This is a genomic window from Streptomyces sp. BK340, assembly GCF_007827595.1.
Taxonomy (GTDB): domain Bacteria; phylum Actinomycetota; class Actinomycetes; order Streptomycetales; family Streptomycetaceae; genus Streptomyces.
The window spans coordinates 1-52,364 of sequence record NZ_VISR01000046.1 but is presented as its reverse complement, the minus strand read 5'-3'; the positions used below and the strand labels follow the sequence as shown (position 1 = coordinate 52,364).

The window sequence follows — 52,364 nt, the reverse complement described above, 5'->3', positions numbered from 1 at the left end:
GGAACGGCGAGCCGACATCCACGAAGCCTTCCTCAAACTCGCCTGCTGCCTCATCACCCACCGACAACTGGGCTCATTGTGTTAGCCGTTGTAAGACGTCTCACAGGAGAGTCCCATTCTCATGACCGCGATCACCGCCCCCCGCCGCCTTGCCCGCCTGCGTACTCTCGCCCTGACCGGCATCGCCACCACCGGCGCCGCGGCCGCTGCTCTCACGCTGATGCCGGCTTCCGCGCAGGCCGCGGAGGCGCCGCAGGCCGCCCACAGCATCATGGCGCCCGCCCGCGACAGCCACACCGAGCCCAAGGGCACCAGCGGCAGCGCGGGGAACCTCGACGGCTGGATCAAGAAGTCCCTGGCCATCATGAAGGAGAAGGGCATCCCGGGCAGCTACGAGGGCCTGCGCCGCAACATCATGCGTGAGTCGGGCGGCAATCCCAACGCCCAGAACAACTGGGACGTCAACGCGCAGAAGGGCACCCCGTCCAAGGGCCTCCTGCAGGTGATCGACCCCACCTTCAACGCCTACCACGTCGCCGGCACCGCTCACAGCGTCACCGACCCGGTGGCGAACATCACCGCGGCCGCCAACTACGCCGCGCACCGCTACGGTTCCATCGACAACGTCAACTCCGCGTACTGACGCCACGGGTAGCAGTGCCGCGAGGTGTGCGCATCCAGCACATCCAGCACAGGGACAGGGATTCGTCTCGGCCACGGTGAAAGCCGGGCCGGGGCGCGCCGTCACCAACGTCATTGCGGAGGGGGAGCCGTCATGGACGCCGTCGCAGTCTCGAACTCCCCGGACGCCATGTGCGTGCTGTGAGGCCGTCCCGGGAATGTACCGAGGCCGACACCACTCAAGTCGCAGCTCGCCTCCCACAACCGCGCAGCGGTCCAGGTGTCGGTGAGATGGTTCCACACCGGTTCCTGCAGGGGCTTGCCGCGCAGGCCGAGGATGCGCGGGCCCCACAGGTGTCCTCCGCGCACTTCAGGGTCGAGCACCGCACACACCGCGGGCCACGCGCCGGCATGCTTTCCCTGCGGGAGGAGGGCGGCCGACACCCCGCGCGGCCGCGCACGCGAGGTCCGTACGTGGACCGGCGGCCGTGACGGGGTGAGGGAGTCCACTGCATCGCCTGGATGGACCACGAGGCTCGTTGACGCGGGCCGACCACGCGGCCGTCATCAACAGCATCAGCCCGCGGGTCAGCGTGAAGTGCCCAAGGCGGTTCGTGCCGAACATGAGCGCGTGACTGGCCCCGGTTTCCTTGCGCGGCGGGTGGTCGAGTGCGTCGCCGGCGTTGTGGACCACCGCGTCGAGGCAGTCCACATCCAGTGATTCCAGCGCCGCCCTGAGCGACGAGAGGTCGGCGAGGTCCAGCCGAACGGTCCGTATTCGTGCGCCGGGCACGCGCGAGCGGATCGAGGCCGTGGCGACTTCGGCCTCGGCGGGATCCCGGGTGCTCAGCACGACAGTGGCTCCGGTTCCGGACAGCAGCTCGCAGGCGGCCAGGATGCGTAAGCCCTGCCGGTGGCGCCGACCGGTCATCGTCGATGCCGCTCGTGCTGGAGTATTCGGCTGTTCGGTCGAAGCCGCGGGGTGATGTGCCGGGCGGCGCGAGCGTGGAGGGCTTCGACCTGTGACCATGCAACTTGGCTGCAGGTGATCGACGAGGAGCTCCAAGCCGCGGGGGACATGTGACGCCCGCCGAGTGACGCTCGCGGGAACGCGTTGTAGGTGATGTGGTGGACTGGTTGACCTCGCTGCCGGCCGTGGTGCTGGTCGCGGGCTGGCTCTTGCTCGCTTTGCTGGTCGCGGCCCTGGCGCGGGTCGGCGTCCGGGCGCTGGTACCGGCCGGGGAACAGGAACGGGTACCGCAGATCGCCATGCCCTTGATGCCCACACTCGGCGCCGCCTTCGCGATCTTTGCGGCCCTCTCACTGGCCAGTGAGGCCGGCTACCTGCGTGCTGCGGAGGGCTTGGTGAGCGACGAGGCAGCCGCAGCATCCCGCCTGGCGTGGGCGGCGACAAGTCCGCGGGTGCAGTCGGAGCCGATCCATATGGCGCTGCGGGACTACCTGCAGACCACACGAGCCAGGGAGTGGAAGGGCGCGGCAGCGGCGTCCGGTGACGATCCACCCACCGCTCGCGCCATCGCAAAGCTGGAGCGGAACGTGCGCACCGAGGCGGCTCGGCCCGAGCTTGGATCCCCGACGAGTACGGAATTGCTGGCTTCTCTGGACGGCCTCACCAGCAGCCGGCGCGCTCGTGTCGCGGCCGCCTCTCGGGACGTTCCCGCGCTCTACGTCATCACACTCGTGGTCAGCGGACTGGCCCTGATCGTGAACGCAGGCGCATTGACCTTCCGCAGCAGCCTGCGAACGTCACTGCTCATCACGGGCATTGGGAGCGTGGTCGGGCTCAGCCTGGCCCTGCTCTTCGCGCTGAGCGCGCCATGGAGCGGACCGTTCATCGTGAGTGGGCATCCACTCGACGCCATTGTCGGGGATCTGGGGTCTGGCTTCTTCCGCAGCGGGTCGTAGGCGGGCCAACGGACACATCGTGGTATCGGCACATCACCCTGTCCACGCCCGCCGCTGCTTTCCTGGTCGTCCTCCGCCGCGCTTCCCCAAAAGGGGCTCCGCGCCCGGTGCGAGACCAGATCTTCTCCCTCTCACGGTGAACGAAGTCCGGAAGATCTGGAACCGCATCGTGCAAGCACCGACGATCTCCCCGCGACGGCCAGAGAACTGGTCGATCTGACGATGAAGAAGCAGCAGCAACGCCCGCGTCAACACCACCAGAAACGCGAGCATCACGAAGTGTTGTCGTCGAGGTAAAGGAGAAATGTCCGGTTCCCCCTATTACTGTGGCCTTTGCTGCAGGGCGCTGGTACGGGGATGGGAGTCGGGGCATGGCGTTCGCAGAATCTGTCGGCGGAGGAGCCTCCGCCTCCCCTGGTCATCCGGGCAGACGGTACAGGGCGCGGTCCTTGGTCCCGCTGCTTGCTGTATGCGCCGGGTACTTCATGGTGATCCTGGATGTGACGGTCATCAGCGTCGCGGTGCCGGTCATCGGCCGGGAACTGTCGGCATCTGTCACGGGCCTCCAATGGATCACCGACGGATACACCCTGGTCTTCGCCGGTTTCCTGCTGATGGGCGGTGCGCTGGGTGACCGCTTGGGAAACCGCCGGATTTTCTGCACGGGTGTGGTCGTGTTCACGGCGTCCTCCGCCGCCTGCGCTCTCGCGCCGAGTGCTCCCTTCCTGACCGCGGCCCGACTGGTGGAGGGACTCGGGGCGGCGATGATCGTGCCCGGCTCGCTGGCATTGCTTCGGCAGGCGTATCCGGATCCGGCCGCTCGTTCGCGGGCGTTCGGCCTGTGGGGAGCCATGGCCGGTATCGCAGCCTCCGCCGGTCCGCTGCTGGGCGGGCTGCTGGTATCCACGGTGGGCTGGCGATGGGTGTTCCTGATCAATCTGCCCGTCGGTATCGCCTGCCTGGTACTGACGCTGCGCCATGTGGAGCCCTCCTCCCGGCTGGTCTCCCGTGCCTTCGACTGGCCTGCGCAGAGTGCGGTGGTGACGGCAGTGGCCTCCGTGACGGCCGCGCTCAACGAGGCCGGACGACGCGGTTGGACTGCTCCGGTGGTCCTCGCCGGGGTGAGCCTTTCCGTGCTGGCTGCCGCGGCGTTCGTCATCCGCGAACGGCTGGCGGCCTCTCCAGCCGTGCCGCTGAACCTGCTGGGTTCGCGCGCTCTGGTCGGCGCCACCGCCATCGGACTGCTGTTCAACTTCGGCTTCTACGGCATGGTGTTCACCGCCAGCCTCTACTTCCAGCATCAGCGCGGCTTCAGCGCACTCGACACCGGGCTTGCGCTGCTCCCCGCGGTAGCGATGACCATGTTCGCCTCCGTCCTGTCCGCACGACTGACCCGCCGTACCGGAGACCGGCCCTTGGTAATCGTCGGCATGCTCCTGGCCGCCACGGGCCTGGCCGGCTGGACCATGGCTGGAGCCGACCCCGCCTACCCACTGCTCATCGCCCCCATGATGGCAACAGGATTCGGCACCTCCTTCGCACTCACCGGCACGACCTCCACGGTGATGGGAGCCGCACCCCCGGCGTACGCGGGGACCGCTTCCGCTCTCTTCAACACCACCCGCCAGGTGGGCAGTGCAACCGGCGTGGCCCTCGGCGGCACCCTGCTCGCCACTGCTGCCACTTACGGTCAGGGAATCCGGGTCAGTATGGGCATCGGTGCACTCGCCTACCTGACCGCCGCAGGCCTCGCATGGCGATGCGTACCCCCCAAATCCGAACACGACGCTCATGGCGCGGAAACCGGCACAGAGCACTGACCGTGCCGATGCCCCGTGGCCATCGACGGGGGAGCGAGGCCTGCTGAATGAGCATGCCGCCTGTGCAAGCGGGGGTGTTGCCGTCGCTCGTGAGCCCTTCGCCGTGCTGGCCGGTGATCTCAGTTCTAAACGGCGCGGACGCTCGTCCGATGTGGCTGATTCTCTCGTCGCTGCTGCGTGGGCCCGGCCGGTGTCTGGAGCGCCCACGAAGACGGCCGTGGCCGCCTTGCCATTCATGGCGCGAAAGAGCGGGAAGAGCAGGAGGAGTACGGCCATGTCGGCGAGCAGTCCGATGGAGCACCAGCCGAACGTGTCCCCCTGCCGGGGATCAAAGTGGCCGGTCACGGGTCCGCCGCCAACAGCGTCAACCACCGTGGCCAGGGTCGAGACGGCGGATCTCTCGGCGCGGACCAGGGCAGGTGGCGGTCGGCCTGCGGGCCGTTCCCGTAGGGAGCTCCGGCATCGGTGGCCAGGTCGCCCGACCCCCGACCCGGAAAACCCGGGCCGGGTCCGCGCTCGGCTTCCCATGCGGAAACGGCGGGCTCGGGTCCGCCCGGAGTGAGCCTTGGCGGTGACCTCGTCGTGATGGACGAGATCACGACCGAGCGGCTTGATCCCGAGGCGTCCTGAGCCCGCATTCCGGCGGTGGGCACCGATGCACCCCGCTCACGCCGCACCGCCTGGCCTGGGCGCGACACTTTCGGCAGGGCTGGCTGTACCGGTCCGCTACCTCTCGAACCCTCGACGCACCAACGGTGGGGTCTGTTGAGCTTCCTCGCCCGGGCCGGGCCACCAGCCGCGCATCCATCTTCGCCCCGTTGATGCATGCGAGAGCCCTCATGGACGACGGAGTGATGTCCGTCGCCCACAAGGCGACCGGCTAGCGCAGGTCGACGACCGTCCGCAGTTTGCCGCTGGTGGAGGTGCGCTCGAACGTCTCCCTCCGCACGGTCTCCACGGCGAAGGCCAGCAGACCCTCCGCACCGGCCGAGGCCAGCTCCGTCACCTCGGCGAGGAGGGCCTCCCGCGCTGCCTCGGGGTCGCTCGCGTACTGCTCGTCGAGCCGGACGGTCAGCACTTCGCGGCCGGAACCGGGCGCGACCAGCAACTGCATCTCACCGTGGTAGCCGAGGCGTTCCTGTGCGGCCCGCAGGATGCGCCGGTAGTTGACGAAGTACGTGCCGACACGCACGACGTCGCCGTAGCGCCCCAGCAGTTCCAGCCTCGGCACGTGGCTGCCGCACGCGCACGGTCCCTCCACCGTTCGGCCCAGATCACCGATCTCGTAGCGCTCCAGACGTTGTCCGGCACGGGCCCGGGAGGTGAAGACCAGCCGTCCCGGCTCGCCCGGTTTCACCGGCCGGTCCGTGTGCGGATCGAGGATCTCCAGCGTGTGCAGATCGGTCAGCACATGGTGGACCGACCCCTCACCCGCCGTGCACTGGTATCCCAGCGGCCCCAGATCGGTGCTGCCGTACGCGGCGGAACGGATGACCTCGACACCGAACTCCTCGGTCAGTACCCGGCGTTGCTCGGGAGTGAAGTGCTCGCCGCCGTAGAACACCTTCCTGATCCCGCCGTACGCACACAGCCGGTCCGCCTCGGCGTGGAACAGCTGCCACAAGTAGGACGGCATGCCGAAGAGGGTGTCCGCCCCGTGGGTGACCAGTGCCTCGACGGTCATGGCGTGGTCGGGACCTGCGGCCATCGGGATCTGGGTGGCGTTCAGGCGTTCCAGAATGGAGAAGAAGCTGATGAAGCTCCCGTACATCCCGCCGCAGTAGAACAGGTTGGCCGCCCGGTCACGTGCCGGGTCGAAGCCGGCGGCGAGCAGCCCGTCGGCTGCGGCGCGCATCTGGTTGTCGTAGTCGTCGCAGGTGAACACCGACAGGGCGGGCGTGCCCGTGGAGCCCCCGCTGCGGAAGTACAGGTGGGCGTGGCGCGGGTCCAGCGAGACGAGAGCGCGCTGCACGCCTTCCTTGCCGAGCAGCGGCGCCTTGGGCGCCGGGGGTAGGACCGGGGGCGCCACCAGGTCGTCCAGGCAGGCGACGGTGCGGAACGCATCGCCCGGTGCGCGCACACTCACCCGACGGCTGTAGCGCTGCAACGCGTAGACCCCGTCGTGCGGTTCACCCTCGTAGCCCTCCAGCATCGAGCCGACCGGGGTGACCCGGGTGACCCCCGCGGCGAAGAGGGCGCGTGACAGCTCGGCCACGTCGGCCGGGCTGCCGCCCACGGCCGCGGTCTGCAGATAGCGGCGCATCGGCCGCAGCGTCGCCGTGACCGTGTGCCGGGGGAGAGGCTTCACCCAGACGCTGCGATGCAGCGGGGAGGCGTCGAGCGCCGGCCGGGTGTCCGCCATGACCCGCCATGAACCGTCGTCGGCGGCGAACACGCGGGTGAGGCCGAGGTGTTGTTCGAGCCGGGCCAGCTGCTGCACGGTGGTGATCTCCGCCTGCTCGGCCGGTCCGGGCAGTGGCGCGCGCAGGTCGTCGGACACCTTCGCCAGCCGCTCGGCGAACCGCCCGGCGAACGCGAAGACGTCGTCGGCGTCCGGGGTGTCGAGATAGATCACCTGGGGGCTGGAGCACGCCTGCTGTTCGAAGCGGCAGACATCCTCGGCGAGCGCGTCGAGTGTGCGGTCGTCGGTCGCTGCTTCCCGGGTCAGGTAGGCGAAGGAGATGCGGTGCCCCCACTCGACGACCCGGCAGCCCGGCGGTGCGATGTCGCTCACCGCGCGTATGGCGTCCTCTCCGCCCCAGGCGGCGATGGCGTCGGCCTGCCCGCACAGCGCCTGGATCCAGTCCTGCCGCGACGAGGGGAAGCGCAGGGCCACCACGCGCTCGGAGATCAGCCCGGTCGGGTCGGCGGCTCCGAGGGCTGCGAGCAGGTCCTGGGCGAGTGACGTGTCGGAGCTGCTGGTCTTCAGGACGTTGACGTTGCCCGCCAGCAGGCCCTCGACGACGCTCAGCGGTGCCACGGCGGCAGCGTTTCCGGGTGCGATGTGCACCAGCAGGCCCACGGGCGCCCAGGACTCGTACACCGTCTCGCGGCCGTCCGGCCGGGTCAGCCGCTCCGGCCGCAGCCCGCCCAGTTCCCGGCGCAGCTTGCGTTCCAGCGCCTGCCGGGTGAGTGCGCCGGCCAGCTCGGCCAAGGTGGCCGCGGCCTCGACGGCGGTCAGCTGCCCGGCCAGCCGGCCGTACAGGTCGGAGCCGGGATCGGCCAGGTCAAGGCTGACGTTGGCGCAGGCGCCGAGCACCACGTCGGTGGGCAGCGGACGTGCCAGGACCCGCCCGGTCAACTCCGCCAGCCCGGCGAGCCGTCGGCCGGCCTCGGCGTCGTCGATGAACTCGCCCTGCCAGAGGTGAAGTGCGGAGGTGGTCACGACATTCCCTTCATCAGTTCGGCGGCGGCGACCGCGCAACTGCGGTTGCGGCTCACTCCGGCACGGCCGTGCACGGTGAACCAGTCGGTGGACAGCGGGCAGGGACAGTCCTCGCCCGGGTGCAGCGAGGCGAGGTCGCCCATCACGACGCTCTGCGCCGGAACAGCGGTGATGTAAGGGCTGACCAGGTGAAGAAAGCCGCGCTCTCCGTACGGCAACGGACGCAGCGTCGCCGTGTCGCGGACCGCGGCGCGCGACCACACCGGCACGTGCAGCCGATGGTGTGCGCACTCGACGTACGGCACGCAGTGCTCGACGGAGCCGAACGTGTCCCGGACACGGTCGCCCGGGATGCCGAGGCGGTCGGTGACCTCGGCGTAGAACACGGCCTTGCCGATCTGCCGGTCGGCATGGCCCTTCCAGCCGCCGCCGAGCACCACCAGTGATCCCTCGGGCAGGCGTAGCGGCGGCAGACCCATGGCCCTCATCCGTTCCAGGGTGAAGTACAGGAAGGCCGGGAAGCCCAGGATGCGCACCGGCACGTCGTCGTTGGCGTAGCGCTGGAGCGCCGCGATGCAGCCGTGCACATCGAACTCGTGGCCGGAGCCGGTGTGCCGCAGCGCGTGCATGGTGTGCCGGGCCGGGGCGAAGTCACAGAGGTAGTTGTCGGTGAACGACGTGCCCAGCTTCAGCGACGGCGCCGGCTCGTAGCTGTACAGCAGGTAGTTGACCGGTTGGTCGGGAGTGATCCAGCCGTAGTGGTCGAAGATCCGGGCCACCATGCGCTGCGCCGAGCGGATCGTCCACTCGTCGAAGAACATCTGCGACTTCTGGCCCGTGGTGCCCGAGGAGGTCAGGTGCAGGAACACCTCCTCGCGAGGGACGGAGAGCACCTCGTGGCGCTTGAAGAAGGCGGCGGGCACCAGGGGGGTGCGCACTCCGTCGCCGACCGTGGGCGCCGGGACCTCGGGCACGTCCTGGAGCAGGGCGGCGTAGAACGCGGAGCGCTGGGCGTGCCAGGCATGGGACTCGGCCATCGCCGCGGCGAACAGCTCGTCGGTGCCGACGCCGGCCGCGTACGGCTCCGCCAGGTCGCACAGCCGTTGCACGTGGCCGAGCGCCGCCGGGTCGGGGACCTCGACAGGAGCGAGATGGGGGTTCATCGGGACACCTCGTGAAGGGGCAGGTAGGTGGCGGTCCAGGCGCTCAGATAGGCGCCGAGGTACGGCTGGAGCAAGGGACTGACGACCGCCGTCCGGAAGTCGATCTGGCGGCTGGTGCGGGACAGCACCACGTAGTCGTGGAAGCGGTCGTGGATGCGGCGCATGGCGGGATAGACCGCGCTCGGCACGAACCCCGAGGCGAGATAGACCTCCAAGGCCTCGGTGTCGGCCAGTGGGAGCAGCGTCTCGGCGTAGTCCGCGCCGGCCTGGGCGGCCTTGGTCATCAGCGCCTCCAGCGCGCCGCTCACCGCGGCCGGGCGCGGATGGACGGCGACCAGCGCGCAGCTTCCCGCCACCGGGTCGAGGTCGGCGTACGCCTCGAAGCCGCCGTCGGCTGCCACCAGGAGTGCGTTCGGGGTGTGCAGCGGGAAGAAGCGGTCGCCCGCCTCGGGAAACCGTTCCAGGAAGCGGCGGCGGACGAAGGCCGGGGCGTTGATCAGCTCGATCGGTGCGGCAGCCGCGGTGGCGCGCGCCGCACCGCCACCGGGGACGAGCCCGGTGGCGCCGTAGTCGACGCCGATGCCGCCGGAGGCGGCGCTCAGCAGCGCCGACAGCCGTTCCGGCACATGCTCGACGGGGCTGCGGCGGTCCAGCACTCCGTCGGCGTATCGGGCGAACAGCGCGAGGTTCTCGCAGCCCTCGACCTCGACCGCGTTGGGCATCAGGCCGAGCGGCCGGAAGCCGTTGCGTACGACGACGTGCTGGGGGCCCTCGGTGACGACGCGGACGGTGGCGTACACCGAGTCGAGGCGGCCGGTGGCGAACGCTTCCTCACAGACTGCGCCGGTCAGCAGGGAAGCCAACCCGCCGCCCCGGTGGCCGGGATGCACGGCGAGTCCGACGAGCTTGCCGATGCGGCTGCTCGGATCGGTCTGTACGACGGCGGACCCGACGAGGCCGCCGCGGTGTGTGCGGGCGGTGAGCCAGTGCGCGGTGCCGTCGGTGATCAGGCGGCGCATGACGGCCGGGTCACTGCCGAGCGGTACCGGGTACCCGTGCCCGTACACCTCGAAGTACAACTGCCTCAGTTCCGCGATGTCCTGGACCGCGGCGGGGGAGACGACGACGCTCATCACGCTTCTCCCGCCCGGGCGAGGGGCTGCGTGGCGGACGCCCGGGGTCCGTCGGCGTCCGCCCGTCCGCCGACCCGCCACAGTGCCAGCGCGACCGGTACGAGACCTGCGCCCTGCACCAGGCAGAGTGTGCGGGCCGTCAGATGGTCACCCAGTGCGCCGAAGACGAGCGAGGCGACGGGGAACGTGGCACCGAGCACTGCCTGCATGACTGCGAAGAACTCCGGCTTGTCGTCGGCAGGCACCAGCCGTTGGAACAGTGCGACGAACCGGACGCCGATCACGCCGACGCACCAGCCGACGACGGCCAGGGCACCCAACGCCACGGCATGCCCGGGGACCAGGCCCGGCAGCCCGACGGCCGCGGCCATCACGGTCAGACTCACGGTGCCGACGGTGACGGGACGCCCCGGAACGCGGGCACCGGTGAAGGATCCGACGAGTGTGCCCGCGCCGAGGGCGGCCTCCAGCGAGGCCACGGTCGAGCCGGTGGAATGCAGCACATCCCGCGTGTAGAGCGGCATCACGACGTAGACAGCGGTGGTGAAGACATTGGCGGCGGCGAAGCAGACCAGCACACGGCGGATGAAAGGGAGCCCGGCGAGGACCCGGCGCAGCGTCCGCGATGCGGGTGCCGTGCCACTCTCCGGTCCGTGCGCCTGAGCCGCGGCGTGCGGGAAGCGCGCCGAGACGACCAGCAGCGCCGCGAACAGATAGGCGGCCGCGCAGGCGGCGACGACGCCCGGGAGTCCGCCCGCGTCGACCGTGAGCGGTCCGAGCAGTCCTCCGCCGAGCCCGGCGACCGACTGGGTGGACAGCTCGAATCCGGTGGCCGCTTCGATGTCGGCGTCCTCGACGAGTTCCGGCACCGACGTCGTCAGGCACGGGTCGAACAGCGCCTGACAGGCAGCCAGTGCCAGCCCCACCGCGTAGACCGCGGCTGTCGGCAGTGGCCCTGACTGCGCCAGGACGGCCGCCACCGTGGCCACCGCGCCGGCCGCGGCCGCCGTGCCGGCCAGCACCGTCCGATGAGCGTGACGTGCGACGATGCGGGCGACCACGGGTGCGAGCGCCACCGCGGGCAGCGCGCTGACCATGAGGAAGAGGCCCGAGTCGAGCCCGCGGTGCCCGCCGCCCGCGTATCCGACCAGCCACCAGACCGCGCCGACCTGGAACATCCTGCTCGCGGCCTGGGTGAGGAGCTGACCACCCCAGACCCGGCCGAACGACGCGTTGCGCAGCACGAGCGGCAGACGGCGTGCGCGTGATTCCACGGCGTTCATGAATGGGGCCGTTCGTCGACGACGCGGATGAGCTTGCCCGTACGGGAGTTGACAGCCAGGTCCTGGTGCCGCGCCCGTTGGACGGTGAGCGGGTTCACATGACCGGCGGCGGTCGCACTCCGGTAGAGCGGGCGTTGCGCCAGGACCGCGTTGGCGACGGCATCTGCCAACGCGGTGTTCCCGTCGTCGGCCTCACCTGTCGCGAGCCGCAGTACCAAGCCGTCGCGGCCGTTGCTGCGGCGCACCACGAGTTGCAGCCCCGTCACCTCACCGGCCGTGTCGGCAGCCATGACGATGTCGTGGACGTCCTGGGTGTAGAGGGAGACGGGACCGACCCGCACGCCCTCCTCGGCGCGGCCCAGGATGCGGAAGACCCCGGCGTTCCGGTCCACCCACTCGGCCCGGTCACCGGCCGGATAGCGGAGCACCGGCATGAGCCGTCGGCGCAGGTCGGTGACGACCAGCCGTCCCGGAACGCCGTCGCCGTCGACGGGCCGGTCGGTCTCCTCGTCGAGGATCTCGACCATCGTGTACGGGGTGAACACGCGGTGCACACGCGGGTCGCCGCCGGGCACGGCCTCCCCGAGCAGCCCGGCGTCCACGCTGGCGTAGCCGAGGGAGCGCACCTGCGCCTTCGGGAACGCGCTGGCAAGCAGGGGGAGCTGGTCGCCGAAGAGGCATTCACCGCCGAAGAACAGCAGCTCCACATCCGGGAGTGACCGGCCGGCGGAGGTGAGGCGCTCGGCGAGGGAGCACAGGGTGGTGGGAGTTCCGGCGACGACCTGGACCTGGAATTCCTCCAGGGTGGCCGCGGTGGATTCCCAGGGCGTCGCGCCGCCGATGGGGAGGCGGACGTTGGCCGCCGGGGAACGGTGCAGTGAGTCCAGGATGAAGCTGAAACTGGCGTACAGATCACCCGCGTAGAACAGGTCGGCGACCCGATGGCCCGGTCGCAGCCCGGCGTTGACGAGTCCGGCGCCGAACGCCGTGGTGAACTCCCGCCATTCCGTGCGGGTGTAGTAGGAGAACTTCGGGGATCCCGTGGTGCCACCGCTGCGGAAGACGACCGCCTCGTGGAGCGGGGCGGTCAGCAGCCTGTTGTCTCGGGGCGAGTTGGCCCGCCAGAAGTCCGCCTGTGGCACCACTGGAAGATCCGTGAGGTGTGCCGCATGACTGGGCAGGTGAGCGTAGAGCTCACGGTAGAAAGGCGAGTTGTGGCGCGCGAAGCGTACGAGCTCCGCGAGTGGTTGAACGGGCATCAAATCCTGCTCGAAGGCGTGAACCGGCGGAATGGAAATAGCCGACGGCGGTACGACGAGTGGGGCTGCTCCGGCGCGGAGGATGGCCCTGTCGTTGACGATTTCAATCAACGGTGCACCCGCGATGAGCGGGGCATCCGGGGAAGAAGGATATCTCAATATTCGGAACGCGCTTGCGCGAACTGGCCATGTGAGCAAGGAGGGTTAGGTGCGTGAGCGGACGAGCTGTCACTGTTTTTGGTTCCTTGAGATCCAGAGATGCCTGTCACATGAAACCGTCCTCCATAAGTAATTGTTGAGTGCCCCTCAAGTTCCCTTTATGAAACGGTTCCGAGGACCGCCTCGGTCTTGACCGAATGCGCCGCCGCCGAACCGATGCGCCTGGCGAGCATTCGCCATCGGCCTGGCCGCTTACCAACGGGACAAGCCAGGCGTCGGGTCATCAGCGGGACAGAGGGGGTCCCAGTCGATCCGGCCGTCGGCACCGGCGACCACCTGGACGGGGGCCGTGATTGAGGAGTCCCGCCGCCTCAGCTCAGCTCCCATGGATCGTCGGGGAGTAGCCTGGCGTCGCCTGATCACCGCATGCAGCGCGCCCCGCGAGACGGCTATGAGGGTCATGGCGCCGAACACGGAGCCGCCGGGGGCTCCAGAGCTGGTGCTCCTGTGCGAGGACCCGGACGCGCCGGAGAGGACCGTCCCGCACTGGCTGGTGACCGGCATCGATCCGGGAACCACCGGGGGGGGGCGGACGGCCAGAAGCCCCAGGGGGCCTGCCGCGGACCGACGGCTTCGGCCACGTGGGCCGGGGAGGGCCGACATCTCCACCGGGGCATGGGCCGCACCGCTACTTCTTCCGCCTGTACGCCCTGTCCGAGCCACTGCCGCTGCACGACCGCCCGGACGTCGAGGACGTGCACCGAGCCCTGAAGGGCAGGCAGCTGGCCTCCGGCACCCTGGCCGGGACTATCGCGCTGAGCGCGTCACCGCTGGTCGTAGCCATGGGCACCGTACAGCCGGACGAACCGGGCCGCGGTGACCGTCCTGCGATGCACCAGGTCGTGGGCCCGCCGCTCGTACAGCTCGACGCGCTCCTGCCCGCCCTGACCGATCGGCTGGACGAGCCGGCCACCGGTGCGGAGCTGATCCACGAGCGGCTGAGGCACACGCGGGAAGGCCGCGCAGACGATGACGGCGTCGTACGGGGCACGGGTCGGCATCCCGAGGGTCCCGTCGCCCAGCACGACCTCGGCGTTGCCGACGCCCCGCCCGGCCAGCCGCAGGCGGGCCTCGTCGGCCAGGTCGGGCCAGCGCTCGACGCTGACGACATACGCGGCCAAGCGGGCGAGCAGCGCGGTCTGCCAGCCGTATCCGGTCCCGATCTCCAGGACCTGTTCGTCTCCGGTGAGGCCGAGAGCGGAGACCATCATGGCGATCAGCGAGGGCTGGGTGGTCACCTGCCCGTGGGGGAGCGGAACGGGCGTGTCCCGGTACGCGGATGCCACCTCGTCCTCGGGGACGAAATCCGCCCGCGGAATGCTCCGTACGGCCTCCAGGAGACGGGCGTCGGTCACGCCCACGGCGCGGGCCGCGCGGACCAGGTCCTCGGGGGTCCCTTCATGGACCATCGGACCGCGGGGCCGTGGCGGTGGCGCCGGCGGCCCCCGTCGTGGTGCGTTCCGGAAACCGCGCGGCGTGATCGTGCTCGCCGCCCGTCGTCGCCTCGTCGCTCACGTGCTCGGGCCGTTCTCGCAGTGCTCGTTCCCGTGCCGGTGCGCGGGGCCCGCTTCCGGCCAGGCGCGAGCGGGCAGCCGAAGCCCTCGGTCCGGTCGAGGTCGACCAGCGTCAGCGCCGTGCGGCGGACCGTCGTCTGCTCCCGGGCGTACCGCAGCGGGCCGGCCACCGCCGGAACGCCTACCGTCCATGTCTTGGGCGGGTGATCGAAACATCCGTCTCCTCCGCGCCGCTCCTACTCCTGCCCATGTGCCCCATCCACCGCGCATACGCCGCGCTGCCGCTCCAGCCCAGTGTCGGCATGTTCCGCGTGCCGCGCGATCCGGGGCGGTCGGGCGCAAGGGGCGGCCCGTGATCCGGGGGGCGCAGCGCGGCGGCGTCAGGACGGGGTCCCCGGGTCGGTGTACCGCAGCAGGGCGCCCACGCCCTCGCACAGCCTCAGCTCGCTCTCCGGTACGACGACCAGCTCGGCACCGGTGCCGACGAGGGCCCGGACGAGGGCCTCGTCGGCGCGTTCCTCGCGCGGGGCCCGCACGCCGAAGGACATGAGTTCCGCCTCGGTCAGGGCCAGCTGAGTGGGCTGGGAGCCCGCCCAGAGCCGCAGCGAAGACCCCGGCGGCCGGTTCAGCAGCAGTGCCGCGACCTGGCCGCGCTGGAGGGCGGCGACGGTGGGGGCCAGACCGTCCGTCATGGGTCCGTCCAGGGCACGCCGGCCGATGAAGATGTCCACGAGTTCCCGGTCGTGCGCAGCCATGCGGCCGCGGAAGACGCCGTCGAGCTGCGGCTCCAGCAGGGCGCGTCCGGAGTCGGTCGGGGTCCGGCCGCCCACGCGCACGACCTTGTCCCGCAGGGTGTGCGGCAGGCGGCGGATCAGTACGTTGCACGCCCACTCGTCCCCGCCCACGACGACGGCGTCGGCATGGGCGCGCCGCGCCCGTTCGTCCAGCCGATGACCGAGCCGGAGGGAGGTACGGTGCCAGTTCGCCACCGCGACCCTGTGGTGCAGCCGCTCACCCGGGGTGACGGTCGACACGGGCCAGACGCCGGTCTCCGCCTCCAGCGTCACCCAGCCGTGGGTCTCGGCCGTCGGAAGGCCGCCGTAGTGGACGACCACGGCCATGTAAGGGATCTCCGGAAGGTGCTGGGTGACCAGGGGCATCGCGTCCGGCAGGGTGCTGTAGCGCGCGGAGTCGTGCTGCGGCGGCCTGGGGAGCTCCCCGTCCAGGACGAGCGTGCCGTGGGCGGCGAAGATGGCCTGGCCGTGTACTCCCGGCACCTCTGTGTCGGCGCCGACCACCTCCTCCAGTACGTTCAGCAGCGCCCGGTCCGAGCCCTGACGGGTCAGACTCTCGCGCAACCGCTGCCAGCGCAGCGCGATCGCCCGCTCGGGATGCGCGACGTTTCGGGAGGTGTCCAGATACACGGAGGCGAACGGGCCCGGCTCCGCGTAAAGAGGTTCAAGGAACGACAGCCTCATCGCCACTCCTCGTCGACGGCCTCCCCTCCTTTGATGATGCGCGCAGCGGGGGCGATGGAGCTCGGCGAGCGCAGAGCAGTGCGGAACGCGGGGCGGTCATGCGCCGGCAGCAGCCGCCCCATGGTGAGCATGGCGGCGGCAACCAGGCCGTCCAGCATCGCCCCATGGATCACCCATGGGAGCTCCGGCAGGCCTATCGATAGGGTCGGGGTTGTCTTTGCGGAGGTTGGCGGACACGAACAACACCGCCATGGGCGGCGCAGGGTCGATCCGGGCGCGCGACTGAGGGGCCAGCAGCAGCTGGGCCGCCTGTTCGGGCCCGGCCGGCAGGACCGGGGTGCGGCGCGGCCGCTCCCACCGGGCGCGGGCTTGGGTCAGCACCAGCGGGTCATCATCCGCGTAGACGATCCGGCAGCGAACACCGATGCTCTGCGCGATCTGGTACGCGCCCACCTGGGTGGGCGGCCCCGCGCCGAAGACCACGACTCGGTGAGGTTTCCCAGACGACCGGCTGGGGCCGGCGCAAGATCCATGAAACAGCCTGGCCAGGGCTCGCCGACCGCCGTCGCGAGCGGCAGTGCAAGCCCAAGGAATCTGCCTGACCCCGTACAGCACTGCGCCTCGCCGGGTGACCGGCAGCGCGCTCTTCGTGCGTGGTCGGTCAGGGCTTGCGGTGTCGGCCACGCCCGATCATCGGATTGGTCCGGGTGCGGGCAGCTCCATCCGGCCGTCATCCTCGATTCCGTGCAGCATTCGCTGAGCGGCGGCGCAGTTGTCCACCGTGGTCACCGGCACCCACTGACAGCTGTCCCACTCCACGATCAGGCGGGGCGCGTGCGGGGCCAGGTGGGCCGCTCGCTGGGGACCGTCGCCCAAGTGGACAGCATTGCGTTCCCCCACGGGCCGTAGGCGCTTGTCTCGCCGCTCCCCCCATCGCTCTGGGCCCTTACTTTGCAGGCCACCGATTTGGGTCGGGCGACGAACTGCAGCGGCATGGCGCGGAGGTGCTCGGACAGCTGCTGTGGGACTGGCGGGCTGAGCGAGTGAAGGACAAGCGGTAGGGGCCGTATCCGGAAGCCTTTTCCGGATACGGCCCCTACACGTGTGCGGGGCGATGGGTGCGAGGTGGAGGGACGGCACGGGGGTTGCCGCCCCTCCACCTCTCGGGGGGTTCCAGTTGCTCTGAGGATCAGCCGCGCGGGACGCGTTCGATGAACGGGGCGAGCAGCTCGGGTACGGCCTCTTCGGCGTAGGCGAGGCCGACGCCGACGCATACGTCCCGCACCTTGTAGCAGCCGACACCCGCGGTGGTGGCGCCGATGGTGAGCAGTCCGTTGCGCCGCTGGAAGTAGGAGCGGGAGATGTTCCAGCCGATGACGGCGTCCCGCTGGAGGGCGACGGTGCGGCGGGTGAAGGTGCCGGCACGGACGACGAGATAGCGGTCGCGGACTCCGTGGCCGAGGGCACGGTAGGCGTCATTGGCGAGGGCGATGACGATCGGCAGACCGACGAGCGCCGTGATCCAGGCGGTGTGCACCAGGACGGGGGTGAGCCACAGCCCCAGGGCCAGCAGGATCGCGACGACAGGCACGAGGACCCACAGGCCGCGGTTGATGCGACGGCGCAGGGCGACGCGGGAGTGCGCGACGAGCTTCATCTCCGTCGGGGGCCGTTCCTCGGCGAGGACGTCGGCGGCGACCCGCAGGGCCTCGTCCCGGGGCACAGGCGGGGTGAGGGAACAACGGCTTCGGTTCTCGTCGGTGTTGCTGAGGCCGCCGGCTATGGCGCTCAGGCTGGCGCCGCCCGCCCAGCGGAGCAGCATCGGCTCGGCGACCTCGACGCCGCGCAGCCGACGCTCCTCGATGCTGACGGAGCGGGAGACGAGCAGTCCACGGCGGATTCGGAAGCTACGGTCCCGCTCGCGCTCCAAGCGGTAGTTGGTCCAGGCATCCACAAAGGTGGCGGTGGAGATCGCGGCACCCAGGAGGGCGGTGATCACGACGGCGACGAGGATGCCGAACCACAGGGGCACGGAATCGAAGCGGTCCTCGATGTCCTTGACGATGCCCAGTTCGAGCGGATCGACCTTCATCTCGTGCAGGATGCGGTAGGCGGTACCGATGCCGGCGAAGACACTGCCGACGCCCCACACGGTGAGCGGCGCGTACCGCAGCCAGGCCCAGTCCATCTCGGCGATGGTGACGTCCTCGTCCTGGCCGGTGGCGCGGCCGCTGCCACGCCGGTCGATGAGGAGCCTGCGCAGTTCGCGCGCCTGATGCCTGGTGATGCTGTCCAGGGAGAGCTTGCGGCTGGGGGACGAGGTCAGTGCGCCGGTACCGATGCGCAGCGAGGTGAGGCCGAAGAGGCGGTGCATCGGCCGGGCTGCGATGTCGACGCTGCGGATCCGGTCGAACGGGACCGAGCGGCGGCTGCGGAAGAGCAGGCCTGAGCGCAGCTCGACGCGGTCGCCGGTGACGCGGAAGCGGGTGGTCAGCAGCCGCATCGTGCTGATCCCCGCGATGACCAGGAAGGTGATCACCAGTGAGCCGAGCGAGATGAGGGCCTGGAGGTTGGCGCCGGTCAAGGCGACCGTGACGGCGAACAGGGCGAGCGGTCCGGCGAGCATGCTCAGGTTGACCAACAGCAGTCTGGGGCTGAGCCTGCTCCACTCGGGGTCATCGGCGGCGCCGTTGGAGGTCCCGGTGGCCTCCCGCTGTTCGGTGTCGTGGCTCATGTCGCGTCTCCCGGCGTGGCCTGGGCCACCCTGGTGAGGTGTTCGACCACTTCCCGCGCGGTCCGGTGGTCGATTCCCTTGATCTTCACGGCGCCGGAGTAGGAGGCGGTGGTGACGGTGATGCCGGAGAGACCGAAGAGCTGCTGGAGAGGCCCGCGCAGGGTGTCCACGGTCTGGATGCGGGACAGCGGCACGACCCGCCACTGCTGCCAGAGCCAGCCGGACGCCGCGTAGACGGCTTCGTCGGTGGTCTCCCAACGGTGCACCCGGTAGCGCCAGACCGGCATGACGGCCATGTAGGCGAGGCCCGGTACGAGCGAGATCACGAAGGCCCAGCCGAAGAACAGCCTGGCGGGCGGGATGAAGAGATAGAGCACGCCGAAGACGATCGGCAGGGGCAGGGCGAATATCGCGGACTGAAGCGTCCACCAGCCCACTGCCCGAGCTTCGACACGATTGCGCGGGGGCCTGAGCCTGACATCATCCATGGGTTTCACTGCTTCACCCTAGTGCTGAGACGATCTTGCACCAAAGCCCTAACTGATGCTCCGTCACATGAGTGTGAATCGGCGGAACTCACCTGGTGCGCTGTCGTGTTGCCAGCCGCAGGAGTCTGCCCGTCGCGCGGCCGGCGGCGCTTGGGGAATCGAGTTCTCGACGGTGTGCCGGTAGGCGGGTTCGGGGCGCCAAGGGGCCGCGTAGCCGTAGCGCACGACTTCACGGGACAGTTCGGAGAGCAGAAAGGGCAGACCATGGCTGGACGCCTGTGCAGTGCGCCGGGCGTCGACGGCGTCGTTCTGGAATGCCCCGGGTGGTGTCAGTGGCCGTCGGTAGCGTGGGGGCCGTGATGGTGGGTACTGAAGAAACCCGGCTGGTCGTGCTGCGCGGTAACAGTGCTTCGGGGAAATCGTGCGTCGCGGCCGGCCTGCGTGAGCGGTTCGGCCGCGGCCTGGCCGTGGTCGGCCAGGACAACCTCCGCCGCATCGTGCTCCGCGAGCGGGACCGGCCCGGTGCCGCGAACATCGGTTTGATCGGCCTGACGGCCCGTTACGCCCTGGACGCGGGATTTCATGTGGTGGTCGAAGGCATCCTCTACGCCGACCGCTACGGCGACATGCTCGCGGCGCTGCGTGCCGACCATCGTGGCGCGACCCACGGCTACTACCTGGACGTGCCGTTCGGTGAAACCCTCATCAGGCACGCCACCAAGCCGATCGCCGATGAAATCAGTGAGACGCAGCTGCGCGACTGGTACCGGGCGCGGGATCTGCTGCCCGGCGGGCTCGAGACCGTCATCGGCGCCGACAGTGCCCTGCACGAGACCGTCGACCGCATCATGCTCGATACCGGTCTGGCTTACCTGCCCGCGCTGGACCGCTGATCCGGGCACTGTTGCGAGGGATGGTGTGCCCACGTGCCGTCACAGTCGCGCCGAACCCTGCCCAACCATGAGGCTGACCACGGCCGCTGACCGGAGGGGGCGTGGAGGGTTCGGGTGTTGCTGCCGTTTTCGTGTTCGTGGTTCTTGTGTGTGCCAGGGCTGGAGAGCGTGCCGCGGAGCAGTGCCTTCCGCATCCGTGCGGCCGGCGGAGCCCAGCTGGTGCGTGCCCGGCGGGAGCCGGGCCGCGGGGCGGCGGGTGAGCGCCGCACGGCGGGGCGGGGGCGGCATGAGTGATCAGCGGCCGGCGGAGCATGCCAAGGCGGTGTCTGCCCTGGTCGTCGAGTGATACGGGCAGTTGGTCGGCTACGCCGGCAGGCGGCTTCGGGTTCGCGACGTCCAGCCGGCGTTTACGCTGTGACCTGTGGCTACCGCATGATCGTGTGTCTTCACACACCGCTGTTCAATGGTAGCCGCACCTGCCAACACCAGCAGGGTGGAACGGCTCATTGAAGGAGACGCAGTGCTGGGATTGCTGGGCTTCTACGACGAGCTCGAAAACCGCTCCGGCCAGCCGAACGGATCGATACGCGATGCCGTCCAGCCCGTTGGCGAGCCGGACGAAGCGGACCTGGTGGCCTACCTGGACGCCGGCCACGTCCTGATCGACGTCATGGAAGCCGGACACGACGCCATCACCGGCAGCGCCCACAGGCACTCTCCGGGATGCTCGTCACTGGTGACCGACGGAACCTGGTTGTGGCGCCTGGACTTCCCGCACTATCTAGAAACACATCACGTTGCGCTTCCCGAGGCATTCATCGCACACGTCCGGAACCTGAACTACAAGATGCCCACCATCACCGTCGCGCAGTTCGCTCCGCGCTACAACGAGACCATGCCCCTGGTCGGCTGGACCTCGGCTACCCCGTGGCGATCGACTGCGACCGTGCTCGTACCTGAACCACGAGCAGTGACCAGCAAAGCCGACTTCGACGCGACGATGCTGGCCCAGGACCGGAACCGGCCGCACGGCAGCTGGGTCAGGCCACGCAAGCCACGGAAAGCGTGAACACCACCAGCACGGGAGCGATCTACAGCTGGAGTACTACGGGCCGGGCGAATATGCGCTCACATCCCCCCGAGGCAGTCCAGGCTCGCCGCCGGTTGCGGTCCTTCGCCCAGGTACGCCCGAACGTACACAGGGGTGTCGGTGCGAAATGAGCTGCTCTCAAGACCAACAGGCGTTGCCCTGAGCCGTGGGGCAACCGGGTAAGACGACGCCACCTGGATCGCGGACTCTTGCGGTTGCGGTCCAGGTCACCGAGGAGGCCCGCGCCGTGCTCAAGGCGAAGGTCAAGGAGATGGAGATGGCCGGGGAGGCCCGCGGCCGTGGCCCGGCGCCGTTCTACTCGTGCGGCACATGGAGTCGGTTGGCGCTGCGGCGCCAGTGGGTCACGGCCCCAGCGGCCGTTCGATCAATCCCACCGCACGCGCCGGACGGCCCCGTGCTCACGTGCCGGCCGATGGGCACCATCCGCTTCGGACCCGCGGACGGGATTGGAGGTATCACCAGTTGTCGTGTCCTCCCTGCTCATCGAGGAGCTGGTCAGGCTCGGCTTGCTGGTCGGGGTCGACCTCGTGTTCTTCCTCCTCACTCAACTCCTCGATGGCGGCGTCGGGTCTGCCCACCGTGTCCCGCCCATCAAGTGCGGTGAGATTGCACAGCTCGTCCACATCGACGTGTCGACCCTCGTCTCCAGGCGCCACCAAGCCGTTCGTGCGTCGGAGGAACTTCTGCAGAGCTGCCCGGGGAGCCTCCAGCAGCGCCGTTCCTTCAGGGGACTGCAGAGTGATGAAGACGACCTCCATCCCGACTGAGACAGCGGGCCGGATCTTCACGTCCATAACACCTGCGGAGGTGCGGAGACCGGCCGCGAGAAGCTCACGAGAGAAGACCCAGTGGACCAGTTCGCCCGGGCCCGTTCGGAACCACGCCTCGATGGCGTAGGGATCCGACCGCCGGTAGCGCAGCCTCGTCGGCACGGGCATCGAGGAACTGCTGGAGACCACCAGCCGCATGCTCACCTCGCAGACCACCTCCGAGGTATCGGGACGTTCCTTGTCCTCCGGCTGCTCCTCGGCCTGTCGGCGGCGATGTTCCAAGTAGCCGGTGAACAGTGTGCGCAGTTGGCCCGCGACCCTTCGTACGGGTTCAACTTCACCAGCGCTGTGGGGCGGGGCATCGTTCGGGACACTGCCCTCCAGTTCGGCAAACCGCTTCTCGATGCGCTCCCGCACCCCGGCACCGGTGCGAGCGCGTAGTGCCGTCGCCCCTGGCGTGCCGAGCGAGGACTGCTTGAGCAAGGTCGCGAAGTCCGGGCCGGCCAAGCCGTCCGGACGTCCGCCGATTCCCCCTACCTCTCGGTCCAGGCGCTCCTGCAGTTCCGTGAGGTGTTCAAGGCACGCACGGAAACTCGGGCGCAGAGCTTCGGGCGCATGCAGTTCCGCCTCCTGAATCCTCGCGATGGCCTCCGCGACCCCGTCTGCGAGGCCTTCTTCCCGCTTCACGTGTCCTCCCTGCCGTCCTGTGCCGTCGAGGGGGTAAGTCGATCTTCTCGGCCACCCTGCTGTGGTGGGTCTTTTCTCAGCCGAGACATGCGCATCGCCACGGCCGCCGCCGAAAGGCCGAGGTACTCGCCGATCTCTTTCGTCGTGTAACCCCTCAACATGAGGAAGAGCGCGGTCCGCGTGGTCTCGTCCTTCACCACCGCAAGCAACCGCCGAACAGCGTCATGGCCGATCGCCTGGTTCTCGGGTTCCTCACCGTGATGACCTGCGGCATCCCGCAACGCGTCCATGCCGTCCGGGTCACACGGCGGGCGCCGGGCGCGCTCCGAAGCCCAGCGGTCATAGACCCCGGCGAACTCCCGCAGGACGGCACCGACGAAGAACGTCTTCAGGGACGCGCCGCCGTCCGGGCGCCAGCCGGCGCCGGCAAGTGCCTTCCGGCGGTAGAGGTGCAGGGCCCGCGCGACGACCTCACAGACGAGCTCCTCCCGCTCGTCTGGGTCGACGCGCAGAGTCTCCATGTCCTGCAGCGTCCGGGATGCCCGAACAGGCCGTCCCCGGGCCGCGCACAAGGTGAAGATCTCCCCGGTGTACAGCCAGTTGGTCACAATTGGATAGGCGTACTCGGTCAACGCCTGCGCGAAAAGGTTCCAGGCCAGGCCGTCGAACTGTGCGGCTGCCAGGGCTTCATACATGGCCGCATCGTCGGCCGCTCTTTGGCTGGTCTCGGCGGCGGCCTCGTCCGCGAGCAGGGCGAGGGCAGCGGAGTTCTCTTCGATCCGCACCCTGAAGAGCGGGGGCTCCAGAGCGTCGGTGCCGGCGCGTGCAGCTGGCAGTTGTTGTGCCCCTAACGTTGGAGCCCCGTCGAACTGCTCGTCGGGCATATCTCTCCCTGCGAACCGGTGCGGTCACGTTCTGAGAGCGTTGTAGGGAGAGGAAGGGCTCACGGATAACGCGATCCCGAAAAGGAATCCCCGAACGTGTGAACCACCATGCGGACGTGATGCGACGGCCGCGTCACTCCCTACGACAACGGCATGACGCAAAGCTTCGTCACGGCCGCGACCGGCGTGCTGGCCGTCCTCGCCGCCATGGAACATGTGCCGCGCTCCCTCACCCGCCTGATCCAGGCCTGCATCCCGCTGGCCAAGGAATGGAGGGAACTGACTGGACAAGCCCAGGAAATGGAGTCGGCCCAGGACCCTGCCGAGCCGAAACCGGAGCCGCGTCAGCCTTCCTGATCAAGTGCTGCATCGTGCGGGGCGAGCCGCCCCCTGGCACCTGACCGGAGCATTGCGCGACAACCCACAGGATGCGTACCCATCTGGTACTCCCTCGCCTCGCTGCCCCAGCCCAAAATGGGGGATCGGCACGACTGTCCGGCCGGGCAGGAACTGCTTCCGGGCTGTCGACCGCGGCGTATCCCGCCTGCCGTCGGGATGCGGATCCATGACTGGGCCCACTGCCGTCGCTGGAGCTGACCGGGAACGGCCTACTGAGTGGGGAGAGAGCCGACAGCAACACCGTCCACTAGGCCGCGTACACGCTCATGCTGGCTTTGTCTTCCCGTCCCCGGTCGGACTCTCCGGTACACGAAGGCACCACGCCCCGACAGCCACCCCGTGAACTGCGCGAGCCCCGCTGCGGCGGATCAGCCCGCAACCGCAGACCGACGGGGCTCTGCCGTCCAGGGTGCGCGGTCCGTGTGCTGCGTGCTGTGGGCCTAAGGTTCGTCGCTTTGTTGCTGGGCTAGTGATGGCGGCGCCGGTGTGACGCAACTTTGTGCCCGTGTACCTCGGTGGCGGCTGAGGTGCCCAGCCACGCGAGATCGACATGTGCACGTTGTTCGAACGTGATTGGTACGCGAAAGGTGCGTTTCACGTTAGAGTTGTCGGACTGGAGGTGTTGCATGTCCGAGCTGTTCGACGCGGTCGATGCGCTCATCGCGTCCCGCTCTGCGTTGCCGCCACCGGTGGAACGCAGGCGGCTGCGTCAGGCGCACGGCCTGACGCTGGACGAGGTGGCCGCTGCGCTGCAGGTGCGGCGGGCGACGGTCAGTGGCTGGGAGGCCGGCAAGACCGAGCCCCGGCCGCCGGAGCGCGACGCATACGCCCGCATGCTCGAGCAGCTCGCCCGGCTCTATCCTGCCGACCCCAACGTCGCGGTGCCCGCGACGGACGCGGTGGTCCCCGCGACGCCTGCCGGTCCGGCCGCTCCTGCATCGTCGGCAGCTGAACCGGTCCAAGCCCGCCCCGAACCCACAAGCCCGACTGCGGAGCCTGCGAACACCGCGCTCCGCCCCGCTGGCCCTGTCGCTGTGCCGCGTCCGGCGGCCACGACCAGGCCGGCGTCGAGTCGTCCGGCCGCGAAGAAGACCGTCCCTGCCGGCACCCCGGCAGGCGGAGCCGACCAGCGGTTCGCGAACGGTCCGCTGGCGGTCGTCGACGTCGATGCGGATGGTGAGGTGCTGGCGTACTGCACCGGTGGCCTGGTCCTGGACGTGTCGGCGAAGTCGATTCCGGCTCTGGTGGAATGGACTCTGCGTGAAGGGCGGCTCGGGCAGTCGAAGCTGTCCGGGCCGGGCAAGGACGCCGACCCGCTGCTCGTACTCACCGAGGCCGCATGCGAGTACTACGGCCTGCCCGTCACGCTCACCGATGAAGAGCGTGTGGCCGGGCGGCTGCCGGAGGGCCACAAGGTCATCAAGCAACTGGCGCGCGCCAAGTGGCAGCTGACGAAGCGGGGGTTCGGGCCGTGGGCGCGGATCTACCGCCCGGCGCAGGGATCGGAGCGGACCTGCGTCCAGCTGTGCATCCCGTCCTGGCACGCCCTCGACTCCCGTCACTGGGGAGAGGCCGGGCAGCTTCCGCCGGCGGAACTCGCCCGAATTCTGAGCGTGTACGCGTCCAGGGTGATGACGCCGCGTGGTTCCACCGCCGTGACCGGTCTGGAGCTGATGACGGCTCTGCACCCGCCGACCCGTGCCTCCGAACCCGACGCGACGGGTAGGCGGACTTCCGAGCACAATCCCGGCAGCCTGGGCAAAGATCCGGTGGACTGTGCGCCGTGCGAAGCCCCGGACGGCCACCCGCTCCTGGCGGACCTGCCGCGCTTCCATGTCCGCGGCCCCGGCGAGAAGCTGTTCGAGGAGGCGTACGACTGGGCGCGGCCGATGACGGATGCCGAGTGCACCCTGCGGTATCTGGTCGGTATCGACGTGAACATGGCCTTCGCCGCCGGCGCCAACGGCCTGGTCGTCGGCCTCGGCGAGCCGACGCACGTCAAGGGGCCGGTGTTCGACCCGAAGCTGCCCGGCTCGTGGCTGGTGGACCTGTCCCACGTCGACCTGTCGAGGGTGAAGGTCGCCAAGGACACGTGGGCGGAGCTGGACGCAAGTCTGCTGCCCAGCCCGTTCACACCGAAGGGCGAGCGCCCGACGGGGCCGGCCTGGTACGCGACACCGACCGTGGCGTACGCGGCGGAGCTGGGCTACGACGTCGCGCCGGTCGAAGCGTGGGTGCGCCATGACAACGGCCGCTACCTGGACGGCTGGTACAACCGGCTGCGGGACGCCTACCTGGCCACGATGGCCGACCTCGGTGTGCACGCGGACCTGTCGCCGGCTGACTTCCTCGCGGCGATGGACGGCTACAGGGAACGCGACCCGGATCTGGCGACCGTCGTCTCGGCGGTCAAGGCGACGGTCAAGGGCGGCCTGGGCAAGCTGCGCGAGCGGCCGCGCGGGGAGGGCTGGAAGCCCGGGCAGCCGTGGCGGGCCCTTGCCCGGCCGACCTGGCGGCCGGACATCCGTGCCGCGGTCATCTCCCGGACCCGGATCAACCTGCACCGGAAGATCGTCAAGCATGCGGCGTTCACCGGGCAGTACCCGGTCGCGATCCTGTCCGACTGCGTCGTGTACGCGGCCGGCGGCACTTCGCCGCTGGACTTCCTGCCCTACCGGGACGGAAAGCCGCTGCCCGGCGGCTTCAAGCTCGGCGTCAACCCGGGCCTGGTCAAGCATGAAGGCACCCAGAGCGTCCTGTGGGGCGAGGAGGTCCGCGACCGGTTCGACGCCCCGGAGCTCAACCTCGCCCGCTACATCAAGGACGGCACCGTCACCGACATCGACAACGGAGAGTAGGAGAGGGCGATGAGCCTGTTCGGCAACGGCCTGGACGCCGCCGTGCAGAAGTCGTTCACCCGCCCGGCGCCCAAGACCGCGCCCGCGCAGATGCGCTACCTGGTCAAACAACTGGGGACCACCAGGGCCGTCGCCCAGATGCTGCGGATCTCCCAGCGCACCGTCGAACGCTACGTCAAAGCCCAGATCAAAAAACCGCGCCCCGACCTCGCCGCCCGCATGGAGGCCGAGGTGAAGAAGCGGTGGCAGCCGCAGATCCGCGCCAGGGCCCGCCAGAGGGCGGCGACCACCGACGGCATCGTCATCGACACCCGAGCCCGGATCGGCTACACCGCCCCGATCGGCACCACCGACGACGCCCGCCTCCGCCACCTGACCGTCGCTCTACCGCCGCAGTACGCCGCCCGCCTCTTCGACGCCCAGCAGCAGGGCGCCACCGACCAGCAACTCCAGCAGATCACCGCCGAAGCACTCAGGGACGTGTACTTCCAGGACAACGGCCGCCGCGCAGGCAGCCTGGAAGAGGTCCGCTTCACCGACATCGAGCACGTCGAGTTCGACCTGTAGGCATCCCTCGGCACGAGCGAGCCTGAGCTTCGTTGTGGCTTGGCGTCTCACGTGGCGAGTGAGCAGTTGGCTTGGCGAGGCTGAGCGCTCTGGTTGGCGAGCTGAGCATTGCGGCTGGTGAGGGGGTTGATCTCTGTTTGGCGTCGGGGATCTGCTGATGCCGTTGCACCCCGGGTGCATAGGATCGCCGGCATGACACTGCGACCTGTCCTGGTGAACATGAAGGCTCTTGATCACTCGGCGGTCGGCCGGTTCTGGGCGCAGGCGCTCGGCTGGAGTGTTGCTGGCGGGGGATCGGGCGCGACCGCCGCCAAACCCGTCGGCTTCGATTGGCTGGACCCGGTCGGCGTATGCATCGACGTCATTGCGGTCCCGGAACCCAAGACGGCAACGAAGAATCGTGTGCATGTCGATCTCGCCACCACCTCTGCGGCCCATCAGGCGGAGTTGGTCGAGCGCCTTGAAGCTCTCGGTGCGACGCCCGCCCACGTGGGCCAGGGCGACGTGCCGTGGACGGTCCTCGCTGACCCGGAGGGCAACGAGTTCTGCGTGCTGGAGCCTCGGGAGATGTACCGGGACACCGGGCCGATCGCCCGGGTGGTGGTCGACTGCGCGGATCCGCGGGCCATGGCACGGTTCTGGGACGACGCGATGGACTGGACCCTGCACGAGGTGACGGACGACCATGCGGTGTGGCGCTCGGCCGAGGGCGTTGGCCCGTATCTTGAGTTCCTCCGCTCGCCGGACGTGAAGACTGTGCCTGACCGCGTCCATCTTGACTTCGTGCCGCAACCTGGTGACGACAAAGCAGAGGAGGTGGTCCGGCTGCGGGCCCTCGGCGCCGCCGACCTCGACGTCGGCCAGGGCGACGTCCCGTGGACGTGTCTTGCCGACCCGGAGGGCCACGAGTTCTGCGTCCTCGCCCGGTCCTGACGCAAAGCCTTGACCACACCCCGACACGTGAACCTCGTGTACTGATGCGCCACCACCCCGCGTGGGCGGGTGTGGCGTCCCGGTCAAACCGGGCGGCGAGAGCTTGCGGGTCGGGGAAGAGCAGCATCAACAGCCGGCCCGGGACGGCCCTCACTGCGATCTCCTTGTAGACCTGACCAACTGGTAGAGCTTCGTGCGTTGGACTGCCGACGGATGGCGCCTGTCGGAGTTCACTCAGCAGGACGGGCCCCAGCCGGGGCGCAGGCGAGAGTGCCCCGCTGGCGTTGGCCGGCGGGGCGGGCTGCTGGTCAGCTGGTCCTGGTGACGTTCTCCGCCTGCGGGCCCTTTGGTCCCTGGGTGACGTCGTACTCGACCTGGTCGCCCTCGTTGAGCTCCTTGAAGCCGGTGCCGGTGATGGCGGAGAAGTGAACGAACACGTCCGGTCCGCCGCCGTCCTGCTGGATGAAGCCGAAGCCCTTTTCGGCGTTGAACCACTTCACGCGGCCAGTTGCCATTGCTCTAGATCCTTCTTGATGTGCCACGGCACCGGGTCGCGGTACCGACCGTAGCCATATGGGCCTTCGGCGCTCCAAGTTTCCACCTCCTGCAGGAGCTCGGCCCGCATTGCCGCTGTTCGACACGACGACCGGCAGCCGCTCGACGAAGCGGAGGCGCTCGAGCGCCTCGTACAGGTCCACGGCTCCCAGCACGCTGCAGCCCGGGTCCTGGGCGAATCCAGCGACTGGGTGACCCGAAGCCTCGAGCTGCTCAGGCTCGCTGCGGAGCTCTGGCTAGACGCTGACGGACTGGACACTCCCGGTCAGGGTTGGCAGCGCGCCGCCCTGCAGGGAGGTTAGCCACCACTGCCATGGCTAGATCCGATCTCGTGCCCTGCAGGCTGTCGGCGCCGAAGCCCGACGCGCACGGGGACCTCCTTGCGCGAGGACTGATTGGCGGCTACAGGTCCTCGGCGAATGTGCAGGCCATTGCGGACTCCGACATACGCCTTGGGCTGCCTGCGGCCTGGCTCGTAACGGCCATCCGCGCGGATGCGACGGCCTGGCGGGACTCCGGCTTGGCCGAGGTGTGCGGGCGCATGGCAGTGCTGGGCGGCCGCGTGGCTGGACAGGTGGACTTTCGTGCTCAGGCCGCCTCGGGACCGTCCAATGCCGTGATCGTCGGGCTCTGTCCGGCCTGGCGCAGCAGCGGTTCGGGCGTCCAGTTGCTGCCGGCGGGCGACGCGGCGGCGACGTGGAAGAGTGGGGGCTTGGGCGAGCGGTGTTTGGGAGCGGTGCAGGAACGCGCGCCCGAGCGGCCGACCTGCCGCACACGGGCACTCCCCCGGTGCGACATACTCTCCCGATGAGCTCACGCACACCCCCGATCAGTCAGCCGATCACGATACGGAGGGCCGTAGCGCGGGATGCCAAACGGCTCACGCGGCTCGTGCGTGGCTCACGCGCCTACGAGGGCAAGTACGCCTCCGCAGTCGCGGGCTATCGGGTCGGTCCCGATTACATCGAGGCCCACCGCGCCTTCGTAGCCGTAGGCGCCGACGAGCCTGGAGGCCGGGTCCTGGGGTTCTACTCGCTCGTCCTCGCTCCACCGGAGCTCGACCTGCTGTTCGTCGCCGACGAAGCGCAAGGACGGGGTATTGGACGACTGCTCGTCGCGCACATGCAGTCCGAAGCCCGTGCCGCCGGGCTCGACCGTATCAAGGTCGTGTCCCATCGTCCCGCCGAGGACTTCTACCACCGCGTCGGCGCCGTGCGGACCGGGACCGCGCTCGCGAATCCGCCCGCCGTACCGTGGGATCGTCCCGAATTCGAGTTTCGCATTCCTTCGGAATGACGCGGTGTGCCGGCCCGCAGGGCACCGGTTCGCCCGCATGGCGCGCTCCGTGTGTGCCGTCGTCTCTGCCCCGGCCGGGGGATCGGATCGCCTACGTCGGCGGCCTCTCCCGGCGACTCCCTCACCTCCCGCCCGCACTCCCAGAGCCGGGCGGCTCCGTAGTTCGCGGGCCATTTGTCGGCTTGGCTGCGTCGCGGGGGCGGCTTGTCCTCCTCGCTGGCGGGCTGGATGCCGAGGACGTGTTCGCACATCCACCGCTGGACGATGGTGAGCCCAGCCCAGCCCAGCCCAGCCCAGCCGAGCCGTGCTGACCGCACCCAGCGTCCCTGGTCTTCGCCCCGGTGCACGGCGTTGCCCGGAGGAGAGATCTCCGGAGGGCTGGCGGGAACACTGCAGGTGTTCAAGTTGGCTCGGCCGTGGGCGGCTGCGGCGGAGGGCCGGCGGGTGGAGGTGCGGGGGTGGATCGCGGAGACGAGCGCCGGGTGCGGGTGCTCAGTACCGGCTGGTGTTCATGGACCGGCTGGTGGTCACACTGATCCATCTCCGGTCCATCTCCGGCACGATCTGCCTCACGCGGTCCTGGGTGTGCTGTTCGGCGTCGATCGCTCGACCGTTAGCCGGGCCGTCCGTAAAGGTGCGTCGGCTGCTGGCGGAGCGGGGCTTTGCCGTTCCCGACAGGCCTGGTCTGCGGCTTCGCACGCTGAGTGGGGCCGTGGCCGCTGGAGATCAGCGGGTGGTCGGGGGCGCGGGTGCTGGCGGCTCCGTGTCCGTCCCGCCGCGTTGCAACTGCCGAGTTTCCCGCCTCCCTCGGATTGCCGCCGTCCTTGTGCCCGGTGTGACCGGGGCGTCAACCGGCGGCGCAGGCGCGGTGTATCAGAGGGCCGGCCTGACCGTTCTCCCGTGTGAGCGGTGTGCCATCCGGCCCGGCGTGCCTGAGATCAGCCACAGCGGAGGCCGACCTCCCCAGCACGGGGCGATGACGGCCAAGAAGCCTGGCAGGGATGAAGCCTGCTGCGGGTGCCGCTCCCGCGGTCGGAGCCCGAGGAAACGCGGCCGCGGCCTCCCAACCGCCACAGCAGACCCTATTCACTTCCGGCCCCCCGGCATTTCCCGGATAAATCCGCTGCTCAAGCTTCTATCAGCGGTGTCACCCGCTCGGTCTGTTGCTGGGGGACGTATGGCGAGGGCCTGGCGGGCTGAAATGGATTTACCGAAAGGGGCCGCTACCTCCCGCACGACTTGCCGCACTGGAACACGGTCTACGGATACTTCGCCAAGTGGCAGCAGGAAGGCGTGTTCGCCCAGCTCAACGGCACGCTCAGGCGGCTCCTGAGGCAACAGGAAGGCCGGGACGCCGAACCATCCGCCTGCGTGATCGATGCGCAGAGCGTCAAGACCTCCACCAGCGTCCCCGCCTGGGGTCAGGGCGCCGACGCGGGCAAGAAGATCGTCGGCCGCAAGCGGAGCATTATCACCGACATCCTCGGTCTCTGCTGGCCGTTCTGGTCACCGCGGCCGGCGTCCAGGACTCCGCCGTAGGCCAGACCCTTCTCGACCAGACGGAGGGCGCCCATCCCGCGAGCCGCAAGGTCTGGATTGACGGTGGCTTTCGCAAACACTTCCTTGAGTACGCCGCCACCCACGGCATCGACCTCGAAATCACGCAACGCATCCCCGGTACCAGGGGATTCACCCCGATCCCGAAACGCTGGACGGTCGAGCCACCTACGGCTGGCTCATGCTCCACGGCAGGCTCGCCCGGGACTCCGAAACCCTTCCCTTTAGTTCGGAAGCCACGATCCACCTCGCCATGACCGACCGCATGGCCCGCCGGCACGGCATCAGCTGACCTCGCCCCTTTGGAAGCTCGCGGGTTCCCGGAATCCTGAGCGTTGGTACGCCGGAACCTGCGTTCAGCTGACGGCTGTGGTGGTCCCGCGCGTGGGTTCGCTGTGGTGGACGGGATCTGGCGTCATCAAGTTCATCAGCCCGCGGGCCAGTGCGGGTTCGGCATGCCGTCATCGCTCATGTGCGCCCGCTGCCAGATCTCGCTCCAGCCGTACGGGATCGATGGCACGATCCGGTGCCGCTGCCCGCACGGACATGGCACCGCCGCCCACGAGCACCCACGACACAGCTCGATCCATCCGTGCCCGGTCGGGTTCGGTTCCAGCGGTCCCTCGTTCCCGCAGGCCGGGCAGCCGGGGAGATCGGTACCGTCGAGAATCGCGTTCTGCCGCCGGATGTACTGGGACAGTCGCAGCGACGGGTGGCGGAACGGGTCTTCGTACCAGGCGCGGTCCGGGCCCTCCCACCTGCTCCGCAGCCACCACGGTCGTGGGTTCGGTACGGCCCGCCGCCCGGCTCGCTTCTCCGCCCGACGCTGCGCGGCGTACTCCTCCGCCCGCGCGAGCCACAGGACCCGCGCCTCATGCAGTTCCTCCACCGCCCGCACCAGCGCGTCCGGATCCGCCTCCAGCCGCCTGGGGATCGCGGCGCTGAGCGTGAGGTGGTGATACGTCGCCCGAAAGCCGTACGGCGCAAAGAGGGTGATGCAGGTCCGCAGCGCGCTGTGTCGGCGGCGCAGGGGGAGGCGAGCGTCGTGCACGCGCGCTCGGTGGGTCAGGAAGCTGCTCACTGTGTGGGCTCCAGGTCCAGTGCCCGGGCCAGGGCAGCGGTGACGGCGGCGGCGTGTGCCGGCAGGTGTTGTTCGGCCCAGGTTCCGGCGAGGCTGAGGAAGTTCCGCAAGTCCTGCTGGGCACCGGTGACGAGGGTGCGTACCTGGTCTACTGGCAGCTCGATCACCGGGCTGCCGTTCTTCGCGTGGGCGTCGAGAGTCAGCCGGACGGTGTCGCCGACGCGTTCGGCCACCGAGGACGGGTCGTGGCCGAAGTAGGAGCAGCCGGTGCCGTCAAGCACCTCCAGCCAGTCCCGCCAGGTCTCCAGGCCGTTGCAGCAGCCAGGCTCGACGAGGACGGTGCCGGTCGAGTTGTCGGTCACCCGGAACCCGCCGGCGGCGAACAAGTCGGGCATGGTGAGCAGCCCGTGCAGGAACCTGCCGAGCGGGTCGGTCGGGCACGGCCCGTGCTCCTCCTCCGGCTCGAAGTCATTGCAGTCGGCGATCCGCATAACCGCCGTGCCGACCTCCGCCGGAGTCAGCTCTCCGTTCAGAACGAGGTAGCCGTACGACTCGTGCTCGCCAACCGGCCAGAGCGCAAAGTCGTCGGCAGCGAAGATCTCCAGAACGGGTTGCATCACCATCACACGGGGGATGATGCCGGACCCACTGCCACGCCGCCACGGACTTTAACTGCGGTATCGGGCTCATGGCGGGCCCGCTACCTGGGCAGTTTCGCGGATCGCTCCGGGTAGGCGGGGCCGACGTGGCGCATGGCGGTGGAAGTACTGATGCCGAACAGTCGCATCAGGTGCAGGGGGGGGGCAGCGCTGGCCCGAGCCTCATGGAGGATCCGGTCCTGCCGCAGCACATTCAGGGTCATGCCCTTGGGGAACACACCGCGTACGGTTTTGACACCGAAGGGCTGTCCCGTAACTGCCAGGAGGGTTAAGAGTCGGGCTCAGACTCCTTTGTGGTCTGCTGCTGCGGCCCAGCGACGGATGTGCGGGTCGGGATGGACCCGGGCGGATGCGAGTGTGCTTTCAAGTAGTTGGTGCAGGTATGGCGGGTATGCCGCGCGGGGGGTGGGCAGATCCAGCAGGACACGGTGGCGCATCTGCAGGTCGGTGGCTTCGGCGAACACCCGCAGGGATGCCTCCAGCCACGCGGCCTTGATGTCCTGTGACTCGTCCAGCGCGGGATCACGTATCCCGCTGAGTGCATACGCGGGAGATCGGTTTGCACGCAAGGGCACGTGGGCGCTGTACCAGGCCCGCACGGCACCAGCTCGCTCGGCATCCGTGCCGACCCGCAGGTAGTCGACCAATGCCGCCATCACACGGCGGCGTCCGAACGCATAGACCGCCGGCTCGACGAACCAGCGGCAGAAGCTGGGATCCGGGTCGTACACGGCTGCCGCCATCAGGGGGGCGAACCACTTTTCGGGCAGACTTGCACGTTCGAGCAGGGGCTTACGCACCGCATGGGCGAGGTGGCGGGCACGCCGGTCCTTCGGCTCCATGGCGACGTCTCCGACGCCCAGCAGCCGGGCCACCTCTGTCACGCATGTCAGGAATGAACGCGGTTCTATACCGCTCTGCTCGTCTTCGGCCACGGCAGCATTCTGGACTGCCCGGGACGGCAGGCCCAGGCCCGATGGCCGCTGGTACTTGGGCGGAAGAGTACTTGCTCGGCCTCCCCTGGGTGGAACGATCACGGCGTGGCTGGTGTGATCACGGCGTCGGAGCCGTCCTGGATAGCCCCGTTCTCCGGGCTGAGCCCTCGCGCCTTCAGCAAGCTGGTGACCGTGCTGCGACGTGAGGGTGCGGACGCGGTCCGCAAAGGCCGGCCATGGAGCCTTCCACTGGAGGACCGGGCCCTGCTGGTGGCCGCGTACTGGCGCACGAACCTGACCCTGCGCCAGCTCGCACCGCTGTTCGGGGTGTCCAAGTCTGCCGCAGACCGGATCATCGACCACCTCGGACCGATGCTTGCGCTCCAGCCCCGTCAGCGTTTCGCAAAGGACACCGTGCTCATCGTGGACGGGACGCTGGTTCCCACCCGGGATCACACCATCGGCGAGCGGTCGAAGAACTACCGGTACTCCACCAACCACCAGGTCGTCATCGACGCCGACACCCGGCGCGTCGTCGTGGTCGGCCGACCGCTCGCCGGGAACCGAAACGAACGGCGGTGTGGAGTCAGGGCCGTGGATCGAGGACGAGGCCGGGCAGGCCGATGGGTTCCAGGCTGATGCCGTGGTCGCGGGTGCGGGACAGGATGAGCCGGTCCGGGACGTAGGCGGCGATGTTCCGCAGGTCCAGTGGGGCGCCCGCTTGTGATGCGCATGAGCGTCTCCGAAATCGAGTGCGGGCCCTGCCCGGGGTCCGGTCGGCGACCAGGACCCAGCGCGGCCGGACGCGCAGCGCCTCGCTGCCGCACCTGGTCCTTGAAGACCAGCTCCGTTACTGGGCTGCGGAGCTCTGCCGTCGCTGCGTCCGCCGGGCCGCCGTGAGAGCGATGGCTCAGGAGGCTGCGTGGCGCATCAGGGAGCCGGCGCCGGTACCCGAGCAAAGTCGCCATGCGCCGCGTCCGGTTGTACCGGGCGCGTGGAGGGGGGCCATGCTGCACGGGTATTGCCCCCTCCTGTGCCTGTGGTCGGTGGCTCAGGTCAGGAGGTCGGCGATCAGGGCGGCGAACTCGTCGGGGGTGAGGAGGCGGATGCCGAGCTGTTCGGCCTTGGCGCGCTTGGAGCCCGCGCCGTCGCCCGCGACGACGAGCGTTGTCTTCTTGGAGACGCTGGAGGAGGAGCGGCCACCGGCCCGCTCGATGAGCTCGTTCATTTCGTTGCGGGAGAGCTTCTCCAGGGCCCCGCTCATCGCGCCGGTGACGACCACTGCCATGCCGGCCAGCGGGCCACCCTCCGCCGCGGCCGCGGGCGTCCCGAGGGCAGGGCCGGCTTCACCGGCGGCGGGTGGCGGGGTGGCGCCTGGCTCGGTCATGCTGAGGCCCAGGACGGCGAGTTTGTCGATGAGGGGGGCCAGTTCAGCCAGTTCCGCGACGATCGAGGGAGCCTTCTCCGAGCCGATGCCTTCGACGCGCTGCATCGCGTCGGCGTCGGCGGCTCGGATGGCGTCCATGGTGGCGAAGTGGCGGGCGATACGCCGGGACATGGAGCGGCCGGTGCCTCGCACCCCGAGCGCGCACAACACCCGCGACAGTGGCTGCTGCTTGGCCTTGCCGATCGCGGCGAGCAAGTTGTCGGTGCTGGTTTCGCCCATCCGGTCCAGTGCGAGCAATGCCTCGCGGGTGAGGGTGAACAGGTCGGCGAGGTCGGTGACGAGGCCGGCGTCGACGAGTTGGACGACACGGGTGCCGCCGAGCCCTTCGATGTCGAGCTGGTCGCGGCCGGCGGCATAGGAGAGGGAGGCGACCAGGTGGCAGTTGCGGCCTTGCGCACACCGCCAGCGTTCCCCGCTCCTGTCGATGGCTGATCCGCAGCGTGGGCAGACTTCCGGGAACACGATGGACCGTTCGTTGCCGGTGCGCAGGTGGGCGAGGGGAGCCTCGATCCGGGGAATGACGTCGCCGGCGCGGTGGACCATGACCTGGTCGTCCAGACGCAGGTCGCGTCGCGTGATGTCGGCCGGGTTGTGCAGGGTGGCGTAGGTGATGGTGGAGCCTTCGATGACGACCGGTTCGAGGACGCCGCGTGGGGCGATGATCCCGGTACGGCCGACGTTCCACTCCACCTCCAGCAGCCGGGTGATCTTCTCCACCGCCGGGAGCTTGTAGGCGATCGCCCACCGTGGCGCACGGGAGCCGGATCCGGCGGCCTGCTGGTCCGCGGCGAGGTCGGCCTTGATGACGATGCCGTCGATGCCGAACGGCAACTCGGCACGGAGCGCGGCGATCTCCTGCACCCGGGCCAGGACCTGCCCCACGCTCCCGGCGACGGTGTCCGGGACCGTGGTGCGGGCGCTGGTGTGCACGCCAAGGTTGGCCGCCAGGTCCATCAGGTCACTGTGCGCCAACGCGTTCAGCCGCTCGGCCAGGACACGGTCGGTGCCGGGCAGGGGCAGCAGGCTGTAGCCGAAGAACGTCATCGGCACGCTGTAGAGGCGCTCTTTGGCCCGCAGCGTGCCCGCCGCGGCGTTGCGCGGGTTGGCGAACGACTGCCCACCATGACCGCTGCGCACCTCGTTGGCGTGCTCGAACTGGGCGTTCGTCATGAGGACTTCGCCGCGAATCTCCACGGTTACCGGCTCGGCGAGTTGCTCGGGCAACCCCTCGATGGTGCTCTTCGCGTGCGAGACGTCCTCCCCGGCCGTCCCGTCCCCGCGGGTGATCAACTGTGTCAGGCGGCCGCCGGTGTAACGGGCGGCGATCGCGAGCCCGTCCAGCTTCGGCCCGACGCTGAAGCGGGTGACCTCGTGCCCGATACGGCGCGCCAAAGACACCGTCCAGGTGGTGAACTCCTCAGGGGAGAAGACGTTGTCCAAGCTCAGCATCGCCACCGAGTGCGGGACATCGCCCTCGACCGCGCCGCCGGCCACTTTCCCGCTGGGTGAGTCGGGCAGCACCTGCTCGGGGTGCTCGGCCTCATAAGCGGCGATCCCGCGCACCAGCCGGTCGTAGGCGTCATCGTCCAGCGCCGAGGTGCCGCCCTCGTAGTACGCGGCCGCCGCCCGTACGGCTTCCTCGACCGCCTGCGCATAGGCGGGGCCATCCACGATCACTGCTGCAGGTGTAGTCATGACCGGCATACTGCCTCCCACCACTGACAATCGGGCCAGGAGCTGGTCCATGGAGTACTGCTCAGCTCCCCGACACAAGGCTCGAGACGCGTATCGGGCGGCATATTGGTCGGCGCTGCTGGTGGTGCAGGGGGTATGTGCGGACGTTACGTCTCTACCGCTGGCCCGAGCCCGGACTGCGATCCGACCCCCCCAAGGCGGCTGCCCATCGGGCATACCGGGAGGTCTGTGCGCCTGCTGGACTCGCTTCGGTCAGTCCAGGTGAATGCCGCGAGCGGGGGTGTCTCTGCACTGGGTCAGCTCCAGCGTCCGCTCTGCCGTAGCGCTGTCCGGGCGATGGGCAGGATCCACGCTCAGCAGCGCTCTGATCAGCCGGGCGAGCCGGCCGGCGAAGCCCTGATCCGCCCAGAACCTCTGAATCCGCGGGTGGTCGACCCGGGCCCACAAGAGCGGTCGGCGGGGGCCGTCACGGTCCTGGACGCTCGCGGCGACCACGCGGACCGCAATGACCAGACCGAGGGTGTCGGTGACCAGGGACCGCTTACGACCCTTGACCTTCTTACCGGCGCCGAAGCCCCTGGTCGCGCCGGGGACGGTGTCAGCGGTGCGGATGGACTGCGAGTCGAGCGGGCCGGAGCTCGGCTCGGCACTGCGTCCGTCAGCCTTGCGCACCCCAGGTGAAGTACCAGTACACCGTTGGCCAGGGCGTTCTGTGGAATCAGCCGTGTCAAGCAGCGGTCATCATCCGGTGACTGCCACCGTCTTCTGCATCGCCGCTGCACGGACAGCGGCTTCTTCGATCTGGCGTCGACCATTCCGGCCTCGGCCCCAGATGAATGCGCGCCAACGACGCGGGGGCCCGCTGCTCCAGTTCCGGAACTCCTCGACCGCGACATGGTCGGACAGTCGCCACCGGATGGTGGAGCCTGAGGCTTCGGGGACGTCGGTGAGGCCGCCGAGCTGCTCGGCGACCGCGGTTGGGGTACAACCGGCAGGCGCTTGCCCAGGACTGCGCGAGACCCGCGACCGCGACCAGGGCGGCAGATTTCTGCGCAGCCAACATCTGCGTTGCTGAACAGCGGGCCCGCCCCAATGTCTCGAAAGCTCGTTCTTGTGGAAGGTTGCGGTCAGGCGGTGCCCGTCCCGGTCACAGCAGTCGCTGGATGTCTCCGCGGACCCGGTAGAAGCCGCCGGCCGCCGCGTGGAGGGCGTCAACGACGTAGCGTGCCCCGGGCTCTCGTATCGTGCGGGGGAACTGGACGTTCCAGGTCGGGTTGTAGCCCTCGGACACTACGTGCACGCGCAAGCGGCCCCCGTCTTGGACGCATTCGACGATGATGGTCCCGGCCGGGGCTTGGGTGATGGTGGTGACCGCGCCTGCGGCCGTAGCCGGCGCATAAGCCGGCAGGGCGGCGGCGAGCTTGACGTCCCGCGCCACCGGCACCGTGCCCTGCTGCGCGGCGGAGATGGCTGCCTCGCTCGCGTCCACGCACACCAGCGAGCCGTCCGTGGTCACCAGGTACAACCGCTCGTCGCGGTACTGCATCGACAGCGCCGAGCCGCCGCCCGTGCCGAGCTTCCACAGGCGTGTGCCGTCCAGGTCGAAACAGTAGACGGACGATGCCGCATCACCGGCGAAGACGAACCGTCCGCCGGGCGAGGTGGCACACGAATACACCGCGCTGTCGCAGGTGTAGGTGGCCTCGATCGCACCGGTCGCCTTCGACAGCCGCTGGACCACGCGGTGCGTGGTTCCCGCGTACACGGCCTTCTCCTCCTGCCAGCCGAACAAGACGCCGCCCCGGGTGGGCGTGTGCCACAACTCGCTGTTGCCGTCGGGCGCGTACGCGGTCACACCGCGATAGTGACCGTGGTAGACGGCTCGGTCGTCGACACGGATCATCCAAGCGTGCTCGCCCTGACTCCGGCGGGCCCACTGGTGCTCGTCCTCGTGGTCGATGACGGTGAGCCGGCCATCCCGGTCCGAGACGTTGAGAATGCCCTCGTGAATGTCCAGCCAGAAGATGTCGACGTCCGCCGCAATGTCGTACGCAGCGAACGGCAGCTTCGAGGACAAGTCATACACCTTGCCGTCGTCGCAGCCCGCATAGATCCAGAAATCGTCGGCGACCAGACACTTCACACCGTCCGGCAGGCTGAAACGGGCGAGCACACCACCATCGTGGTCCAGGGTGTAAACATCACCCGCCTCGTTGCCGACCCAGCAGCGCTCGTCGTCCACATGGATACCGAACGCCGCCGAGCCTGTGCCGAACCGCCACAGCACAGGTGCCACGGCACGCGCGGTCGACGGAGCCGAGGTCACCTGACGCCTGGTCACCGAGCGCGGGGCACGCTGCCCGCGAACCGCCGGGGCGTATCCCTTGCGGACCTTTTCCCCGACCTTCTTCGCCGCGGCGGCCCGCGCTTTCTCCGGCGTGGCAAACGTCGTCACCTGCGTCTGCCCGGCGGCCCCGATCCGCCCGTACCGAACCGTCACCACCACGCCGTCCACAACGATCTCGTAGAACTTGTGCGCGCCGCCGCCTTCCTGCGACAGCTCCATATACGTCGTCGACACCGTGCACCCGGTAGACATGACAGACCCCTCCCCAGACAGACCCGCGGCCTCTGCGGCAGGTCCCACTGATCAAACCGTAGGGGGAGCCACTGACAAGCACTCCGAGCGGCATCTACCCCGCCGCCTGCAGCTGGTCGTCGGCTCCGGGCTCGGGACGCGCTCGCCCACCCCCTGCCCGACTCCACCCGTGCGCTCCCGCATCGCGGTGCGTAGCACTGGTGGGGAGTGGACGCCGTGGGGTGTGCAGCGGAGCCGGATGGGTTCGTTCGCGATCGGGTGGGGGAGTGCGGTGGAGCGTGCGCAGCTCATCGTGCCGCGCGTACTGGTGCGCGTCCGCGCTCTGCTGTCCTCGGTGACTGGTGCGGGGCTCGTGGTGGTCTGATGGCGAGGCGGTTGGTGGGTGGGGTGGGAGCGGCTGGTGGCTTTGTTTGTGTTGTCGGGGGTTGGCGATGCTGTGGTGGGTGGGGTGTCGGGGTTGGTGTGTCTGTGTCGGGTTGTGTTGTTACGGGGTGCGAACATTTTCGGGGGAACAGGTGTGGTCCTGGCGTCATCTGATGGGGTGGAGGAAACAGTCGATACGGTCGGTCACCCTGCGCGTGCAGAACGGCCGTGTCCTAACCGATCATGGGGGAGTTTTCACCGTACGACTTCTGACGGCCCGTCCGCCCCTGTGCGCAACACCGCCTTCCGCCGCGCCGGCCGCTGGCGGCTGTCGAACGGATGCCGCCCGCTCGGGTTTGTGATCACGCCCGGCCGGTGGGGGGCACCGCAGATGGTTCCCGTGTCGGAAGAGAGCCGGGTGCCACGGCAGACGGGTGGGTGACCGCGCACCCTGCCCGACCATGTCGGGGTGACAAAGCGTACTCGTCACCCCCGTAGCCGGGGGCATCTGCGAGGCGCCAGATCAAGCACACGATCCCCGAGCCGGGAGACCAGCGGGCCAACCGCCGGCGCCGCGGCAGCCGAGGCGGCCGCCCCCCACCGGGTTCACGACGGTCTACCGGCGCCGCAACGACGTCGAGCGGGCCATCAACCGGCTCAAGAACTTCCGAGCCACCGGAACGCGCCGGGGGAGAGTCCGGCCGGCCAGAGGTGCCCGCCTGCTGCCGCGAGCCCGCGGCAGCAGACGCGGTGACGAACTTCGTTCCCGCGGCTGGCGAACTCCTGTCCCGCGTCTTCTGACTGGTGCCTCTAACGTAGAGCGCCACGGGGACGGTGGCCTCGTAGATGCTGTTCTGGTGAGTCACTGGCTCAAGCGCATCCCGGGGAGCGGACTCCCTGACCACCGGGTCAGGGTCGGTTAGTACTCCAGTCGTATATCTCGATCTTCATGTGGGACTGAGCGGCTGAGTTGGCCCGTTACTGACGTTGTCGCCGTGATGTCGTCAAGGTGAGGCCGGTTTCGGCGAGGCATCCGTTGATGAGGTTGCTGCGGTACTGGATCTGGCGGAGACCATGTCGGAGCGTGCTGATGAGTTGGTCGGGGTCGGTGAAGGCGGTGTTGGCCTGGCTGCTGCGTCGCAGCAGTGACCAGATGCCCTCGACGGGGTTGAGGTCGGGTGCGTAGGCCGGCAGGAAGTAGCAGGTGATCCAGTCGTGGGTGTCGATGAACTCCCGCAGTCGGCGGTCCTTGTGGACGTTGAGGTTGTGCCCACACGAGCACAATGGGTGCGCCGAGCTGTTGGTGTGCGGCGATGAGTAGGTCGCGGTAGTCGGTCCAGGTGAAACTGCGTCTGCCGCCCCGCTTGTGATCAACGTGCCGCTTGGGCCGGTAGATCAGCCGTGAGCGTTCACCCTGCTTGTAGCAGGCCAGAGCGGCGACGGAGAAGCGGCGCTGAGAGCGCCCTCGCACCCGGATGACGGGTGTGTGTCCGCGCCGGGCCCAGGTCCGCACGGTGGGCGGCGTCATCGAGAAGCCGGCTTCGTCTTCGAAGCACAGCCAGGCGTCGAGCGCCGCCACGGACCTTCCACCTGCGGCCAGGTCTCCTTCACCCAGCCCGCCACGGCCTCCTCGTCGCGCTCGACCGCTCGGCGGGCCGGGACCTGGTGGCTGAAGCCGTGCCGGTGCAGCATCCGGGCGATCGCCGACAGCGTCATGCTCTTGTGGAACCGGCGCCCGATCAGCGTCTTGATCCGCGCCAGCGTCCACGTCTGGTCCGGCCAGCCATGCGCGACCGGCCCCTTCGCCAGCTCCTGCTCGAGCACGGTGAACAGGGCCTCACTCAGCTTGGGCCGTGAGACGGGCCCGGCAGAGCGCAGCCCCTCGGCTCCGGCATCGTGCCAGGCTAGGCGCCAGCGCTGCACCGAGCGCACACTCACCCGTAAGTCCTTGGCGACCTCGGCGCTGGAGGCACCCGCAGCGAATCGCTCCGCGGCCTCCAGTCGGATCCACTCGCGAAACGCCTGCCGTTCCGGCGTCAGCCCACCACCCTGCGGATATCTCACACAACCGGCATACCGCGACGATCACATATCGTCAGCCCCCAACGACAAGACGCCGCAAAGGTCAGTAGCGGTTGTGTTGGCCCCGCCGAGCGTTCGGGCTGGCCCGGCGGTGGCTACTGGCGCCACGGTCCGCTCCACGAGCCGAGTCAGCCCCTGCGTGGCGGCGCTGGCGATGCGCGCGGGCAAGGGAGAAGTCAGCGGTGCAAGACTTCCTGCGCTGCTTGCCTGTGGCGGACGTCCCTGATCAGAACATGACCCGGGCCCGCAGGCTCCGAGCAGTCCGGACCATGCAGGTCGGGGTCCTCAAGATTCGAGGGGAGGACGAAGTGCGGCCCGACATATGCCGGGTCGAAGGCGAAGCTTACCCTGGTGCCGCTGCCTTCTGACGGATGAAACTCTCGGGGAGCGCTGAGAGGCCGGATGCCGGTGAGTACCTGGCGCAACCCGCGCCCTGCGCACCACATCTCGACGGTTACCCGCCTGGACAGCGCGGCAGCAGCTGCCAACAGCCACCACTCAGGCCCCAGTAGGGAGTCGAAGTAACCGAGGGCGGGAGCACCGGAGGCTTCCCAGACATGCGGCTGGTCCATGGACATCGTGAAGCTGCCGTCCCCGGTGATCTCGACGAGACCACGCAAGCTGTGCTCCCCGGCAACTCTTGTCGCGGGATGAAGTACGTGCCGCGCCACCGCGCACAGCACGTTAGCTGGCAGTTTCGGATTTCCAGGCCCCACCCCGAAGTACATGCCCGGCCGCTTACGCACGGCGGCATCGAACTCCAGCACCTTGATGTCAGCCGAGTCATACGAATGCTCCGTCACGACCACACGCTATCGACCAGGCAGGCTCACCTGAAGGTGTAAACGAAGGCGGAGGTTCTTCGGAAGATCCGCAGGTAGGAGAGGAGCTTGGGCTGCCTTTGGCGGGCCAGGCCGGACGTTTCGCCGGCCAACTCAACCGCTCAGAGGCCATCTAAGACGTGTTTGAGATGTTGGGGTGTGGTGCCGGTTGATGGGCGGAGCGCAAGGGGTGGGATGAGAGCATGGGCTGTCGATTTGGCCTGGTCTTGAGTGAGTGATCATGACTGCAGCTGAGCTTGTGTCGGCTTACCTGTCAGCGCTGGAGCGGTCGGATGCCGAGGCGGTGCTGGAGTTGTTCGCGCCTGGAGCGATGGTGCACTCTCCGCTGTACGGCCCTCGACCGGCCACGGAGTTCTATCCCGAGCTCTTCGCCGATACCAGCCGGGCGGGCCTGACTCTGCTGGGGGTGGCGGAGGGCCGGACCCAGCAGGGGGCCGCACTGATCTCGTTCTGGTTCCACTTTGACTGGCGCCTGCCGTCCGGAGCTGCCGCGCCGTTTGACGTGGTGGACCTGGCTGAGCTCGCCGAGGACGGCCGTATTGCCACGCTGCGCATCGTGTACGACACCGTTGACGTGCGTCCGGCGTTCGAACGCGAGACCGGCAGGTCGTGGCGGCCCACCACAGATCAGAGCTGACGGGCTGCTGTCCACCCTGGCCGTGAAACGATCTTCAGATGTCTCGGGGCGATCTGACGGATACGCAGTGGGAGCGGCTGGAAGCCGTGTTGCCGCCGATACCGAAGATGGGCCGGCCGCCGCGGGATCGGCGGCAGGTCTTCGACGGGATCTGGTGGCGGGCGCGGACGGGCTCGCCGTGGCGGGATGTGCCCGAGCGGTACGGGCCCTGGGAGAGGGTGTATGCGGTGTTCCGGCGCTGGCAGATCGACGGCACCTGGCCCCGCATCTTGAAGAAGCTGCAGGTCAAGGCTGATGCCGACGGCATCATCTAGCGGGGGGTCTCGGTCGACTCCACCGTCTGTCGAGCGCACCAACACGCCGTCGGCGCCCGCAAAAAGGGGCTGACGATCCGGGCCGGGCGCGTCCGGACAACCTGGCAGCCGAGCCGGACGACCATGGTCTCGGCCGCTCCCGTGGTGGGCTGTCCACCAAGATTCACCTCGCGGTGGACGCTTCCTGCCACGTCCTTGCGGCTGTCATCACCGCGGGCCAGCGGGGCGACGCACCGGTTTTCGAGCGGGTCATGGAGAAGATCCGCGTCCCTCGGGCCGGCGTTGGACATCCGCGCACTCGCCCGAAGCACGTCCTTGCGGATCGCGCCTACTCCTCGCTCCAGATCCGCTCCTACCTGCGCAAACGCGGGGTCGCGCACACCATCCCGGAGAAGCGCGACCAGGCCGGCCACCGGATCCGTCGAGGGTCGGCCGGTGGCCGCCCGCCCGGATTCGACCGCGAGATGTACAAGCGCAGACACAAGGTCGAGTGCCGGATCGGTCTGTTGAAGCAGGCCAGAGGCGTCGCGACCAGGTACGACAAGCTTGCCGTCCGCTACGAGGCCACCGTCCCACTCACCCTCATACGGCAAGCACTGTGACCACATCTCAAACACGCCATAGGCGTATGGCCCTGCCATCCGGAGCATCCACCCACGCTCCCGCCGCCAGAAGGGAGCCGACACTCGCGGCATCCTGCTCGTCCGAACCGAAGTGCAGTGGTGTCCACTCCTGGCGGCTCTCACATCCCAGCCCCTGGTCCTCGTCCGACATGCCCCCCATCATCACGACAGCTTGACGAAGGACATAGGGAACCCCCTCCCGGGCCCGCCCAGGCGTTTGCTCCCCACCCGTGTTGAGCGGACCGAAGCTTATGAGCGTTGTTACTGGTGGGCGGCGTAGGGTCGTAGCGGGAAAATGAGGGGGAGTAATGACCAGCGTGCAATGGGTTGAGCTTGCGGCCTGCCGGAGCACCGACCCCGAAGAACTCTTCGCCCAGGGCGCTGAGCAGCACCGGGCGAAGACGGTGTGTGCTGGGTGTGCGGTGCGCACCGAGTGCCTGGCCGAAGCACTCGACCAGCGCATCGAGTTCGGCGTATGGGGTGGCATGACCGAGCGCGAGCGCCGGTCTTTGCTGCGCCGCCGACCGGACGTCGTATCCTGGCGGACGGTTCTGGAGGACGCGCGTCAGGCGTTCGAGCGGTCGGCTGCCGGTTGACTGCCCGGTGTGCACAATCGGCCCGTGTCCCGACGGGTGCCTACCTACGGCCGGCCGCGTGGCTTTCGCCGTCGCATGCTGGGGGCCTCCGCACGTGCGTCGGGCGGCAGACGAGCGGGCCGCACGGAGTCTCCCGACTCCGAGCGCGACGCCAAGCCCAACCGTATCGAGCAGGTGCTGGAACACTTCCCGGACCGGGTCTTCGCCTTCGACGAGTTCGGGCCGCTCGGGATCCGACCCACCGGCGGCTCCTGCTGGGCCGAACAGCGCGAGCGTAACCGCCTGCCGGCCACCTACCACCGCACCCACGGCGTCACCTACTTCCAAGGCTGCTACTCCGTCGGCGACAAACCGGCTGTGGGGCGCCAACAGCCGCCGCAAAGGCACCGCCAACAGCCTCGCCGCCTTGAAGTCCATCCGTGCCGCCCGACCCGACGGCGCTCCGATCTACATCATTCCGGACAACCTCTCCGCCCACACCAGCGCGGACATCCGCCGCTGGGCGAAGAAGAACAAGGTCGAACTGTGCTTCACCCCGACCTACGCTTCTTGGGCCAACCCGATCGAGGCGCACTTCGGCCCGCTGCGGCAGTTCACCCTGGCCAACTCCCACCACCGCAGCCATCCCGCGCAGACCCAGGCCCCGCACCACTACCTGCGCTGGCGCAACGCCGGCGTCCGTCACCCCGAGGTGCTCGCCGCCCAGCGCAGGGAACGCGCCCGCATCCGCAGCGAGAAGGGCATCCGCTGGGGCGAACGGCCCATCGACTGCGCTGCCTGATTGCTCAATTCGCCGACGCTGACGGACCATGCATGGGCTCCGATTGCAGCAGCGGGACTCGCCTCGTGAGCGCGGCAGCCGGAAGCAGATTGTCCGGTTCGATGCCAGGGTCCGCGGTGACAACGACGCCGGCTGTTTGAGCGTCGAAGCCGGTCGGCCAGATCGTAAGGTCGCTTGCCAACGCGCCTTCCAGCCTCGCCTCTCGCAGGTCTGCGTCGGTGAGGTCGCAGCCCCGGAGGTCGGCCAACCGCAGGTCCGCGCCAGCGAACACGGCTTCCTGGGCACAGGTCTTGCGCAAGTTCGCCTCCCGCAGGTCCGCACGGGAGAAGTCCGCCGACCTCAAGTCGGCTTTGACCAGGCGTGCGCCGCGCAGATCGGCTTGCAGACAGCGGACCCGGTGGAGAATGGAGGTGCCGAGTTCGGCATGCCGCAGGTTGGCGGCGATCAGTGATGCCTTGCTCAGGTTGACCTGGTAGACGCTCGCCGCTTCCATGCATGCGCCGTCGAAGTTGACTCCGTGCAGCCACAATCCGTCACAGTCGGCTCGGCGCAGATCGGTCAAGCTGACGTTGAGCCACTCCGGACGCCGTTCCTGGTACAGGACCCCGAGGCAGGTCAGCGCCGTCTGAGCGTCCGCGGCGCGGGTCTCCAGCGGGGGCACCGAGTTAATGGACACGTCCGCCGGAACTGCGGCTTCCTGCGGCGGCCAGGGAAGGTGTGTCCGCAGATACGCCGCCATGATGGAGACGACCGCCTCGCGGTCGCGGTCGGAATGGTCCGCAATTCGCCACAGTGCGTAGATGCCTCCGATCCGCACGTCCAGCTTGTCACTGCCGAGCTGATCCACGGCCCGGCTGAAGCGATCGGTGATGTTCCCCTCTCGGGTTGCGTTCAGCCCGTCCTGGCTGACGCGCAGCTGCCGCCACGTGGCATAGCCGCCGAACAGGACGGCCGCACCGCCAACCGTCTGCAGAAGCGTGGTGCGCACGTTGTTCACCGCGTTCAACCGGTCCGCTGCAGCGAGGTGGCCACCTGCGAGGTCGTGGTCGACTATCAGCCCCGGAAGAACCAGGAGCACGACGCCCAGTAACACGATCACGGCCAGTGCGGCCAGCGCCACAGCAACGGCACGAGTCAGGCGCCACCAGTCACGAAAAGATCCCCCCATAGCCAGAGGATCCTAGGACAAGGACGAACCCGGTGAACCTATGCGGTCACAGCACTGGACAGACCCGGCCCGGGCTCCTCGTCGATCATCCGGCGCTGAGGTCCACTCCTCGAGTGCTTCGCGGTCTCTCGGTTGTCCGCGGGGTTGGGCGGCGGTGTCGGGCTGCTGGGTCGCGCGCCCGTAGTCCGGGTGCGGCACAACACCACGCTGCCGGTGGTGACCAGGACAGGCAGCGGCCGCAGGAAGCGGGAGCAGGCGGTCGCGCTTTGAAGGGCCCCCGGTGCTGCTGCTCCCAAAGACGGCGGGCGCCGAGCGCCCCGTCGGCGCCCAACCGGCCTACTCCTGGCGGATCTTGCCGTTGCTCTCTGGTGAGAGCCGGTTTCGCCGTGTAGCGTCGCTGTCAGATGTCGTGGTTCGAACTGCTCGCCCGCGCTCCGGTGCGGGCACTTTGCTGTACAGAGTGGGACCACGGCATCACCCCGGGGCCGCGTGGTGCGGGTCCGATCTCGACTGGAAGGCTCAGCATGGCCAGCGGAACCGTCAAGTGGTTCAACGCCGAAAAGGGTTTCGGCTTCATCTCCCAGGACGGCGGCGGGCCGGACGTCTTCGCGCACTACTCCAACATCAAGGCCTCCGGCTTCCGTGAGCTTCAGGAGGGCCAGAGGGTGACCTTTGACGTCGGCCAGGGCCAGAAGGGGCCGCAGGCGGAGAACATCACCCCCGCCTGACCTCGTTCGGCTGCAGGTCCCGGAGCTCCTCCGGGACCTGATCCGTGTCCGCACCATCACCCTGGTGGGGGAACCGACGAAATGGGGCTCCCGAGGTGACGGAATGCGCCGGGCATGGTCAGCGAGCCGGGCGTCCGCCATGTGTTCGTCGGCGCTCGGTCGTGGTGTGTTCCCAGTCTGGGAACGCGGGGCCTGATCGGGGCGCGGTGTGTCCGTGATGGCCCGGCAGTCGGGGGCCCGGAGGGTGGTGTAGAGGCGGCTGCGCTGGCCGCCGACGCAGACGACGGCACTGCTTTCGCCCGTGCGCTGGAGCGGGTGGACGAGATCTCCGCGTTTATATATTTGTGAGTTCCGGCATCACTCGTCGTTCGAAGAGTGCTGGGATATCGGTGAGTAGTCATAGCACTTGAACCGGTGCGGGCTCGCAGTGATCGCGTGCAGGCGTGGTACGAACCGTGGCAAGATGCCAGTAAGTTGATCCGAAAGGGCGATGCCGCGTAGGCGTCCGAAGGGGCTGCGCGCGGCGCGTTGGCGGACCCGAGCAGGTATTCCGGTTCGCCGGATCCGCGGTGTGTCCGCGGCGACTCGCGCAGCGATCCGGAAGCTGGAAGACGAGCGTCTGTGGCGGCGGGTGGGTCAGCGGCGGATGCCGTGGTCGTGGTGGGGGCCCCAGGAGGCGTCGTCGGTGAAGCGGTCACGGTCGTAGCGCAGGGTCGCGGTGTCGTAGTCGTTGTTCCAGACGTAGTTGCGGCGGTCCTGGAACAGGTCGGTGCGGGTCGCACTGGCACACAACACGTGATCATTCCGGGGCCGTCGCCGTGCCTGGAGAGCAGATCGCAACCGTCACGCGTCTCGGATGACCAGCCGGCCCGACACGCTCTACGCCGCCGTTGAGGAAGCACGGTGGTCCCGTGGTGCCACGAGCCCCACCACTGAGTGGGCAGACTCCGGCGACATCGGAGTCTGCCCGCACACGTCGTCTCCGCCGTTGATCCGGAAGGAGTGGCACCCTGGCGCATATGTTGAACTACAACCTCGCCGTCCCCGATGTAGATGACGCCGGTGTCCTGTCCGCGCTGGTGGCTGAGGGCCACGAGCTCGACGTCCTGGTCAGGGCAGTGGACGACTGGTCCATACCGACAGCGGCACCGGGCTGGACGGTCGCCCACCAGATAGCCCACCTCGCGTGGGCGGACGCGAACGCACTGAGCGCTTTACGCACTCCGGACGCGTTCGGAGCCGAGCTCGGGCGGGCGGAAGCCGGAGGCAGCGGTTATGCAGACGAGGCCGCCGCCGCGGGAGCGGCCAAACCGCGGTCGGTACTTCTGGATGGCTGTGTCGGTTTGTGAGAGAGTCGTTTCGGTGTGACTTCGGGAGTCGTTTGGCGGCGAGCACCAAGATCAATGTCAGTGACTTTTAGTGTCACTCGAGTGCTGCAGCGCCGCCCGCTTGGTCATGATGAGAGCCGGAACATCCCGTCAAAGGCATCCGAGACCTGTCCACGGCCGTGCGGCGGATCACGGGCTTCGGCTCAGCGGCGCGATACATCCGCACCGCATGCCCACACGAATCCAACTGGTACTTCGTCGGGCGAACCTCAGGCCGCGATATCACCCGATTGACGCTGTGAGGCTCCTCGATACATCAATCTTTTCGTGATCAACTCTGACCCGATAAGCGGAAGTCACACGGCCGGAAGTGCCGTATTACCCTCGATCTGCTAGGAGTGTCTCGGCATGCGTAATTTCGGATTGCTCGGTCGGAGTTCCGTGGCAGCCTTGAGTGCGGTTGTGTTCTCCGCTCCGCTGGCTTCAGCTGCTGCCGCCTCATCCGTGGCTGACGGCCAACAGGGCGAGCAGGTGCTGTCACTGGTCGCGAAGACCACTCAGTTCACACCGACCGGCTCGGGCGATGCCCAGGGCAACGGTTTCACGCTCGCCAACGACCTCTACCGCGACGACCAGAGGGTCGGCTCCGGCGGCGGAGGCTGCACCATTGTCCGCCTCGAGACAGGAGCGAGCACCGGCACTCTGCAGTGCTCCATCACCTTCGCCCTCAGCGGCGGTGACATCACGGTCCAGGGCTTCGCTCCCTATGCCCCGCCGCCCCGCGACTTCGAGCTCTCGATCAACGGCGGCACGGGGAGCTACGCGGCAAGCCGCGGCTACGTGCACGGGCACACCGTGGACGACACGACCACCGAACTCACATTCCACATCGTGTCCTGAACGACGCGCTCCCCCGGAAGCCGTGACGCCGAGCCTGAACAGGCGGCGGGTGTGGGACGAGGTTGATGATGCGCAGGCGGCGTTCATTCTCGGCGCAGCCTCCAGGATGACGGGGCCGCAGGACTCGGCGGGTGCCGCGATCTAAACGCGGCCCCTCCCGTGTGGCGCTCGGTCAGCTGGCCTGGGCTTGTTCGGCTTGGGCCTTTGTGTGAGCGAGGCGGTAGGACTCGGTGCCGGTCTGGATGATGGCGCCGTTGAAGGTCAGCCGATCGACGATGGCCGCGCAGAGCCGGGGGGCGGTGAACGTCTTCGTCCAGCCGCTGAAACTTTCGTTCGAAGCGATCGCGACACTGTTCTTCTCCTCGCGCTCGGTCAGAACCTGAAACAGCAGCTCAGCGACCCTGCGGTCCAGCTCCATGTAGCCGAGTTCGTCAATGCACAAAAGATCGACACGACCGTAGCGGGCGATCGTCTTGGACAGCTGCTTCTCGTCTGCGGCTTCGACCAGCTCGTTGACGAGTTTGGTGGCCAGCACGTAGCGGACGCGGAAGCCGTGCATCGCGGCCTCGGTGCCCAGCGCGATCAGCAGGTGTGACTTCCCGGTGCCGGAGTCGCCGATCAGGCTGAGCGGCTCACCCTTCTTGACCCACTCGCAGGTCGCGAGGGTGTTGATGGTGGCCGGGTCGATGTTGGGGTTGGCCTCGAAGTCGAACGCCCGCAGACTTTTGTCCCGCGGGAACGAGGCCGCCTTGATCCTGCGTTCGGAGCGTCGGCGGGCCCGGTCGTCGCACTCGGCCAGCAGCAGTTCGGCGAGGAAGGCCCGATACGACATCTGATCGCGGGCGGCGCCCTCGGCCAGATCGGTGAACTGCTGCCGGATGGAGGGCAGCCTGAGCATGCGGCATGCCTGGTCGATCGAGGCGGTGGCGGCTTCTTCGGTCAGTCCGCGCTTGCGAGTCATGATCCCTCTCTCTCGCCGGCCGTGCGGCCGTGCCGTTGCAGGAGCTGGTCGTAGTGGGCCACCGACGGCAGCGGCCGGGTGTCGGGAGGGAGGTGGGACAGCTTCCAGTCGGACAGGAACGTGACGGTGCCACCCGTCTCTTCCTGCGACTGGACGGAACGGCCTGTGGTGGGCTTTGCGGGCTCGGTGAAGGTCTCGCCTTCGGCGACCTTGCGGGCCTCGAGCGCGACGGCGTCCGCGGTCAGGGCGCCGGCCCGGTGGGCCGCGGCGAGTCCGGCGACGACGTGTTCGTGTTCCACGTGACGGCTCAGCAGCAGCACCTCGATCAGCGCTCTGGTGCCGGCTGCTTCGCCGTGGGCGGCGCGGGCCGCGGTCCACCAGGCTTCGTGGACGGGGGTGAACTTCCCTGCGGCTTTGGCCTGTTCGAGGGCGGTCGCTCCGAGAAAGGCGCCCGGCTTGCGCAGGAGAGCCTCCAGGCAGTGGTCCAGGACCAGGCGGGACTCACCCCGGCCGCTGAGCCGTTCGTGATGGGCGACCACGGTGCGGCCGTCATAGACGACCAGGTCGTTGGTGTGCAGCAGAACCCGCAGCCAGCGGCCGATGAAGCGGACCGGGACCGAGTAGGAGTTGCAGCGGACGGTGACCTGGCCGAATCGGTTGACCCGCGGGGTGAACCACCGGCCGGTCTCGAACACCTCCCTCGGCAGCGGCCTCAGCAGCGGCTGTTCCTGGGCGAAGTACTCGCCGATGGTGCGGGTCTTCGACCGCAGGCGCCGGCCCTCGTCGTCCAGGTCCCATTGGTCGACCATGGCGTTCAGCTCGGTCAGCGAGGCGGTCTCGGGGACGGGGACGAAGTGGTTGCGGCGGTAGTAGCCGATCTGTCCCTCGACGCCGCCCTTCTCGTGGGCGCCTTCGATGCCGGGACGGCAGTAGAAGGCATCGATGCCCCAGTGCGAGCGGAAGGCAGTCCAGCGGTCGTTCTCCACCCGGGCCCGGTCTAGGTGTATTGACCCGCAGCGTTGTTCACTCGGCTGATCGGGGGCTGGCCTCCGAGTGCGGTGTGGCAGCGGTGGTGGTTGTAGGTGTGGAGAA

Annotated in this window: 42 protein-coding genes and 11 pseudogenes; 23 read left to right on the top strand and 30 right to left on the bottom strand. The window is 68.9% G+C overall.

All coding sequences use genetic code 11. From position 1 onward, the window contains the following. Positions 1 to 121 precede the first annotated feature (121 nt). On the top strand, positions 122 to 643 hold the full coding sequence (locus FB157_RS45025) for a transglycosylase SLT domain-containing protein (protein WP_145887310.1): 522 nt from the start codon (positions 122 to 124) through the stop codon (positions 641 to 643). Between the two features lie 110 nt (positions 644 to 753). On the opposite strand, the pseudogene FB157_RS45020 reads toward FB157_RS45025, so the two are convergent. After that, positions 754 to 1,552, bottom strand: a pseudogene (locus FB157_RS45020) (SDR family NAD(P)-dependent oxidoreductase). Positions 1,553 to 1,749: 197 nt separating this feature from the next. Here FB157_RS45020 and FB157_RS45015 point away from each other — a divergent pair. Together FB157_RS45015 and FB157_RS45010 are read left to right on the top strand one after the other, a co-directional pair. Further along, the gene (locus FB157_RS45015) at positions 1,750 to 2,547 is read left to right on the top strand and encodes a hypothetical protein (RefSeq protein ID WP_261386999.1); all 798 of its coding nucleotides are present in this window, start codon (positions 1,750 to 1,752) and stop codon (positions 2,545 to 2,547) included. Positions 2,548 to 2,918: 371 nt separating this feature from the next. Further along, on the top strand, positions 2,919 to 4,367 hold the full coding sequence (locus tag FB157_RS45010; protein WP_186581972.1) for an MFS transporter: 1,449 nt from the start codon (positions 2,919 to 2,921) through the stop codon (positions 4,365 to 4,367). An 880-nt stretch (positions 4,368 to 5,247) separates the two neighbouring features. Here the strand turns inward: FB157_RS45010 and FB157_RS45005 are convergent. Genes FB157_RS45005 through FB157_RS44985 form a run of 5 tightly spaced genes read right to left on the bottom strand, consistent with a single transcriptional unit; the run spans position 5,248 to position 12,590 of the window. After that, the gene (locus FB157_RS45005; RefSeq protein WP_145887306.1) at positions 5,248 to 7,752 is read right to left on the bottom strand and encodes an acyl-CoA reductase; all 2,505 of its coding nucleotides are present in this window, start codon (positions 7,750 to 7,752) and stop codon (positions 5,248 to 5,250) included. After that, entirely contained in the window at positions 7,749 to 8,915 is a 1,167-nt protein-coding gene (locus FB157_RS45000; RefSeq protein ID WP_145887304.1) for an acyl-protein synthase, read from the bottom strand. The genes FB157_RS45005 and FB157_RS45000 overlap by 4 nt, the downstream gene beginning before the upstream one ends. Further along, the gene (locus FB157_RS44995; RefSeq protein ID WP_145887302.1) at positions 8,912 to 10,048 is read right to left on the bottom strand and encodes a GNAT family N-acetyltransferase; all 1,137 of its coding nucleotides are present in this window, start codon (positions 10,046 to 10,048) and stop codon (positions 8,912 to 8,914) included. The genes FB157_RS45000 and FB157_RS44995 overlap by 4 nt, the downstream gene beginning before the upstream one ends. Continuing rightward, positions 10,048 to 11,331 carry an MFS transporter gene (locus FB157_RS44990; RefSeq protein ID WP_145887300.1) on the bottom strand — a complete coding sequence of 428 codons (1,284 nt, stop codon included), beginning with the start codon at positions 11,329 to 11,331 and terminating at the stop codon, positions 10,048 to 10,050. The genes FB157_RS44995 and FB157_RS44990 overlap by 1 nt, the downstream gene beginning before the upstream one ends. Beyond that, positions 11,328 to 12,590 carry a phenylacetate--CoA ligase family protein gene (locus FB157_RS44985; protein WP_145887298.1) on the bottom strand — a complete coding sequence of 421 codons (1,263 nt, stop codon included), beginning with the start codon at positions 12,588 to 12,590 and terminating at the stop codon, positions 11,328 to 11,330. Before FB157_RS44985 ends, FB157_RS44990 begins: the two co-directional genes overlap by 4 nt. An 800-nt stretch (positions 12,591 to 13,390) precedes the next feature. On the opposite strand from FB157_RS44985, the pseudogene FB157_RS49230 reads away from it, so the two are divergent. Continuing rightward, positions 13,391 to 13,498: pseudogene (locus tag FB157_RS49230) on the top strand (YbhB/YbcL family Raf kinase inhibitor-like protein); the annotation flags it as partial. Between the two features lie 75 nt (positions 13,499 to 13,573). On the opposite strand, the gene FB157_RS44975 reads toward FB157_RS49230, so the two are convergent. The 7 genes from FB157_RS44975 to FB157_RS44955 all read right to left on the bottom strand — a co-directional run bounded on the left by FB157_RS44975 (position 13,574) and on the right by FB157_RS44955 (position 19,023). Beyond that, positions 13,574 to 14,218, bottom strand: a complete 645-nt coding sequence (locus FB157_RS44975) for a protein-L-isoaspartate(D-aspartate) O-methyltransferase (RefSeq protein ID WP_145887296.1) — start codon at positions 14,216 to 14,218, stop codon at positions 13,574 to 13,576. Between the two features lie 485 nt (positions 14,219 to 14,703). Further along, entirely contained in the window at positions 14,704 to 15,801 is a 1,098-nt protein-coding gene (locus tag FB157_RS44970; RefSeq protein ID WP_145887294.1) for a hypothetical protein, read from the bottom strand. Continuing rightward, on the bottom strand, positions 15,798 to 15,959 hold the full coding sequence (locus FB157_RS47830; RefSeq protein ID WP_186581974.1) for a hypothetical protein: 162 nt from the start codon (positions 15,957 to 15,959) through the stop codon (positions 15,798 to 15,800). The genes FB157_RS44970 and FB157_RS47830 overlap by 4 nt, the downstream gene beginning before the upstream one ends. Beyond that, positions 15,898 to 16,284 carry an SAM-dependent methyltransferase gene (locus FB157_RS49810; protein WP_186581971.1) on the bottom strand — a complete coding sequence of 129 codons (387 nt, stop codon included), beginning with the start codon at positions 16,282 to 16,284 and terminating at the stop codon, positions 15,898 to 15,900. The genes FB157_RS47830 and FB157_RS49810 overlap by 62 nt, the downstream gene beginning before the upstream one ends. Positions 16,285 to 16,491: 207 nt before the next feature. Next, entirely contained in the window at positions 16,492 to 16,941 is a 450-nt protein-coding gene (locus tag FB157_RS49805) for a DUF6087 family protein (protein WP_398948069.1), read from the bottom strand. A gap of 49 nt (positions 16,942 to 16,990) precedes the next feature. Next, positions 16,991 to 18,535, bottom strand: a complete 1,545-nt coding sequence (locus FB157_RS44960; protein WP_145887290.1) for a PH domain-containing protein — start codon at positions 18,533 to 18,535, stop codon at positions 16,991 to 16,993. Further along, complete coding sequence (locus FB157_RS44955; protein WP_145887288.1) at positions 18,532 to 19,023, bottom strand: PH domain-containing protein; 492 nt, start codon at positions 19,021 to 19,023, stop codon at positions 18,532 to 18,534. Before FB157_RS44955 ends, FB157_RS44960 begins: the two co-directional genes overlap by 4 nt. 359 nt (positions 19,024 to 19,382) lie before the next feature. Here FB157_RS44955 and FB157_RS44945 point away from each other — a divergent pair, with 359 nt between their 5' ends. Beyond that, complete coding sequence (locus tag FB157_RS44945; protein ID WP_186581973.1) at positions 19,383 to 19,916, top strand: kinase; 534 nt, start codon at positions 19,383 to 19,385, stop codon at positions 19,914 to 19,916. Between the two features lie 520 nt (positions 19,917 to 20,436). Further along, positions 20,437 to 20,985: a hypothetical protein gene (locus FB157_RS44935; protein WP_145887285.1), complete on the top strand. Its 549-nt coding sequence runs from the start codon at positions 20,437 to 20,439 to the stop codon at positions 20,983 to 20,985. Positions 20,986 to 21,623: 638 nt separating this feature from the next. On the opposite strand, the pseudogene FB157_RS49560 reads toward FB157_RS44935, so the two are convergent. After that, a pseudogene (locus tag FB157_RS49560) lies at positions 21,624 to 21,995 on the bottom strand (SsgA family sporulation/cell division regulator); the annotation flags it as partial. 485 nt (positions 21,996 to 22,480) lie between these two features. Continuing rightward, complete coding sequence (locus tag FB157_RS44920; RefSeq protein WP_145887283.1) at positions 22,481 to 23,368, bottom strand: RNA polymerase sigma factor; 888 nt, start codon at positions 23,366 to 23,368, stop codon at positions 22,481 to 22,483. Between the two features lie 153 nt (positions 23,369 to 23,521). Here FB157_RS44920 and FB157_RS44915 point away from each other — a divergent pair, with 153 nt between their 5' ends. The 4 genes from FB157_RS44915 to FB157_RS44900 all read left to right on the top strand — a co-directional run bounded on the left by FB157_RS44915 (position 23,522) and on the right by FB157_RS44900 (position 28,125). Then, on the top strand, positions 23,522 to 23,725 hold the full coding sequence (locus tag FB157_RS44915) for a hypothetical protein (RefSeq protein ID WP_145887282.1): 204 nt from the start codon (positions 23,522 to 23,524) through the stop codon (positions 23,723 to 23,725). 668 nt (positions 23,726 to 24,393) lie between these two features. Then, entirely contained in the window at positions 24,394 to 26,625 is a 2,232-nt protein-coding gene (gene tap / locus FB157_RS44910) for a telomere-associated protein Tap (protein WP_145887280.1), read from the top strand. 9 nt (positions 26,626 to 26,634) lie between these two features. Further along, complete coding sequence (gene tpg / locus FB157_RS44905; RefSeq protein WP_145887278.1) at positions 26,635 to 27,192, top strand: telomere-protecting terminal protein Tpg; 558 nt, start codon at positions 26,635 to 26,637, stop codon at positions 27,190 to 27,192. Between the two features lie 192 nt (positions 27,193 to 27,384). Continuing rightward, the gene (locus FB157_RS44900) at positions 27,385 to 28,125 is read left to right on the top strand and encodes a VOC family protein (RefSeq protein ID WP_145887317.1); all 741 of its coding nucleotides are present in this window, start codon (positions 27,385 to 27,387) and stop codon (positions 28,123 to 28,125) included. A 308-nt stretch (positions 28,126 to 28,433) separates the two neighbouring features. Here FB157_RS44900 and FB157_RS44895 read toward each other — a convergent pair whose 3' ends face one another. Further along, a complete protein-coding gene (locus FB157_RS44895) occupies positions 28,434 to 28,640 on the bottom strand; it encodes a cold-shock protein (RefSeq protein ID WP_145887276.1) in 207 nt (68 codons plus the stop codon). A gap of 628 nt (positions 28,641 to 29,268) precedes the next feature. Next, a complete protein-coding gene (locus FB157_RS44890) occupies positions 29,269 to 29,454 on the bottom strand; it encodes a hypothetical protein (RefSeq protein WP_145887274.1) in 186 nt (61 codons plus the stop codon). Between the two features lie 33 nt (positions 29,455 to 29,487). On the opposite strand from FB157_RS44890, the gene FB157_RS44885 reads away from it, so the two are divergent. The 3 genes and pseudogenes from FB157_RS44885 to FB157_RS44875 all read left to right on the top strand — a co-directional run. Then, complete coding sequence (locus tag FB157_RS44885; protein WP_186581970.1) at positions 29,488 to 29,976, top strand: GNAT family N-acetyltransferase; 489 nt, start codon at positions 29,488 to 29,490, stop codon at positions 29,974 to 29,976. 396 nt (positions 29,977 to 30,372) lie between these two features. After that, positions 30,373 to 30,694 (top strand): annotated as a pseudogene (locus FB157_RS44880) (transposase family protein); the annotation flags it as partial. Positions 30,695 to 31,197: 503 nt separating this feature from the next. Continuing rightward, positions 31,198 to 31,825 (top strand): annotated as a pseudogene (locus FB157_RS44875) (IS5 family transposase); the annotation flags it as partial. Positions 31,826 to 31,960: 135 nt separating this feature from the next. On the opposite strand, the gene FB157_RS44870 reads toward FB157_RS44875, so the two are convergent. The 3 genes from FB157_RS44870 to FB157_RS44860 all read right to left on the bottom strand — a co-directional run bounded on the left by FB157_RS44870 (position 31,961) and on the right by FB157_RS44860 (position 34,208). Beyond that, positions 31,961 to 32,584 (bottom strand): hypothetical protein, encoded by a 624-nt coding sequence (locus FB157_RS44870; RefSeq protein WP_261386985.1) that lies wholly within the window; start codon positions 32,582 to 32,584, stop codon positions 31,961 to 31,963. A 26-nt stretch (positions 32,585 to 32,610) separates the two neighbouring features. Beyond that, positions 32,611 to 33,237: a hypothetical protein gene (locus tag FB157_RS44865; RefSeq protein WP_315903924.1), complete on the bottom strand. Its 627-nt coding sequence runs from the start codon at positions 33,235 to 33,237 to the stop codon at positions 32,611 to 32,613. A 317-nt stretch (positions 33,238 to 33,554) separates the two neighbouring features. Then, a complete protein-coding gene (locus tag FB157_RS44860; RefSeq protein ID WP_261386984.1) occupies positions 33,555 to 34,208 on the bottom strand; it encodes a hypothetical protein in 654 nt (217 codons plus the stop codon). 105 nt (positions 34,209 to 34,313) lie between these two features. On the opposite strand from FB157_RS44860, the pseudogene FB157_RS44855 reads away from it, so the two are divergent. Continuing rightward, positions 34,314 to 34,841: pseudogene (locus tag FB157_RS44855) on the top strand (transposase family protein); the annotation flags it as partial. 418 nt (positions 34,842 to 35,259) lie between these two features. Here FB157_RS44855 and ligA read toward each other — a convergent pair. The 3 genes from ligA to FB157_RS44840 form a co-directional block, all read right to left on the bottom strand. Further along, positions 35,260 to 37,350 (bottom strand): NAD-dependent DNA ligase LigA, encoded by a 2,091-nt coding sequence (gene ligA, locus FB157_RS44850; protein ID WP_186581969.1) that lies wholly within the window; start codon positions 37,348 to 37,350, stop codon positions 35,260 to 35,262. 252 nt (positions 37,351 to 37,602) lie between these two features. Then, the gene (locus FB157_RS44845) at positions 37,603 to 38,022 is read right to left on the bottom strand and encodes a transposase (protein ID WP_186581968.1); all 420 of its coding nucleotides are present in this window, start codon (positions 38,020 to 38,022) and stop codon (positions 37,603 to 37,605) included. A gap of 475 nt (positions 38,023 to 38,497) precedes the next feature. Continuing rightward, positions 38,498 to 39,949 carry a WGR domain-containing protein gene (locus FB157_RS44840; RefSeq protein ID WP_145887312.1) on the bottom strand — a complete coding sequence of 484 codons (1,452 nt, stop codon included), beginning with the start codon at positions 39,947 to 39,949 and terminating at the stop codon, positions 38,498 to 38,500. A 238-nt stretch (positions 39,950 to 40,187) separates the two neighbouring features. Here FB157_RS44840 and FB157_RS49205 point away from each other — a divergent pair, with 238 nt between their 5' ends. Together FB157_RS49205 and FB157_RS44835 are read left to right on the top strand one after the other, a co-directional pair. Then, the gene (locus FB157_RS49205; RefSeq protein ID WP_261386983.1) at positions 40,188 to 40,313 is read left to right on the top strand and encodes a hypothetical protein; all 126 of its coding nucleotides are present in this window, start codon (positions 40,188 to 40,190) and stop codon (positions 40,311 to 40,313) included. A 336-nt stretch (positions 40,314 to 40,649) separates the two neighbouring features. Beyond that, positions 40,650 to 40,998, top strand: a pseudogene (locus FB157_RS44835) (IS5/IS1182 family transposase); the annotation flags it as partial. Between the two features lie 292 nt (positions 40,999 to 41,290). Here FB157_RS44835 and FB157_RS44830 read toward each other — a convergent pair. The 3 genes and pseudogenes from FB157_RS44830 to FB157_RS44820 form a co-directional block, all read right to left on the bottom strand. Then, positions 41,291 to 41,840 (bottom strand): annotated as a pseudogene (locus FB157_RS44830) (transposase). Then, positions 41,837 to 42,376, bottom strand: coding sequence for a winged helix-turn-helix domain-containing protein (locus FB157_RS44825; protein WP_145887264.1), 540 nt, complete (start codon positions 42,374 to 42,376; stop codon positions 41,837 to 41,839). Before FB157_RS44825 ends, FB157_RS44830 begins: the two are co-directional and overlap by 4 nt. A 194-nt stretch (positions 42,377 to 42,570) precedes the next feature. Beyond that, positions 42,571 to 43,197, bottom strand: coding sequence for a hypothetical protein (locus FB157_RS44820; RefSeq protein ID WP_261386982.1), 627 nt, complete (start codon positions 43,195 to 43,197; stop codon positions 42,571 to 42,573). 259 nt (positions 43,198 to 43,456) lie between these two features. Between FB157_RS44820 and FB157_RS44815 the strand changes: the two genes are divergently transcribed. The 4 genes and pseudogenes from FB157_RS44815 to FB157_RS47825 form a co-directional block, all read left to right on the top strand. Next, positions 43,457 to 43,873, top strand: a complete 417-nt coding sequence (locus FB157_RS44815; protein WP_145887260.1) for a nuclear transport factor 2 family protein — start codon at positions 43,457 to 43,459, stop codon at positions 43,871 to 43,873. 38 nt (positions 43,874 to 43,911) lie between these two features. After that, positions 43,912 to 44,789, top strand: a pseudogene (locus FB157_RS44810) (IS5 family transposase). Positions 44,790 to 45,118: 329 nt separating this feature from the next. Next, complete coding sequence (locus FB157_RS44805; RefSeq protein WP_145887258.1) at positions 45,119 to 45,406, top strand: WhiB family transcriptional regulator; 288 nt, start codon at positions 45,119 to 45,121, stop codon at positions 45,404 to 45,406. A 126-nt stretch (positions 45,407 to 45,532) separates the two neighbouring features. Then, a pseudogene (locus FB157_RS47825) lies at positions 45,533 to 46,187 on the top strand (transposase); the annotation flags it as partial. A gap of 4 nt (positions 46,188 to 46,191) precedes the next feature. Here the strand turns inward: FB157_RS47825 and FB157_RS44795 are convergent. Next, positions 46,192 to 47,355, bottom strand: a complete 1,164-nt coding sequence (locus FB157_RS44795; RefSeq protein ID WP_145887256.1) for a pentapeptide repeat-containing protein — start codon at positions 47,353 to 47,355, stop codon at positions 46,192 to 46,194. Between the two features lie 524 nt (positions 47,356 to 47,879). Here FB157_RS44795 and FB157_RS44790 point away from each other — a divergent pair. Then, the gene (locus tag FB157_RS44790) at positions 47,880 to 48,083 is read left to right on the top strand and encodes a cold-shock protein (RefSeq protein WP_145887254.1); all 204 of its coding nucleotides are present in this window, start codon (positions 47,880 to 47,882) and stop codon (positions 48,081 to 48,083) included. 636 nt (positions 48,084 to 48,719) lie between these two features. Here FB157_RS44790 and FB157_RS44785 read toward each other — a convergent pair. After that, positions 48,720 to 48,860: pseudogene (locus tag FB157_RS44785) on the bottom strand (lamin tail domain-containing protein); the annotation flags it as partial. 242 nt (positions 48,861 to 49,102) lie between these two features. Between FB157_RS44785 and FB157_RS44780 the strand changes: the two are divergent. Beyond that, positions 49,103 to 49,432, top strand: coding sequence for a maleylpyruvate isomerase N-terminal domain-containing protein (locus FB157_RS44780; RefSeq protein ID WP_261386981.1), 330 nt, complete (start codon positions 49,103 to 49,105; stop codon positions 49,430 to 49,432). A gap of 387 nt (positions 49,433 to 49,819) precedes the next feature. Then, positions 49,820 to 50,311: a hypothetical protein gene (locus FB157_RS44775; RefSeq protein ID WP_145887252.1), complete on the top strand. Its 492-nt coding sequence runs from the start codon at positions 49,820 to 49,822 to the stop codon at positions 50,309 to 50,311. 172 nt (positions 50,312 to 50,483) lie between these two features. On the opposite strand, the gene istB is transcribed toward FB157_RS44775, so the two are convergent. Then, positions 50,484 to 51,272 carry an IS21-like element helper ATPase IstB gene (gene istB, locus FB157_RS44770; RefSeq protein ID WP_145887250.1) on the bottom strand — a complete coding sequence of 263 codons (789 nt, stop codon included), beginning with the start codon at positions 51,270 to 51,272 and terminating at the stop codon, positions 50,484 to 50,486. Then, positions 51,269 to 52,258, bottom strand: a complete 990-nt coding sequence (locus FB157_RS44765; protein WP_186581967.1) for a transposase — start codon at positions 52,256 to 52,258, stop codon at positions 51,269 to 51,271. The genes istB and FB157_RS44765 overlap by 4 nt, the downstream gene beginning before the upstream one ends. Between the last annotated feature and the right edge of the window lie 106 nt (positions 52,259 to 52,364).

What these genes read in the sequence shown, in the direction of transcription:
- ligA (WP_186581969.1), bottom strand. Translation starts at nt 37,350, where the DNA reads ATGACTACACCTGCAGCAGTGATCGTGGATGGCCCCGCCTATGCGCAG.
- FB157_RS45000 (WP_145887304.1), bottom strand. Translation starts at nt 8,915, where the DNA reads ATGAACCCCCATCTCGCTCCTGTCGAGGTCCCCGACCCGGCGGCGCTC.
- FB157_RS44805 (WP_145887258.1), top strand. Translation starts at nt 45,119, where the DNA reads ATGACCAGCGTGCAATGGGTTGAGCTTGCGGCCTGCCGGAGCACCGAC.
- FB157_RS44920 (WP_145887283.1), bottom strand. Translation starts at nt 23,368, where the DNA reads ATGCCCGACGAGCAGTTCGACGGGGCTCCAACGTTAGGGGCACAACAA.
- FB157_RS44795 (WP_145887256.1), bottom strand. Translation starts at nt 47,355, where the DNA reads ATGGGGGGATCTTTTCGTGACTGGTGGCGCCTGACTCGTGCCGTTGCT.
- FB157_RS44915 (WP_145887282.1), top strand. Translation starts at nt 23,522, where the DNA reads ATGACGCAAAGCTTCGTCACGGCCGCGACCGGCGTGCTGGCCGTCCTC.
- FB157_RS44960 (WP_145887290.1), bottom strand. Translation starts at nt 18,535, where the DNA reads ATGAGCCACGACACCGAACAGCGGGAGGCCACCGGGACCTCCAACGGC.
- FB157_RS44955 (WP_145887288.1), bottom strand. Translation starts at nt 19,023, where the DNA reads ATGGATGATGTCAGGCTCAGGCCCCCGCGCAATCGTGTCGAAGCTCGG.
- FB157_RS44995 (WP_145887302.1), bottom strand. Translation starts at nt 10,048, where the DNA reads ATGAGCGTCGTCGTCTCCCCCGCCGCGGTCCAGGACATCGCGGAACTG.
- FB157_RS44970 (WP_145887294.1), bottom strand. Translation starts at nt 15,801, where the DNA reads ATGAGGCTGTCGTTCCTTGAACCTCTTTACGCGGAGCCGGGCCCGTTC.
- FB157_RS44945 (WP_186581973.1), top strand. Translation starts at nt 19,383, where the DNA reads ATGGTGGGTACTGAAGAAACCCGGCTGGTCGTGCTGCGCGGTAACAGT.
- FB157_RS44840 (WP_145887312.1), bottom strand. Translation starts at nt 39,949, where the DNA reads ATGTCTACCGGGTGCACGGTGTCGACGACGTATATGGAGCTGTCGCAG.
- FB157_RS49205 (WP_261386983.1), top strand. Translation starts at nt 40,188, where the DNA reads ATGGGTTCGTTCGCGATCGGGTGGGGGAGTGCGGTGGAGCGTGCGCAG.
- FB157_RS44780 (WP_261386981.1), top strand. Translation starts at nt 49,103, where the DNA reads ATGTTGAACTACAACCTCGCCGTCCCCGATGTAGATGACGCCGGTGTC.
- FB157_RS44985 (WP_145887298.1), bottom strand. Translation starts at nt 12,590, where the DNA reads ATGCCCGTTCAACCACTCGCGGAGCTCGTACGCTTCGCGCGCCACAAC.
- FB157_RS44790 (WP_145887254.1), top strand. Translation starts at nt 47,880, where the DNA reads ATGGCCAGCGGAACCGTCAAGTGGTTCAACGCCGAAAAGGGTTTCGGC.
- FB157_RS45025 (WP_145887310.1), top strand. Translation starts at nt 122, where the DNA reads ATGACCGCGATCACCGCCCCCCGCCGCCTTGCCCGCCTGCGTACTCTC.
- FB157_RS45010 (WP_186581972.1), top strand. Translation starts at nt 2,919, where the DNA reads ATGGCGTTCGCAGAATCTGTCGGCGGAGGAGCCTCCGCCTCCCCTGGT.
- FB157_RS44815 (WP_145887260.1), top strand. Translation starts at nt 43,457, where the DNA reads ATGACTGCAGCTGAGCTTGTGTCGGCTTACCTGTCAGCGCTGGAGCGG.
- FB157_RS44775 (WP_145887252.1), top strand. Translation starts at nt 49,820, where the DNA reads ATGCGTAATTTCGGATTGCTCGGTCGGAGTTCCGTGGCAGCCTTGAGT.
- tpg (WP_145887278.1), top strand. Translation starts at nt 26,635, where the DNA reads ATGAGCCTGTTCGGCAACGGCCTGGACGCCGCCGTGCAGAAGTCGTTC.
- FB157_RS44990 (WP_145887300.1), bottom strand. Translation starts at nt 11,331, where the DNA reads ATGAACGCCGTGGAATCACGCGCACGCCGTCTGCCGCTCGTGCTGCGC.
- FB157_RS44865 (WP_315903924.1), bottom strand. Translation starts at nt 33,237, where the DNA reads ATGGTGATGCAACCCGTTCTGGAGATCTTCGCTGCCGACGACTTTGCG.
- FB157_RS47830 (WP_186581974.1), bottom strand. Translation starts at nt 15,959, where the DNA reads ATGCTGGACGGCCTGGTTGCCGCCGCCATGCTCACCATGGGGCGGCTG.
- tap (WP_145887280.1), top strand. Translation starts at nt 24,394, where the DNA reads ATGTCCGAGCTGTTCGACGCGGTCGATGCGCTCATCGCGTCCCGCTCT.
- FB157_RS44975 (WP_145887296.1), bottom strand. Translation starts at nt 14,218, where the DNA reads ATGGTCCATGAAGGGACCCCCGAGGACCTGGTCCGCGCGGCCCGCGCC.
- FB157_RS44900 (WP_145887317.1), top strand. Translation starts at nt 27,385, where the DNA reads ATGACACTGCGACCTGTCCTGGTGAACATGAAGGCTCTTGATCACTCG.
- FB157_RS44885 (WP_186581970.1), top strand. Translation starts at nt 29,488, where the DNA reads ATGAGCTCACGCACACCCCCGATCAGTCAGCCGATCACGATACGGAGG.
- istB (WP_145887250.1), bottom strand. Translation starts at nt 51,272, where the DNA reads ATGACTCGCAAGCGCGGACTGACCGAAGAAGCCGCCACCGCCTCGATC.
- FB157_RS44895 (WP_145887276.1), bottom strand. Translation starts at nt 28,640, where the DNA reads ATGGCAACTGGCCGCGTGAAGTGGTTCAACGCCGAAAAGGGCTTCGGC.